Below are 56,263 nucleotides of genomic sequence, written 5' to 3'. Positions count from 1 at the left end.
CGGCTGGCCGACCTGGTGGCCAATGTGAGCGAACTGCTGCTCACCACCGCCCGGTTGGCGGCCCGGGATCCGGACCCGGGTCTGGTCGGTACGGCCCGCCGCGCCTACCGTCCCGGCGGCGGGCTGCGCGTGCAGGGCGTGTGCCGGGAGCCGGTGATCGCGGCGACCGGGTACGGCGGTGTCGTCACGCATCTCGTGTCCGAGGACGGGCGCTGGTTCTCGGTGGCCGACGTCAAGCCCGGCGGCCCTGCGCGGGCCCGGGGCGCGGGCACGGCGAGCGTGGCGCTCGGCTCGGGCACCCTCGACCATGCGCAGCTCTCTCGTGGCGGGCTGCTGATCTCGGGCGCGACGCTCTCCCCGGACGGCCGCCTCGGGTCCGGCAAGGGCGTGCGCGCGACTCCGGTCGCCGGTCTGCCCTGGACGCAGGGCGCGCTCGCCGCGTTGTTCGCCCGTCCCCTGGCCGAGGCGGTGGCGGCGCGGCTCGCGGCGAGAGCGGGAACCGACCCGGAGCGGGCCGGGCGGACGGCCGACGAACTGATCGGCTGCGACGTGGTCCTCGTCGGTGCCGCGGGGGAACACCTGCTGGCCCGGGAGCTGACCGCGGGCCGGCCGCAGGAGGACGGCCCGCTGATCCGGCTGGCTCCCGCCAACGGCCACCCGGACCTGGCCCACACGGCCAACTTCCGCCGGCTGGCGTCCCGGCCGGGCCTGCGGCTGCGGGTGATCGGCCGGCTGGACCCCGACCGGGCGGCGACGCTGCGGCCGCTCGCGGTGGGCCCCGTGCCGGACACCGAGGAGACCCTGCGGCTGCCCGCGGAGTGGGACGGCCACGCCGACCTGGGCTACGACCGCATCCAGGGCGCGCATTTCCCCCCGCCCGACGTCCTGCCGCTCACGGGCGCAGTCGTCGGAGTCCCGCCGGACCCACTGGCGCAGGCCCCGCTGTGGCGGCTGCGGCGGCTGGTCGAGGTCGCGGTGTCGGGAGGCCGCCGGGCCGTCGCGGAGCCCGCGCGCGACGGTGACAGGGCCGGGAGCGCGGCGGCGCTGCGCCGCGGCGGATTCCGGGCGGCGGCGGACCTGTCGGCCGCGCTCACCGCGGAGGCGGACCGCCGCACCCGCGACGTCTTCGGCCGCACCGCCGAAGCCGACCCCGACCGCTACGCCCAGGTGTGGCTGGCCGCGTCGGTCTATCTGGCAGGTACCGAACGGGCGCTGGTGCAGGCGACCTGGGAGCACGGGGAGGCGCACGTCTAGGGGCCGGCGTCCGGACGCCGACCCCTGGCCGCGAGACGGCCGGCGTCCGGACGCCGACGTGATCGGGACGGCAGCCCCCGGCGGGAGCCCTCGTAGCCGACGGTTCACGGCGGGAGCGGTGCGGCCCTTCGCAGCCGCCTCACCGCGTGACCAGCAGAACCCCGGCGTACGAGACCCCCGCCACGACCAGCCACGCGCAGAGGCCCAGCAGCGCCGTCCGCGCGCCGGTGCGCGCGAGGGAGGGGAGGTCGACCGCGCTGCCGAGCCCGAACAGGGCCGCGGCCAGCAGGAGTTCCTGCCCGGTGTGAGCCCCCTCGAGGACTTCGCCGGGCAGCAGCCCGGTGCTGCGCAGGGCCACCGCGGCGAGAAAGCCGACGACGAAGAGCGGTACGAGCGGAGCCCGCTTCCGGCCCGGTCCGTCCGGTCCGCCCGCGGCACGGCCGCGGCGGCGCGCGGAGAGCGCGACGGCGGCGACAAGGGGCGCGAGCAGCGCGACCCGCATCAGCTTCACCAGTACCGCCTGGCCGAGGGCCGCGTCACCGGCCGTCTGCGCGGTGGCGACGACCTGGCCGACGTCGTGCACACTCGCGCCGACCCAGCGCCCGAACTCGGCGTCGTCCAGCCCCAGCGGCCCGTGGAGCAGGGGCAGTACGGCGATGGCGAGGGTCCCGCAGAGGGTGACCAGGGCCACCGAGGTGGCGGCGTCCCGTTCGTCGCTGCCCCGCGCCTCGCCGACGGCGCCTATGGCGGAGGCGCCGCAGATGGCGTACCCGGCGGCGATGAGCAGGGGCTGGTCACCCGGCAGGCCCAGCCGGCGGGCCAGCCACCAGGTGCCGGCCAGGGTGGCCATGACGACGACGACCGTCATGACGACCGTCGCCCAGCCGAGCCCGGCCACGTCGTCGAGACCGAGTTGCAGCCCGAGCAGGACGATGCCGGCACGCATCAGCCGCCTGCCCGCACAGGACAGTCCCGGGCGGCCGGAGCCCCGCACCGTCCCGCGCAGGACGGGCAGGTGCGCGGCGAGGACTCCGAGCACCACGGCCGCCGTGAGCATGGGTACGGCGGGCAGAAGCCGGTGGACGGCGACGGCGAGGGCGAGGCCGGACGCCGCGAGCAGGAGTCCGGGGCGCGGGGACGGGGCCTCTCGCACCCCGCTGCGCTGCGTGGGCCGGTCCCGGAGGAGGGCCATCAGCAGTCGGTGGGCAGTTGGTAGACCCGCCGTACGCTGCTGCCGAGGCGGGAGATGTCGGCGCCGTAGACGTGGAGGGATATCGCCGTCGAGGGGCCGGGGTTCCAGACCCGGTGGATGTCCCCGGGAGGGGCGAAGCCACAGAACTCGCCCTGCTCGTTGACCACTTCGTCGGTGGCGATGAGCCTGGCGGTGCCGTCGGCCGCGGGGAGCAGCCGGTAGCGCCGTTCGCGTTCCTGGCCCTGGTGCACCCCCGTGGTGCACCAGGACACGTGGTCGTGGATGTCGGTGGCCTGGCCGGGCAGCCAGACGAGGGCGACGACGGAGAAGCTGCCGTCGTGCTCGGCGTGCAGCAGGTGCTGCCGGTAGCGGGTCGGATCGCTCTGCCGCTGCTCGTCGGTGAGCAGGTCGGGCGCGCCGAGGTGGGGCGCGAGGCGTTCGCCGACGAGGTGGGCGGTGAGGTCGGGCGGGAGTCCGCGGCCGACGTCCTCGCGTAAACCGGCGAGCAGCGCTTCGAGACGTTCGGTGGTGCGGGCCGCGGTGAAGGCGCCCGGGACGGTGGTCGAGGCAGGAGTCATACACAAGAGCGTCGGACCGTTGCGTTATCACGTCCAACGACAGTTTCTTGGCATATCCCAAGCAGCGCTTATGGGTTGGGCGGTCAGCAGCCCGTCTTCCCGGCGGCCACGGTCTTCAGCTCCTGGAGGACGAGGGCCGTGGCGGGGATGCGCAGATGCTCCCGCAGGACGTAGGCCGAGACCTTGCGCCGGGAGGCGGGCTGGAGCGGCCGGCCGGCCACCTTCGCGCGGTGCATGAAGGTCAGCATCAGCGCGGGGACCATGGCGACGCCGAGCCCTTCCGCCACCAGGCTCTGCACCGCCAGGTTGTCGTCCGTGGTGAAGGCGATGTCGGGTACGAAGCCCGCCTCCGCGCACTCGTGCAGCAGATTGGCCCGGCAGCGCGGACATCCGGCGATCCAGCGCTCCCCTTCCAGGTCGGTGAGCCTGACGACCCTTCTCCGCGCGAGCCGGTGCCCGCTGGGCAGCAGCACGGTCAACTGGTCCTCCAGAAGCGGGGTCTCGACCAGCTCCTCCGGGACGTGCTCGTGCATGCCCGGATAGGTGAACGCCAGGGAGATGTCGCACTCACCCTGCACCAGACGGCGAAGGCTCTCCGGCGGCTCGTTCTCCAGCAGATCGACGCGTATGCCCGGGTGGGCGGCCGCGAGCCGGGCCAGGGCCTCGGGCAGCAGCGTGGAGTTGGCGCTGGGGAACGCGCAGACACGGACCCGGCCCGCGTGCAGCTGGGCCAGGGCGTTCATCTGCTCCCGCGCCGCCGACAGCGAACCGAGTATGTCGCCCGCGTGCCGCGCCAGGGTCTCACCGGCCTCGGTGAGCCGCACCCCCCGGCCCACCCGCACGAACAACGCCATCCCGGCGTCCCGTTCCAGCGCCTTCATCTGCTGGGTGATCGCCGGCTGGGTGTACCCGAGAGCACGCGCGGCCGCCGAGTACGAGCCGGTCCGCACGACTTCGTGGAAGGTCCTGACGTGCCGGGAATCGAACACCGCTGCATCATAGTGGCGCCGGCGATCGCGCCGATTTCCGGAACCGCACAACCCCGACGAACCGCAACAGTGCATGCTGATCACAGCATCGCATGCCGTAGGCGGCCAGGCCGGGCATGCGCGGGGGTACGGACCGCGGGGGGCGGAGCGGATGAGGCACGCGTCGGGGAGACTTCGGTGCGCGGTGGGGGTGGTGGTGTCGGCGGTGGTGCTGGCATCGGGGTGTACGGCCGAGGGGGAGAGCGCCGGCAGGGAATCCAAGGGCGGCGGGACGGGGGAGTCCGGCGGCGCGGGAAGGCCCGGCGCGACGCGGGGCGGCGGTGACGGGGACGGCCCGGCGCCCGCTCCCGCGCCGACGGTGGAGGCCGATCCGGCGAAGGTGCCGCGGACGAAGGCCGCGGCCGGGCGGCTGATCGGCCAGGTGATCGCCGGTCCGGAGCTGTTCGGCTCCGAGGCGCGGCGGGACTCGCCCTACGAGAGCGATCCCGACACCTGGTCGGTACTCGACGAGAACTGCGTCTGGCAGCGCGAACCGCTGCCTGAACGGGTGCTCGCCACCCTCACCCGGCACTTCGTCCGGCCCGCGGCCGAGGGCAAGGGTGCGGTGCGGATGACCGTGACCGTCACCGTGCACCCGGCGACCGCGGACGCGGCCTGGGAGCAGGCCGGAATGCTGGAGGAGGCACTGGGCTGCTCCGAACAGACCCTGAGCGAGGGCAGGAAGCTGTCGAACCTGTTCTCCAACGCCTCGGTCTGGGGCGAGGGCGGCAACAACTTCGCGGAGGACTCCCTGTTCGAGATCGGTACGTGCTCGAGCGCCGACGAGGGCGGGCCCTACCCGTACCAGTACCAGCAGGCCACCTTCGGGCCGGTCGTGGTGTCGATGTCCGCCTGCGCCGGCGAGGGCTGGGACGCACAGGGGCTCCTGAACGAGGTGAACGGCCCGGTGCCACGGATGCTGCTGCGGGCGGAGAAGCAGATCGGACGGCCCGTCGACGGGACGGGCGCGAAGGCGGACCCGGCCGGGTGGGCCGTGCCGGGAGCCGCCGGGGACACGACCGCCGCCGCGACGGAGGGCATGTGATGGAACGCCTGCTGCCCTCGGACCCCTCGCACCTGGGCGGAAACCGGCTGCTAGGGCGGCTCGGAGCAGGCGGGATGGGCGTGGTGTACCTGGCCCGCACTCCGGCCGGAGAGCTGGCCGCGGTCAAGGTGATCCAGCCGGAGTACGCCCAACAGCCCGAGTTCCGCGCCCGGTTCGCGCGCGAGGTGGCCGCCGCCCGAGGCGTGGACGGGCCCTTCGTCGCCCGGGTCCTCGCCGCCGACCCGGATGCCCCGGCACCCTGGCTGGCGTCGGCCTTCGTCCCCGGGCCCTCGCTCGCCGAGGCGGTGGCCACCTGCGGTGCGCTTCCCCCGCGCGCCGTGCGGTTCCTGGGCGTCGTACTGGCGCGGGCCCTGGACGCGGTGCACGCCGTCGGCCTGGTGCACCGTGACGTCAAGCCCGGGAACGTCCTGCTGGCCCTGGACGGCCCGCGCCTGATCGACTTCGGCATCGCCCGCGCCCTGGACGAGCGGACCGCGTTGACGGCGACCGGGCTGGTCGTCGGCTCCCCGGGCTTCTGGTCGCCCGAGCAGGCGCGCGGGCAGTGGATCACTCCCGCGAGCGACCTCTTCTCCCTCGGCTGTGTCCTCACGTACGCCGCCACCGGACGGCCGCCGTTCGGCCTCGGCGACAGCGCGGCCCTGCTCTACCGCACCGTCCACGACGCACCCGATCTGCACGGCATCACCGACGACCCGCTGCGGGCCCTCCTGGAACGCTGCCTGGCCAAGGAACCCGGAGCGCGCCCCTCGGCCGCCGAGACCGCCGCCGCGCTCGGGGACGGCCTGACGGGCTCCGACATCGACTGGCTGCCGGACACCGTGGTCCGGACGATCGCCGACCGTGCCGCCGGGCTGCTGGCGCTGCCGGGCGTACAGGACACCGAGGCCGGAACGCCCCACACCGCTGCCGCGCCGCCCGGTCCCGGCCGCCGGCGCGTGATGGCCTGGGCGACGGGCGGTGCCCTGCTCGCCGCAGGCGCCGGTGGCGGCGCCTGGGCCCTGCTCCGCGACGACGACACCCCTACCGGACGGGCGAGCGGGAAGCGGCGGTGGCTGCTCGGCGTCCAGGCCGACCTGTCGGGTCCGGGCAAGGCCGTGGGACGCGAACAGGAACGCGCGGCCCGGCTCGCCGTGGCGGAGCACAACGCCCGCGCCGACAAGCCCTTCGAGCTGGGCCTGCGCGTCGAGGACGACGGCGGTGACCTGAAGCGGGCCCGCGCCGCGGCGCGGCGGCTGTCCGGCGACCGGGACATGTTCGCCGTGTTCGGCCCGACCGGCGCGACGACCGCACCCGTGGTGGACATCTACGAGAACGCCGTGCTGCCCCTCGTCACCATGTCCGAACTGTCCATCGGCGCCATGTCGACAGCGCAGTTGCGTCAGCCTCGGCACTACTTCCGGGCCGCCCCCCTGAACAGCTACACCGCGTTCGGTGTGGTGCTGGCACTGGTGCGACAGCGGGGGCGGCATCTGGGCATGGTCATCGACCGGGCGGGCCGGATCAGCGGCTGGGAACCGGCCCAGATGATGCACCGGCCCGCGGGCATCGCCGAAGTGTCCGTGACCCACAAGGTGGTGCCCGTCTCGATCACCGACGGCGCCCCGGCCGTAAGGGAGCTGCTCGGCCGGGGCGCCGACAGCGTCTACTACTCGGGGACGCCGCAGCGTGCCGCCGACGTGGCCCGATTCCTGCGCGCCAGACGTTTCACCGGCCCGCGCTTCCTCGACCCGTGTTCGGCGGGGGAGGCGTTCCTCGAGGCGGCGGGCGAGGCGGCGGAGGGCTGGCAGGCCGTGATGTCCTGCTCCGACCCGGGCGCCCGCGCGGCCCGCGCCTTCGCCGCCGCCTACCGGCGCCGCTACCGGGCCCGGCCGGGCCCCTGGGCCGTGGAGACGTACGACGCCGTCCGCATGGTCGTCGACCGGCTCACCGCACTCGCCGGACCCGGCGCCCGACGCCCCTCACGGGACGCGCTCAGCGACGCACTCGGCAAGGCGAAGTACCAAGGTCTCGCCGGTACTTACTCCTTCAACGAGCGCCGTTGGCTCAACGCCGAAAACGTCTACCTCTATCAAGTGCGCGACGGGCGCTTCCGGTTCACGGAGCCACTCACGGTCGGGGGAGTGTGAGAGCGGGCCATGCACGCGCTACGAGCGGACGACCCGGTCGAGATCGGCGGGCACCGACTGCTCGCCCGGCTCGGCGCGGGCGGCATGGGAGTCGTCTACCTGGCCCGCACCGGCACCGGTGAACTCGTCGCCCTGAAGGTGATTCGCGCGGAACACGCCGCCGACCCGACCTTCCGTGCCCGGTTCCGCCGCGAGGCCGCGCTCGCCGGACGGCTCACCGGGCGCTGGACGGTGCCGGTGCGGGCGGCCGACGCCGAGGCCAGGGAACCCTGGCTGACCACTGACTTCGTGGCGGGCCCGTCCCTGTCGGAGGCGGTCACGGCGTGCGGACCGCTGCCCGTCGTCTCGGTCCTGACCCTCGGCGCACGGCTTGCCGAGACCCTGGCCGAACTGCACACCGCCGGCCTCGTGCACCGGGACGTGAAGCCGGGCAACCTGCTGCTGACCCGTGACGGCCCGCGGCTGATCGACTTCGGCATCGTGCGGGGCGCCGGAGCGACCGCGCTCACCTCCGCGGACACCATCGTCGGCACACCCGGCTACCTCTCGCCCGAACAGGCCCGGCAGTACGGCGGTGAGGTCGGACCGCCGAGCGACATGTTCTCCCTCGGCTGTGTGCTGGCGTACGCCGTGAGCGGCCGGCCCCCCTTCGGCGCGGGCGACGCGCTCGCCGTCCTCTACCGCACGCTGCACGAGGAGCCCGATCTCGACGGACTGCGTCAACTGCCGTCGTCGGCACGGGAGATGGTCTCGCGCTGCCTGTCGCGCGACGCCGCCGCCCGGCCCACGGCGCCCGAGTTCGCGGAGGCGCTGTCGGCCACGCGACCCACTCCCGACCCGCGCCGCTCGGGGGTCTGGGGATCGGCGGCGGGACCGGACCGGGTCCCGACCGGGACAGGGGCGACCGCCGACGCTCCCGCGGACGCACCCCCGGGCCCCGACGCCGCAGCAACCGACTGGCTCCCTCCCACAGTCCTGCGACTGGTCGCCGACCGCGCCGCGCGCGCCCTCGACCCACCGCCGCGCGCCCACCAGGCGACGGCGCCGACAGTCGCGGAGCACCCCGTCACCGCCCGGCCCGTGACCGCGCGCCGCCGGTTTCTGCTGGCGGGCGGCGCGGGAGCCGTATCGCTCGCGGTGTCCGGCACGGCGGCCGGGGTGTTCCTCAGCCGCCGTTCGTCCGGGAAGGAGGACACCCGCCCCCTGTACACACTCGGGCTGCACGCCGACCTCACCGGCCCCGGCAAGGCCACGGGGGAGGCGACCCGCCGGGGTGCCCTGCTCGCCGTGGAGGACCACAACGCCCGTTCCGGTGTGCCGTTCAGGCTCGCGCTGCGCCCGGCCGACGACCGTGGTGAGGCGGGCCGGGCCGCCGCCGCCGCCCGGGGGCTGCTGTCCGGCGCGTCCCCCGTCGCGGCCGTGATCGGCCCCATGTCCGAGGCGACCCTGACCGCCGCCGAGCCGGTGTACACGGCGGCCGGGGCGGCGATGGTGCTGGTGTCCTGCGACGGCGGCGGCCTGTCACCGCTGGCGAAACCCACCCTGTACGTGACCCGGGCGACCCAGGCGATGCAGGCGATGCCTGTGCTGTACTACCTGGCGGGCGTGCGCTCGGTGAGCCGGGTCGCCGTCGTACGGGATCGCGCGGGCGGCACGGTCGCCGAGGGCCTGACCGCCGACCTGATGGAGGCGCCGCCCTCGGAGGGGACGACCACGGTGCACCCCGTGGACGCCGGGGACGACGTCACGGCAGCCGTCGCCGCGGCGCTGGCCACACGCCCCGGCGGGATCGTCTACGCCGGTACATCGCCCGAGCGCGCCGCCCAGGTCGCCCGGCAACTGGCCGACGCGCGCTTCACCGGGGCGAAGGTGACGGTCGACCAGGTCATGGACCCGGTCTTCCTCAGCGAGGCGAAGGACGCCGCCGAGGGCTGGGTCTTCGGCTCCGCCCGCACCGCCACGACCGCGGCCACCTCCGGCCCCGCCGCCCGGTTCGCCACCGCCCACCGCGAACGCTGGGGCGCGCAGCCGGCGCCCTGGTCGGCCGAGGCGTACGACGCCGTGGGCCTGCTCGCGCAGACGCTCACCGGACTGGCCGGCGACGACCAGGAGGACCAGGCGGGCCGCGGCGTCCTCGCCGAGGCGGTGTTCCGCCAGCGCTATGAGGGCGTGGCCAAACCGATCAGCTTCGACCCGGGAACCCGCCTCCTCGTCGCGGAGAACTCGGGCTTCCTCTACGAGACCCGCGACGGCGCGTTCCGCTACCTGGGACGCTATGACCAGGTACGGAAGGACTGAGAGCAAGCCCCCGACGCCGCATCCGGTGCCGGACGGCACGACGGCAGCCGACCCGGTCGGGACGCGCACGCTCCCGCGCCGTTGTCAGTCCCGCGTGAGAGGCTGCCGACGGCCGAGCAGGTGAACGGAGGGCGCCCGGATGGGTTTCGACGGTGATGTCTGGCGACTCATGCGCCAGGAGGAGTTGCTCGGCGAGATCGTGATCGAAGAGGCCGACTTCCCCTGGCTGAGCGGACGTTTCGTTCCGGCGCCGGCGTTCGGAGAGGTGAAGCCGTGGTTCGACGAGACCCTGGCTCTCCTGGAGGCGGAGGAGTACGAGCGGTTCGACGCGTCCTACGACCGGATCGCGAACGCCTTGACGCTGGTCGCCCCGTCGGGCCCTGTCGCGGAGTTCCTCCTGCACGTCAGCGAGGCACACGCCTGGTTCAGATGGAGCGACGAACCCTTCGACGAGGCCTGAGCCCGCATCGGCGAGCCGCCCGTCCGCCGTCGTGGGGTCAGGTGGTCCGGCGGGCGTAGGCGCGGGCCGCGCGGGCGCGGTCGCCGCAGCGGGTGGAGCACCACTGGCGGCGGCCGTGGCGCAGCAGGTAGCGGTTGCAGGGGGCGGAGCCGCAGGCGGTGAGGCGTTCGGCGTCGGGGCCGGTGAGCAGGTCGGCGGCGTCGCCGGCCAGGGTGGCGAGGGCGTGGTCGACGATCTCGGTGGTGGGGTGCGGGGTGGCGCGGTAGGGGCCGGTCTTGTCGTCCCAGCGCAGCACGTACGTGGTGGAGACACGGGTCATGGCGTCGTTCACGGCCATGACGGCGGCGGGGAGGGCGGGAACCCCGGCCGCGTAGGCGGACAGCAGTGACCTGATCTGTTCGCGCAGCGAGCGCAGTTGTGCCGCGCACATGTCCTGCATGCCGATGTCGACGGGCGCGAGCCCGCGCGCGGTCAGCCACCGGTTCGCCTGCGGGGGAGTGCCCAGGAGGTCGACCGTGTGGCCGCCGGGCAGCGCGATCGCGCTGTTGGCCAGGGCGAGGGAGGGGTGTTCCTCCTCGCCCTGCGCGGGCGGCAGCACGGGTTCTTCCGTCGCGGGCTCGTTCATGGACCTCATGGTACGGCTTGCGCTTATCCGTGAGAAAGAACTACGGTCATCTCACGGTTCAAGCGAATCTATCCGTGAGGTGTGTGCTTCGTGTCTTCTCTCCCGGCAGCGGCCGACTCTTCTCTCCCGGCGGCGACGGCGGCGGCCGATCAGTTCCCGGTCCGCGCCTTCGGCGGCCCGACCGCCCTGTTCGAGTACGGCGGCCTGCGCTTTCTGACCGACCCGACCTTCGACGGCCCCGGCGACTACCCTCCCGTCCTCACCAAGACCGCGCCCTCCACCGCCGACCCCGCCGAACTCGGCCCCGTCGACGTGGTCCTCCTCTCGCACGACGAACACGCCGACAACCTCGACACCTCCGGCCGCGCCCTGCTCGCCGGCGTGCCCCTCACCCTCACCACCCCGGGCGGCGGGCAGCGGCTCGGCGGGAAGGCGAAGGGTCTGGCCGACTGGGAGTCCGTCGAACTGGAGCGCCCCGACGGCGGCACGCTGACCGTGACCGGCGTCCCCGCGATCCACGGACCCGGCCCGCGTGAGGAGGTCGAGAGCGTCCTCGGGCAGGTCGTGGGCTTCGTCCTCACCGGCGAGGGCCTGCCCACCGTCTACGTCAGCGGCGACAACGCCTCGCTCGACGCGGTGCAGGAGATCGCCGCCCGCTTCGGCCCGGTCGACACCGCCGTACTCTTCGCGGGCGCGCCGCGCTTCCCGGTTCTCTTCGACGGCCGGTGCATCGTCCTGGACAGCGCCCAGGCCGCCGAGGCCGCTCGGATACTCGGGGCCCGCCGCGTGGTTCCGGTCCACTACGACAGCTGGGCCCACTTCACCGAGGGCGGCGACGAACTGGCGGCGGCCTTCGGCGAAGCGGGCCTGGCCGACCGCCTGGACTGGGGCCGAAGTCACTGATCCCGGGCGGACAGGCGGGGCTCATGGCTCGGGCGCGGACGGAAGGGCGACCTCGATGTCGAGGCCGCCCTCCGGCCGGGTGTGCGCGCTGAGTCCGGCCCGGTGCGCGTCCGCGACGGCACGGACGACGGCCGGCCGGAGCCCATGGCCGTCGGCGTGCCACGCTCCCGGCCGACGCGGCGGAACGGCTGGAACGCCCGCCAAACCTCCTCGGGGCGGACGACCGGCCCGGTGTTGCGGCTGCCGCGCGTGACGTCGGCAGCTGGCTTCGCCGTTCGGCAGAGCGTGCCGGACCACGCCCACGTGACCGGGGCGGGGCTGCCGCAGGAGGGCTACTACCCGCTCGCTCCCTGGCCGGGTGTGGTGGTGCCTGCGCGTTCGCCGTCGCGGCGCTCGTCGCGCGTGGCGGACGCGTGACGGAGGACGTGGTCGCGGTCGGTCAGCCGACCGGGGTGATCCGTACGGTCTCCGCCCAGGCGGGCGGCTGCGGGGCGTCCTCGCCGATCAGCGCCACGATGAGCCGGCAGGACACGGGCTCCGCGGGCCAGGGCGTGTACCCGTCGGTGAGGACGACGACGATCTGCGGGGGTTCGGGCGCGGCGAGCGCGGTACGGATGCCCACGGTCATGTCCGTCCCGCCGCCGCCCGCGAGTTCCACCTCGGACACGGCCGACACCCGGGCGACGGCCTGTACGTCGGCGTCGCACGCGAGGACGGCGACCCGGTTGCCGCCGACGCCCACCTCGCGCAGCACACCGGACACCTCGGCCAGCGCGGCGGCCAGGTCGTCGTCGCCCATCGAGCCGGAGGTGTCGACGACGATCGCCACGCGCGGCAGCGGCCGGCGCAGGCTGGGCAGCACCACGCGGCCGCCCAGGGCGGGAGTGCGGCGCGAGGGGCGGCGGTAGGTGTAGTCGACGGCGCCGCCCGCCCAGGCGGCGGCCTCGCGGACGGCCCCGGTCAGCGCCTTGCGCCAGTCGACGGTGGGTTCCAGGACCTCCTCCGCCCAGCGCCGCCAGCCCGCCGGTACCGATCCCCGGGAGCGCTGGTGGGCGCGGACGGCCTGGGCGGTCTGCCGGCGCAGCGCCTCGGCCTCGACGGGGCCGAGCCCGGCCACGCCGTCACCGCTCTGTCCCAGGTCCCAGGGCGCGGGCACCCCGTGCGCGCCGGACCCGCAGTCCACGTGGTGCGGGGGAGAGGGCGGTATGCCGGGCAGGTAGCCCTCGAAGAGCTCGCCCTCGAGCAGCCCGAACAGGCGCGGCTCCATGCGTCCTTCGGGCAGCCGCAGCCCGTCGGACAGGAGGTCGTCGTTGATCTCGCAGTCCTGGGCGATGTTCACCCGCAGCCGGTCGCGCTGGTCGGCCGCCGGCAGCCGGTCGGCCCGGCCGTGATGGTCGCGCAGCAGGTGCGCGGCCTCGTGGATCCACACCCCGGCCAGGTCCTCGACGTCGGTGGCCTCGACGAACTCCGGCGCGACGTAGCAGCGCCAGTACCGGTCGACGGCCATCGTGCGCACCTGCCGCGAGGCCACGACGGTGAGCGCGTACAGGGCCGAGGCCAGGTACGGGCGTGCCTCGGCCGCCTTGTAGCGGGCGGCCAGCAGCTTGGCGCGGTCCAGTTCCCCGGCCGGGCCCCCGGTGGCGGTCACGGGGCGGCCGGTCAGCGCGCGCCCGGCAGGGCGCCGGCCAGCTGCAGCAGTTCCAGGAAGGCGTCGATGCCCGGCGGGATCGGCCAGTCCGGCTCGCGCATCACGGCGAGGTCGCGGGCGGCCCGCGCGGCCACGTCCGGCACCCCGGCGTCCACGGCCTTGGCGAGGACCTCCCAGCCCGCCTCCCAGCGGGGCAGGGTGGGCTCGCTCTGCACGGCGGCGACCACGGCGATGAGGAACGCCAGCTGCCGGTCACCGCGCTCGGGCAGCGCGAAGGCGGACGGGTCGGCGAGCACCCGGTCGGGGTCGGGCAGGTCGAGGTTCTCCAGGTACGACAGCAGCTCGATACCCGCGGCGTCGCCGACCGCGCCCGTCACGGCGGCGGCCTGCGCCTCGTGTCCGGCGCCGGAGGCGTAACCGGCGGCGAGCAGCCGCAGCGCCATCTCCCAGGTGCGCGGCGAGGGCCAGGCGCGGCCGCGGCCCTCGGCCTCCTTCGGCATGTGGTGCACCAGACCGGGCCGGGCGGTGAGGAAGCCGGAGATCACACCGCGGGCACGGGCCACCGCGCCGGGCGCCCGCGCCGGGTCCACCCTGGGCAGCACGGTCTCGGGCCAGGTGCCCGCCATGCCGCGGGCGACGGTGCGCGGGTCGTGCGTCCAGTCGAGGTGGACGAAGCGGTTGGCGAGCGGCGGGGTGAGGTGCCAGCCGTCGGCCGCGCTGGAGGGCGGGTTGGCGGCGGCGACGATCCGTACCGACTCGGGCAGGACCAGGCTGCCGACCCGGCGTTCCAGGACGACGCGCAGCAGGGCGGCCTGCACGGCGGGCGGCGCCGAGGACAACTCGTCGAAGAACAGCAGCCCGTGTCCGGTACGGGCCAGACGCACGGCCCAGTCCGGCGGGGCCATCGGCACACCCGAGGCGGCCGGGTCGTCGCCCACGATCGGCAGCCCGGCGAAGTCCGACGGCTCGTGGACGCTGGCGACGACCGTCTCCAGGCGGACGCCGAGTGCGTCGGCGAGCTGTTCCATGCCGGCGGACTTGCCGATGCCCGGCTCACCCCACAGCAGGACGGGCTGATTGGCCGTCACCGCCAGTGCGAGCGCCTCCAGTTGGGTGTTGCCCGCCGACTCGCTGCGGGTGACGCGCAGACGGGCGTTCAGCGCGTCGGCCGCCGCGAGGGCCGCGGGCACGGCGGGGGAAGTGGTCATGCGTGCGGGTCCTCGTCCTCGGGAGGCGGCATGTCGTCCTCGTCCCAGTCGGGCTCGGAGTCCCGCTCGCTCATGTAGTCGTCGAACCACTCGGAGCCGATGCCGGGGTGTTCGTCGAGCACGCGGCGGCGCAGGAACATCAGGTCGGTGCGCTCGTAGCGGCGCACGACCTGGGCGAGGGACAGCTCCATCTCGTCGATCACGTCGATGCGGGCACCGGCGGCGATGAAGTCCTTGACCAGAGCGGCCGATCCGCCGCTGTGGACGGCGTTCTGCAGCGGTGTGCGGTCCGTCTTGTCGTGCGCCTCCAGGTCCAGCCCGGCGGCCAGCAGCCGCGGCAGCAGCTCACGGTGGTCGAGCAGGTGCAGGAGGTGGAGCAGACCGCGTCCCCGGCCGTCGCGCACATGCGGGTCCGTACCGGCGTCGAGCAGGTCCAGCACGGCGGCGGTGTCGCCGTGCTGGACGTGCAGGAACAGCTCGCGCCGCTGGTCGCGCAGCGCGCGCGGCAGCCGTCCCTCGCCGCTGGTCCAGGCGTGCCGGGCGGCGAAGCAGCCGGTCACCTTCCCGCCGAAGGCGCGCAGGGCGAGTTCGCGCTGCTGCTCCTGCGGGGAGTGCGGGATGTCCAGGGCACCGTCCCGGGAGACGACCTCGTGCCAGTCCCGGCCGCAGCGGACCCGGACCGGTGCGGGCACCGCCGGGCCGGACGGACCGACGGCGGGCCCGGACTTCGGGAACAGGGCGGCGGCGACCAGCGGGTGCAGTTCCTCGGGCCGGACCCGGCCGCCGCGCAGCAGCCCGATGTCGGGCAGTCGCTGCCAGACGTACGAGGGCAGCATCGGGACGTCGTCCTCCTGACCGCGGTCCCGTCCGCTGACGCGCACCTTCGCGGTCCCGGCCTCGCCGGGGGCGAGTTCGAACCGCAGATGGCCCTGCCAGCCGACAGGGAGGCGGAACACCGGGCCGCGTCCGGCGCGTTCGAGGAGCCGGATCTCCGGGGACATGCGGGTCAGGTCGGGGGAGACGCGGGTGACCAGCTCGGCCACGTCCAGGTCCCGGTAGGAACGAGGGCCCCGGGGCGGCGTGGTGAGGTCGAGGTCGAGCCCGGCCGCCGCGTACGCCTCCACATGGGCGCCACGGGACTGGAGCAGGGCGACCCACTCGGCGTGCGCGGCCGGGTCGTTGTCGCCCGGGTCCTCGGCCGGCAGTTCCCCCGGGGCGAGCGGGGTGCCGTCCGGGCGCAGGAACGGCAGCCGGTCGCAGCCCACCGGGCCCGCGCTGTAACGGAGTTCGCCGGTGCGGCGGGCGTCCCAGAAGCGCCGGGCCGCCGTCCAGTCCTCGGTGGTGTACGTCAGCCCGTGCAGCCGGTCCTTCCCGGGCGGTACGGCGGGCCCGATGTGCAGGCGCAGCCGCTGGGGGCCTTCCAGCATCGGGGTCGTGGTCACCGACAGCACCGGGCCGAGGGTGCCGTACGAGGCGAGGACGACACGCCGGGCGGGGGCGAGTGTGGTGTGGCCGCCGAGGGCGCGCGGCAGATGCCAGCGCAGCAGGTCCGGGACCAGATGGAGCAGGTCGTCGGCGACTCGGGCGGCGGCCTCGGGGCCGTACTCGGCGGCGACGCGTTCCGGGTCGAGACCGTCGGGCACGTCCAGCGCGGCCGCGGCGCAGGCGGCACGCCAGTCCCCGGCCAGCCGTGCCTGCGTGGCGGCCTCGATCATCCGGCGCGGGACGGCGTAGCGGCGGACGCGGGCCCAGGCGGAGGCGTCGTCGGGCGAGAGGGCCGCGGGTGACACCGGCTGCGGGTTCATCGGTACAGGCTGCCTATCGCGCGTACGTCGGGGTGGGTGGGCCGGGCGGGGCACAGCCGCTCGGTGAACGACCGCTTGACCCGGCGCGGCAGGCCGGGGCCGAGACCGACGTACTCGAGGCGGTGCCCGTCGGGCAGGGCGGCGAGCAGGGTCTTGGCGCCGCGCCCCGTGATGCCGGTGTGGCGCAGTTCGAGGCGGCGCAGCGGGCTGCCCGGCAGGGCGGTGGCCAGGGCGTGGGCGCCCTCGTCGCCGGTGGCGTTGCCGGGGGCGCCGAGGCTGCGCTCGGACATGGCCCGGCCGAGGTCGAGGGTCTCGATGCCGTCGAGCGCGTCGGCGAGGGCGCGGGCCCCGTCGGGGCCGATGCCGTTGCCGCCGAGGCCGAGCCGGACGGGCCGTGCCGCGTCGGTCGCGGCGGCCAGCACGGCGGTGCCCTCGTCGCCGAGGTGGTTGGCCGTCAGGTACAGCTCGCGGACACCGGCGTCCCGGACGAGGGCGGCGAGCAGCGGCGCGTCGGCGGGGGTGAGCCCGTTGCCGCCGATGAAGAGGCGTTCGAGCGGGGCGTCCCGGTCGAGCAGGGCGTCCAGCAAGTGCCGTACGCCCGCGCCACCGAGACCGGTGTTGAAGAGGTCGAGCGTGCGCAGGCCGGTGTTACGGCGCAGCAGCCCGGCGAGGGCGCGGGCCCCGGCCTCACCGACGGGGTTGCGCTTGAGCCACAGGGCGCGCGGCGCGCTGTCGTCGTCGAGCGCCGCGGCGAGGGCGTTCACGCCGTCCGGGCCGATGCGGTTGCAGCCGAGGTAGAGGGTGCGGACGCCGTGCGGGGTGCCGCCGTCACGGGCCGCCACCAGCGCGTCGGCCACCGACCGGACACCGGCGTCGCCCAGGGAGTTGGTGCCCAGCAGCAGATGCGCGGCGTGCGGGGAGGCGGCGGCGACGGGCAGCAGCCGGGCGGCGCCCTCGGGGCCGAGCCCCTGCTTGCACAGATCCACGCGGCCGTCGGCGCGCAGGGTGCCGAGCGGGAAGGTCTCGTCCTCGGTCACGGGCCGTGCGTCGGCCAGGCGGGCCACCAGGGGACCGAGCGCCGCCGGGTCGGCGAGCGGCAGGTCCGGGTGTTCGATCGCGGGGCAGCGTACGGGCGTTGTCGGCTGGTTCATCACCACTCCACCGGTCCTGCGCCGGTGCCCGGCGTCCGCGTCGACATCAAGTAGACGCAAGACCGGTCGGATTCGAACCGACGTCCTCCAGCTCGATGCGTGGGCGCGACGACCTCTGCGCTACGGCCTTGCTGCGGAGGATCATAACCACACTGGCCTTCGAATGTGGGCCGGGGTTCACGGGAGGCGCCGGCGAACCCGCCCGCAAGCCGGCGGTCCGTGCCTGGAGACGCCCGCCGAACCAGCCCCGCCCTGGGCCGCCCTGACACCCCTGTCGCGAGACCCGCCCGCCGCCACCGGCATCCCGGTCCGGCGTCGGCGACAGCCGTACGATCAGGTCGCCCGGACCTGCCCACGACCGACGAGTCCTCGACGCGCGACCGGTCACCGACCATGACGGATCAGCTCGCAAAAGGTAGGAGATCCTGATGCCTGGCCCGAGGGCGAACCTCTTCACGACCACCGTCCGCCGCTCCGCCGCGTCGAGCCTGGCGTCATGCTGATCTACTCGATGAGCGTCTCGGTGGACGGCTTCGTCACCGACCGCGAGGGCGACTTCGGCTGGACCGCCCCCAGCGAGGACCTGTTCGGCTTCCACGTCGAGCAGGTCCGTGGACTCGGCGCCTATCTGTGCGGCCGCAGGCTCTACGAGTCCATGCTCCCGTGGGAGACGGATCCCTCGATGCGCGACGGCGAACGCAGGGCCGAGTTCGCCGACATCTGGGCCTCCCTCCCGAAGGTCGTCTTCAGCCGCACGCTCGACAGCGTCGAGGGCAACGCCAGGCTCGCCCGGACGTCGGTGACCGAGGAGGTCGGCGCGGCACTCGACGCGACCGACAAGGACGTCTCGATCGGCGGCGCCGCCCTGGCCGCGTCGGCGATCGAACTCGGCCTGGTCGACGAACTGCGCATGTTCCGCTACCCGATCGCGGTCGGCGGCGGCACCCCGTACCTGCCCCCGGTCACCGAGGCCGTCCGGCTGGACCTCGTCGAGACCAGGACGTTCGGCGCACGCGTGATCTTCGAGCGCTACAGGCGCGTCCGCGACAGGCCGAACTGACCCGACCGCCGGAGGCAGCGGTCGCCGTCCGGGGCGAATCCGGCCACGCGCGGGAGCCTGGACGGGCCTGAAAGGCCCGGCGACCGGCGGCCGCCCGTCGATGTCAGTGGCGTCCGCTTGGATGGGCCCATGACCGTGTACGACGTAGCCCGCCGGCTTCCCGGTATCCCCGGCCTCCGGGACCTCTGCCGTTCGCTCGCGATGCTGGACGCGATCCTGAGCCCGGAGTGGGAGAACCGGTACCACTCCTTCGACGCCGCGTGGGCCGAGGGCGAGGAGATGGCCTCGATGCGCAACGGCTCGGGGGACGAGTACTCCATCGTGTTCTCCCCGGCCGGGGCCTACATCCGCGGCTTCGGCCATGAGTCGCCGATGAGCCCGTACGGACACGACGGCGAGCCCTGGCCCGGAGTGATCGACGAGGTTCCCGAGGTCTTCAAGGCCCTCGTCGAGGAGCCCGCGTTCACCGACGAGTACGGTGTGCCCGTCGTGACGGCCTGCCTGTGGCGGCGGACGACGGACGACCGGTGGAGACACGGCACGATCGGCTTTCCGTCGGACCACCCCGACTCCGATGCCGCCACGAGCCTGTTCCGCCTCCTCGTCGACCGCTCACCCGAGGCGTTCCAGCGCTTCGCCGAGGACCACTACGAGGTGTCCGTGGACCTGGCGGCGGTGAGTGCCGTGTACGCCCTGCGGCCGCTCGACCAGGAACTCGTGTCGTCCCTGAACGAAGAGGTCACCTTGACGGAGCTGGCCCGGGACATCTCCGAGACCGGCTATCCGCAGGTCCACTGACAGTCGGCATGTCTACCCGTCGGCCTGATCGACGTACTCGACGGTCTGCATCATGCCCAGGTCCTCGTGGTGCAGTTGATGGCAGTGGGCGACGGCTCGGCCGGTGAAGTCCTCGTACCTGACCAGGAAGGTGGCGGAGTCGCCGGGCTCGCCGCCGGCCAGGCCGATGGTGTCGTGCCAGACCGGCGGGTCCAGCCGTTCGCCGTTGCGGTGGGTGAGGAGCAGTTGGTTGGTGTGCAGATGGAAGGGATGGTTGAACGCCGGCACGGTCTCGTCGGTGCGGACGGTCCAGCGTTCGACGGTGCCGAGGCGCAGAGTGTGGTTGGTGAACCCGGGATCGAACAGCCCGTAGGCGGGGTCGCGGGTGAGGTCGCCCTCGGGGTCCGCCGCGGGGGTCGCGTGGGTGCCGAGCATGCGCATGGCGTTGGGGAACGCCCCGGGGAAGACGCCCGGGTCGGCGTGGAAGACGACTTCCCGGTCCGCGTCGGGGTCGGTGATGTCGCTCTCGTCGAGGAACGGCCTGCCCGGCGGCAGCGAGACGGGCAGGTCCATCGGCGGCTCGACGGGCTCCCCCGCGACCTCGATCGTCATCAGCGGCCCGGGCACCGAGAAGGCGCGCAGCTCGAACCTGCCGGGCGCGTCGGCGCGGACCAGGACGTCGGCGCGGTTGCCCATGGTCATCTCCATGATGCTCCGGGCGACGGGTGCGGAGAAGGTGACGCCGTCCTGCGCGATCTGGTGCATCGTCGGGCGGCCGGGGTCGGCGGTGATGTGAAGGCGCAGGGCGTTGAACGCGGTCGCGGCGACCAGCCGCCACCGCTGCACCTCGCCGGGGCGCATCCGGATGGTGGGGTCGACGGTGCCGTTGACCGTGAAGGTGGAGGGAACGCCGGCCACCCAGTCGCCCGACGTGAAGGCGGGGACCCTGCCGTCCTTGAGCTTGAGTTCGTTGACACAGACGACGACGTCGGCGGCCTGCCTGATCTCCGGGACCTCGTCCACGTCGCCTTCGACGATGATCACCCCGGCCATGCCTCCGACGATCTGCTCGGCGGTGGATCCGTGCAGATGCGGGTGGTACCAGTACGTACCGGCGGGGTGGTCGGCCGGGACATGGAGGGCCGTCACGTACTGCGGCTCCGCAACGCCCGCGGCGGCCTCGTCGGCGGAGCGCGGGGCGAATTCGCGCAGGACGTTGTCGGCCGATCCGGACGGGGAGACGTGCATCCCGTGGGTGTGCAGGTTGAAGCTGTTGGGGTGGTGCGGGGCGTGGGGGTCGTCGCTGTGGGGCGGGTTGGGCGGCAGGCCGTTGATGTGCGTCAGATACAGGGTGTCCCCGCCGCGCACCCGCAGCGTCGGCCCGGGGATCGCCCCGTTGTAGGTACGGGTGGTGACCCGGCCGTAGCCCGGGATGTCGACGTCCGTGAAACGGACGTCGAGCGTCTGCTCGGTCACCGACCATGTCCCGGCGGGTCCTGGTCGTGATGCCGAGACGGGCGGCTGCGGAAAGTCCGTCGGCGCGGCCGCCGCGCGTTGCCCGGCCAGGATGCCGCCGGGCGCCGCCACCAGGCCGGCGACGGGGATGGCCTTGAGTACCAGCCGACGACTGATTCCGCCGTTTTCTCCCATAAGTGGGCAATTTAGATCAGTCCGGCCAAGGCCCATGGGCGGCACACCGTGGCGGTTGTCTACGCTCTCGGGGTGCGGCGCGGCGATGTCGCACGGGACGACGGTACGTGGATCGGGCTGGCCCTGGCCATGCACCCGTGGATGCGTTCTCCCTCGTAAAGCGTTGGCGAGGCCGAGGCTGCTCGAGTACAACGACCGCTGTGAGCTGGGTGGCGAACGTGATGATCTCGGTCGGCATGGACGACGTTGCGAATGTCGAGGCGCTGAGCCGGTGGTTGCGGACCGAGGCACCGAGGCGTGCTCAGCCGGAGGTTCGCGGTGTGGGGTTCCTGAAGCCGATCACCAACGTCGAGAGCAACCCGTGGGGCGGTTGGAAGCACCCCGAGTGCGAGGTGTGGGCCGGTGCCTTGAACCATGCCGACCTCGACGCCCTTGGGCAACGGGTGTTCGAGACGTCATGGCGTGAGCCGAACCAGGTCCAGCTCCTGGTGATGGATCAGGAGGAGGGCTTCTTCCGCCTGTGGATGATCCGCGGCAATGAACTGCGTCGGTTCGCCCCCCTGGAGCCGAACGAAGAGGACGAGGGGTGACGAGGGGTTCTGTCTCGGGTGACAGGGCGGTGCCACGCTCACCCTCGTGCACGGCTCCCGGGTGGCGGTCCCACCGGTGTGGGCGCCGGTGGGACCGCCGAAGGGGTGATCAGGTCGGGGGAGTGCCCCAGGCCGGGGTGGTGCCGGTGTAGGCGGGTACGGCCGGGGCGTCGGCGTAGGAGGGGGACGTCGTGCGGCTGTAGTCGTTCGTCTCGTCGAAGTTCGTCCAGTCCGCCTTGCTCATCCGCAGCTGGATGTCACCGCTGTCCCCGCCGACGGGCACCGAGCCCCCGGAGAAGGTCACCTCCAGGTACGCGTCCGCGCCCGTCACCGGTGACGGCAGCGGTACGACTCTCAGCTTCACCTGGCCGCAGCCGACCGCGGCGTAGTCGCACCAGGCGTTGACGGAGGCCGAACCGTCACGCGTGAAGTAGTACCGCATCGAGACGGTGGTCAGGCCGGCGGCGGAGGCGCCGGTGTTGACCAGCCGCAACGAGTGCCGGATGGCGTTGTCCGTCGCGGATGTGTCGTCGTTCTTGTACCGCACCTTCACGGCTCCGGTAGGTGTCCCGGACGGCGGCGTCGTCACCGTCAGGGCGGCCGAGGCCGGTGAGACATTGCCCGCCGCGTCCCGGGCGCGCACGGTGTACTGGTACGCCGTGGCAGGAGTGAGCCCGGAGTCGGTCCAGGTCGTGCCGGTCACCGGCGTGGCCGTCACCTTGGCCGAGCCCCGGTAGACGTCGTACCCGGTGACGCGGACGTTGTCGGTGGACGGCGTCCAGGACAGCGTGACGCCGGTCGAGGTCACGGCACTGTTCGTCAGTCCCGTCGGAGCGGTCGGGGCCTGCGTGTCCGTCGGGTCGCCGGGGCCTCCGCCATGGACATCGCTGACGCTGACGCCGGTGGTGCTTCCGGCGCCGCCGAGCGGAACCTCGTGGTCGAGACTGACGAACTTGCCACCGTGCTGCCACAGGGCAGGCTTGAGCAGGGCGTACTTCGCCTCGTCCCAGGTCTTCCAGTCGTTCAGCAACAGACCCCCGGTGTCACCGGAGTTGGGGTTGAGGCACCAGAACGTCTGGTGGATACGGTTCTCCGTGACGAGGTCGCGCAGCGCCGTCATCCACTTCTGGTTGGGGCCGTTGTCGAGGAAGCCGCCCCATTCACCGATCAGCAGCGGCGCTTTGTTCTCCTTGTGGAGATAGAGCCAGTTGGGGTCCCAGACGTCGCGTTCGAGCGTCGTGCGGTTCCAGTCGCCGGTGAACCAGGGCTGCTGGAAGACGAGAGGGCCGTAGTCGTGCGGCGAGTAGACCAGTTGGTCGTTCTGCGCGCCGAGGTCGACGGGGTGGTCGCGCACTCCGCGCAGGTTGCCGCCCCACCAGGTCGAGTGGAAGTCGGTCGGGGTCGTGGACGTCCAGCTCACGCCCGCCTTGGGGTAGATCTCGATGCCCTCGCAGAGCACCAGCAGGTTCGGGTTGACGGCGAGCATGCGCCTGCCGGCGGTCTCGCAGGCGTACTTGAAGTTGTCCTGGTCCGTCGAGCCGTCCCACTTGGCGCGCGGACTGGTGTCGGCGGTGCCGTGCGGTTCGTTCTTCACGTCCACGGCGACGACGGTGTCGTCGTTCCTGTACCGGGCCGCCACCCATTCCCACGCCGTGTGGAAGTCCGCGGTGGTGACGGTGCCCTTCCACCACACCGGGTACACATGGCCGGAGTTGTCCGCCTCGGCGCTGTGCACGTCGAGCAGAACCTTGATGCCGTACTGCTTGCACAGCGCGAGCCAGTGGTCGAAGACCTGGAGGGAGGTCATGCCGGTGAGTTCGGGGTTGGCGTAGGTGTTCACGCCGCTGGGGACGGTGGCCCGGCCGGTCCTCCACTCCAGCAGCAGCTGGGTGGAGAGGGGAACGCGGACGATGTTGACGCCCCGGTCGGCCATGGACCGGGTGACCTCCGTGAGGTTCGCGGACCACAGTCCGTGGAAGACCCGTTCCGTCGCGTTGAAGCCGAACCAGTTGACGCCGGTGAGCCAGACCTCGTCGCCGTTCGCGTCGACGATCCTGTTGCCCTGTGTGTGCAGCCAGTCGTCGCCGGAGGCGGCGGCTGCCGCGGTGGTGGCCGCTGAATCGGCGGGGGCGGCGACGGGCGCAGCCGCCGCTCCCGCGGACCCCCAGGCCGCAGGCGCCGTCGCTGACAGCAGCCCGGCGGCCAGCGCCGCGGCGAGCAGGGATCTCACGCGCCGGAGCCGGCCGCGAAGTCGGCTCCGACCTGGTGACTGTCCCACGGTGTGCCCTTCTGTCGTCTGGCAGGAACGAGCGGCACGTGCGGTTTGGGAGCGCTCCCATCCTTGCGCAGTTCATGAAGCCAGGCGCCTGACGCGCTGTCAACCGTTGTGGCGGAAGCGGCTGTTCGCGGCTGCTGGAGCGCCGGAGGCGGGGCTCCCCGGGATGTCTGCCGCGGCATCGGGGCACAGGGCGTGGTGCGGTACGCCGACGCCGTCGGAAGACACCTCGCGGAGCACGGCGACCGTCGCCGTGCTCCGCGAGGTGGTGCCTACGGTTTCGCCTCGGACCTCAGGGCGTCATCTCGTACGTGCCCGACAGGGCCTCGACGCGCTGCCAGACGCGCTCCGAACGCGCCTCGTCGACGACCGGGCGCCGGACCGCGCCGAGCGCCCAAGCCTGCTGCTCCTCGGTCGCGGAGTCCTTGCCGTGCAGCTCGACCGCGTGCGCGGAGAAGTCCCGCACGAGGACGGCGAACAACTCGTCGAGGACGTCCTCGTCGACGCCCGCCAGTGCCGCCTGCTCGAGGACCAGCTGTCCGTGCACGACGAGCGCGAAGAGCTGCCCGACGGCGAGGAGCAGGTCGAGGTCGCGGCTCTGCTTCTCGTCGGGCGCCGCCGTGCGGACGAACTCGCAGAGCGCGTCGGCCTGTTCGCGGAACCGGGCGACGTTGGCGAGGCGGGCGTACGCGTCGAAGGCCGGCCGCCAGTCGTGGAAGCGTACCGAGCCGAGGCCGCGGGCGGGCCCCTGCCGGAAGAGGAAGTCGTCGTCGGCGGCGTCCAGGCGCGTCGGGACGGGCTCGTACCCGACCGGGTCGAGCAGGTGGTTGCGCATGAACTTGAGGATCAGCGCCAGGTTGACGTGGACGGTGCCCTCGAGCTTCGGCAGGCCGCGGATCTCGACGGCGGCCTGCGCGAAGTAGTTGTCCTTCTCGAAGCCCTTGGCGGCGATGACGTCCCACATCAGGTCGATGACCTTCTCGCCCTCGGTGGTCACCTTCATCTTCGTCATGGGGTTGAAGAGGAGGTAACGGCGGTCGTCGGGGCCCGCTGTGCGGAAGTAGTCGACGGCGCGGTCGCTGAACAGCTTCATGCCGACGAGCCGGACGTACGCGTCGGCCAACTCGCGTCGCACGTGCGGGAAGGCGGTGACGGGGCGGCCGTAGAGGATGCGGTTCTGGGCGTGGGTGACGGCCTCGTACATCGCGTGCTCGCAGATGCCGATCGAGGCGGTGCACAGGTTGAACTTGCCCACGTTGACGGTGTTGAGGGCGGCGTCGAAGGCGGCGCGGCCGGTGTGCAGCACGTCCCCGGCGGCGACCGGGTAGTCCTCCAGGCGGAACTCGCTGACGTACTTGGAGGAGTCGACGACGTTCTTCACCAGATGGTAGTTCGCGTGACGGCTGTCGGCGGCGAAGAAGACGTAGCCGTCGGGGCCCTCGACGTCCGTGCGGCGGCCGAAGACGGAGACGAGCCCGGCGGCGTTGCCGTTGCCGATGTAGTACTTGGAGCCGGTCGCCCGGAAACCGCCCGAGCCGTCGGGCTCCAGCAGCATGTCGGTGGAGTAGATGTCGGCTCCGTGGGCCTTCTCGGACAGCCCGAAGGCGAACACCTCACCCTGCGACAGCAGTTCCGCGGCGCGGGCCCGGGCGGCGGCGTTGTCGCTCTGCCAGACGGGGCCGAGGCCGAGGATGGTGACCTGCCAGGCGTACCAGTAGTCCAGGCCGTAGAAGCCGAGGATCTCGTTGAGCGCGGCTATACGGGCGGTGTCCCAGCGCTTGTCGCCCTCACCCTCCCCGGCGGCGGAGGCGGGCGTGAGGAACGTCGCGAAGAGCCCCTCCTTGGCGGCGAAGGCGAGGAAGTCGCCGAGCCAGGCGCGGGTCCGGTAGTCCTCGATCAGCTGTCGCTTGCCCCGCTCCTCGAACCAGTCGACGGTGGCGCGCAGCAGCCTGCGGGTCTCCGGGTCGAAGTGCGCGGGGTCGTACGTCCGCGGGTTGAAGAGCAGCGCGTCGGTCATGGGAGCCGCCTTTCGGCTGGGAGGGGGTGAGGGTTTGTCCGGGCAAGGGCCCGGGGCCTGCTCGGTGGCCGGTGCCGGTGCCGGTGCCGGTGCCAGTGCCAGTGGCCTGTGGGTCGGCGATCGGTGCTCAGTGATCGGTGCTCAGTGATCGGTGGTCTGTGATCCGTGAGCGGTACCGAAGCCGGCGAGTGTGGCGAGGACGTCGTCGAGCCAGGCGATCATCATGCGTTCGTAGGCGATGCCGCCGCGCAGGACGACGTGCTGGAGTTCCCGCTCGGCGTCGGGCGGGCCGTCCGCCGCGGGTTCCCCGAAGTCGCGGGCCTCGCCCGCGAGGTAGTGGGCGAGACGGTCCGTGTGCGCCTGCCGGTGCCGCTCGACCTCGCCGATCAGCGCGGCCGGGTCGTCGAAGGCAGCGCCCCGGACCTTCACCGCCAGGTCGTGCCGCACGCTCTCGGGTTCGGTCGGTTCGTGGAGCCACGCGGAGAGCGCGTCCCTTCCGGGCCCGGCGACGGAGTACTCCTTCTTGTCCGGACGCCCGTACTGCGGAACGTCCCGGACGTCGACCCAGCCGTCGGTCTCCATGCGCTTGAGGACGCGGTAGATCTGCTGGTGGGTGGCGTTCCAGAAGTACCCGATGGACCGCTCGAAGCGCCGGGCCAGCTCATAGCCGGAGCCCGGCTTCTCCAGCAGGGACACGAGGATCGCGTGGTCGAGCGCCATGCTCCCGATCCTCCTATGCACCTCGTTGCATAGCAACCTGGGCGTGGTGAGACACGGCTCACCTGGCGCGGGTCGCGTGGACGGTCGGCGGTAGCGGTGGGGGTGGGCGGCGCCGGGGACGGGTGGCGTGGGGACCGAAGGGCTGCCAGCCCCGTCCCCCGTACGGCCCGTACACCGGATCCGGTTAGCATGCGCTGCGCGCTGCCCCGAGGGCGGTGCGGGGGTTCGTTTCCGAGGGGGAGAAACACTGTGTTCGTACTGTCCATACTGCTGCTCGTCGCGGCGGTCGTGCTCTACTTCGTCGGCCGCGGCGGCAACGCCGGCGGCTGGCGGATCGGGGCGGTGCTCAGCGGCCTGGGAGGCGTGCTCGCAGGCGTCTTCGCCTGTGTCCATGTCGTGAGCGCCTACGAGGTCGGCGTGCCCGTGACCTTCGGGAAGATCGGCTCACCGCTCTCCTCCGGCGTCCACTTCACGTCGCCGTTCACCGACATCACGTCGTTCTCCACCCGCCCGGTGGACCTCAACCTGAACGACAAGGACGTCGTCGAGGTCCGTTCCTCCCAGGGCGGCGTGCTCTACGCCGACGTCACCGTCAAGTGGTCCGTGGTGCCCGGCAAGGCCGTCGCGCTGTACCGGCTGGCGGGCAGTGAGGAGGCCATCCAGGAGCGTCTGGTGCTGGCGGACAGCCGTGAGGTCATCCGCAACGTCTTCGCCAAGCACACCAGTGAGGAGGGCTACGCCTCCGCCCGTGAGCAGATCGGCGCGGAGATCGAGTCCCTCATCAAGGAGCGCCTGGCCCCGCGCGGGATCGACGTCACTGCCGTCAACCTGCGCAATGTGCGGCCGTCGAAGAAGCTCCAGGAGCAGATCGACAAGAAGATCCAGCAGGAGCAGGCCACCGAACGGGCCGTCGAGGCCTCGCGCACCGCCAAGGCGCAGGCCGAGCGCAAGCGGATCGAGGCGGAGGGCACCGCCCGCGCCAACAAGATCATCGAGCAGTCCCTCAGCGACAAGGTGCTGTACAACCAGTGCCTGGAGGCGTACAGGGAGGCCGCGAAGGCTCACCCGGTGTACGCGGTGCCGTGCGGCACGAACGCCAACGGCACGCCGGTGATCGTCGACAGCACCAAGAACTAGCCGCGGTCATCTCCGTGGAGCACGGTCGGGCCGCCGGATCGTCGTGATGCGGCTGCCCGACCGCGACCGGCGGCGCGGTCGTACGGCGTCCTGCCCGACCGCCCGCAGTCGTTCAGTCCTGTCGGCCCGCCCGGAGGAGCCGGCCGACGAACTCCGCGGCCTGCTCGGAGTGTTCCTCGAACCAGTCGGCGAGGTGCTCGCGGACGGACTCGGCGACACAGAGCCGGACTTCGGTGTTGCCCAACTGCCCGCGCGTGGAGCCCCGGAACTCGGGCTGGTCGAGCGCGACCGACACAACAGCCGTGAGGCCGTCGGTGATCCGGTCGGCGTCGGGACCGGGGTCCCCTGCCGCGAGCAGGCGCTGTTCACGTGCGTACGCGGTGACGGCGGCCGCCACTCCGTCGCGGAAGCCGTCCAGATGCGTGCCGCCCTCGGGAGTGGCCCGGCTGTTGGCGAAGCCGCGCACCCGTCCCTCGCGGGAACCGCTCCACAGCAGGGCCACCTCCATGCGCCCCGCCATCCGCGTGTCCTCGCGCTCGAAACCGATGACCCCGGGATCCAGAGCCGACCCGGTCTCGGCGGCGAGGGCGGCCACGAAGTCCCTTACTCCGTCCGGGAATCGGAACCGCACCGCCCGCGTCCCGCCCGCCGGGCGCTCGTCGGTCAGCGAGATCCCCAGGCCCCGGTTGAGGAAGGCGATCTGCCGGAAGCGCTCCGCCAGAACGGCGAACGAGCACCGCGTCGTCTCGAAGATCTCGGAGTCGGGCCAGAAGGCGATGGCCGTCCCGTGTCCGCTCGCGGGTCCCGCGGCGGCCGGCGAGGTGACGGCGACACCTCGCGCGTGCACCTGGACCCGGCGCTCTCCCGCGCACCGCACCTCGGCCGTCAGCCGGCTCGACAGGGCGTTGGCGACGAAGAGGCCCGTACCGATACCCACATGCGCGACGCGGCGGTCAACCGGTGCGCGGCACCCCATGTGCAAGGTGGTCAGCAACGCTTCGAGGCCCGGCCCGGCGGAGTCCGCCGCGGCCTCGAAGGAACCGCCCGGCGCGTCGTCGGTGACCCGCACACCACCGTCGGGCGTGAGCGTGACGTCGATCGAGTCGCCGCCCTCGGCCAGGACCTGGTTCACCGCCCGGCCGACTACCGCGAACACCAGCTCATGCAGACCGCGTTCGCCGGTCGAACCGACATACATCCCGGGCCGTCTCCGAACGGCTTCCCGCCCCTCCAGCACCTCGATCCGGGCAGCGTCGTACCCCGTGCCTTCCCCACTCACGAAGACCCCTCCCATGGCGTCCGGCAGATGCCCTCAGCCTAGGCCGAAATGAAGAAAACACCAGGTCAAAACGGTTTCGCCAAAGCTGTGGACGGCCACTGGCCGACCTGCCGCGCACCGGCCGCCCCAGGGCTCCCGAACCGGCCCGAGAGAGGGCACGGGTGCCTGCCGAAGCGGCGGACGACCCCTTCCTGAGTGCCCCTCGGGCCTCCAACTCGGATGGCAGGTGCGTAGCCGGACAGGGCAGGGTGCCGGGTGATGAGTGACGAGGACGAGATGGTCTACGCCCGCTCCGATTCCGCCGAGGGGCTGCTGCAACGAGGCCGGGGGCTCGGCGCGGTGCGGGCGTTGCGGGATCCGCGGGGATCCGCCGCGTTCGTGTACGACGGGATCCGCCGTGACTGGCGGTGGGACGGGACCGACGATCGGTCGCTGTACCTGGCGCGGCTGGTTCAGGATCTGAAGTTGTCACTCACACCGCTCGTGGACCAGCTGACGAGCGACGAGGAAGCCTGCATGCGGGCCTGCGAGGTGCTGGAGCTGCTGGCTCTCGCGGGGTCCGACGAGGCCAGGGACGGGCTTCGGGCGTACGTCGGCAAGGGCGAGCACTGGGTGGAGGTGCTCGAGTCGATGGCGGCCGACTGGCCGGTGCCGTGGTGGGAGGACCTCGGTGACGTGGCGCGCGCTCGGATCGGCGCCGAAGCCGAGCTTCCGTGGTCGTCCGAGCCGTGGACGCGGTTCGGGATCGAGGTGCGGAGCCGTCCAAGCGCCCCGCGGCCGTCCCTGGCCGGGCTGAGCACCGTGGAACTGCTCGCCCTGCTCGCCGACTCCCGTACCGAAGTCGCCACCAAGGTGGACGCGTTGAGGGCGCTGAACGGCCGAGAGCCCGTAGCCGAGGAACTGATCCCGCTGGTTGCCTCGTTGGGGACCCCGGACGGCCGCCGCCCACTGCCTCTGCTCAGGCGAGCCGTCGAACGCCTCGGCGCCCTCGCCGTACCGGCGGCACGCGACTGGGCGCGAGATGACTGCACTTGGCTGGCCGAGCTGGGTGCGGACGTCCTCGCCGATCACTGCGGCCCCGAGGCCCTGCCTGGTCTCGTTGCGGAACTCGCCGGACAGTGGGAGGCACGGACCTGGTGCGGACCCGACCGCACGGCCCGGCGCCTGGCCCGGTTCGGGCCCGGCGCCGCCCGCGCGGTGCCCTACCTGCGGCGCTTCTGGCTGCACACCCCACACTCGTACGAGCGCGTCGCCTACCTGGAAGCACTGACCGCCATCGACCGTGACGGCCTGGACTACGTGTTCACCGAGTCCCTCTGGGACTGCGAGGAGGGTTCCCGACTGATCGGGATCGCCTCGGCACCCGCCAACTCGGATGTACTGGACCGGATCGCCGTACTACGCGACGACCCGATGGAGGCACCGGAGGTCAGATCCGCCGCCCAGGCCCGGTTGGTGCCCCCTCCCAGCCCCTATCCGTCCTGAGCCGCGTCAGTCGGGGCGATTCATCTACGACCACTCCTCCCATGGCGTCGCGCATCCAGGAGGCCTGCTGGCGGACGGCCTCGGGCAGAAACTTTTCGCTCTAGGTGGCTATGTCGGGGAAGTGATTCGTCGACAGGGCGGAGGAGCGTGGCGGGTCGATGACAACGACCCTCGTGGAGAGACCAACGTCGAGATCCACCTCCCCGACGGCGCGGTCGTCTGGCCGGTGCAGCGGGTCATGAAGCGCTTCAGCAACGGGTCGGAGGACAGCATCGCCGGGTACGGCGCTGTGCTCGGGCGGTGAATACGCGCGGGCTGCCGTCGTTCGGTATCGCTTCAGGGGCCGCGCCGACTGTCAGTCCCTGGGCATGGACACTCATTGCCTCGTCACCCGCGACCAGGGCACCGCCTACGGCTGTGTACGGGAAGTGGAGTTGAGCGGCGATGTGCTGCGAGTGACCGTGGATCCCGGAGCGTTGGAGGATCTCGGCCTGACCGATCCCGTGGTCGAGGCCCTGCTCCGCGCGCCGCAGGAGGACGTGACGCGGATGCGTGAGGTACTGTCGCGGATCCTGGCGTACGGCCGCCCGGAGGCCCGCCCGAGCCGGGTCGGGGTGTGACGGGTACGGCGTCGGCCAGGGGGCGAGCGGACGACTGCGCACCGCACTCGTACACCCCGGGTGGTCACTCCTCCCCCTCATCCCCACCTGAGTCCGGCCCACCTCCCTGCGGCCAGCTGTGCTCAACCGGAGGCGCAGGCCTCCGCGTGTCCCCGACACGAGGCGCCTCGCGGACGGTCGGACCGGCTTCAAACCCGCGATCCGGAGCCCGTGCGTTGTCCAGCACCAGCTGACCTTGCTTGTCGAGCGCGCGTGTCACGGACTCCTGAAGCAGCCCGAACACGGCAGCCCAGGCCAGTATCTGTGTATCTGAATCAAGAGCGGTCAGCCCCGGAATGAATTCACCTCTTATCAGCAGGATTCCCAGGATCGCAGAAAGGGCGCCCACCGGAAGCCTCAAAGCGAGTAGTAGGGCTGATATGTGGTAAGGGCCGGCGGTGCCGCGCATCTTCTTGAGCGAAGCCGTTCCCGCCAAGGCGGCTGCGAGCATTCCTGAAAATTCCACAAAAAGGACATCGCTGCCCTCGGGTGTGGCGCCGATGGGACAGACTCTGGGGCGGGACTCGGATGGGAAGCAGAACTTGGAAGCGACTCCTTCTGGATCGATGAAGCCCCATACCGTGAACGCGGTAGCCAGGGCCGTCATGATCACAATGGAGAATCCTACGATGTGTCCAAAGCTGCGAACCCGGGCCCTCTCGGATTCTTTGGCTCGGAAAGCTTCATGCAATGTGCCGGCAGCAAGCTCCCTCGACTTGGCGGTCAAGGAGCCCTTTCCAACTCGCTTTTAGGGTGGTGCAGTTGGGCTGACAACGTGTAAAGCCTCTGGTAGATGGGTTTTCGACCAAGAGAACCGGCTCCACCAGAGGCTTCACATGCTTGTCTACCCGTCGGGTGTCGACGTGTCCAGTTCTGCTCTCCGCTTCCTCACGCAGCAGTTGCGGCGCCACCGCCGTGCGATCGGCTCCCGGTGGCGGCGCCTGGCCGTCGGCCGCCAGGCCCTGCTCACCCTGGCCCATCTACGGATGGGGCACACCTATGCCCAGCTCGCTGCTGGGTTCGGCATCGGCACCACGACGGCTTATCGCTACGTCACTGAGGCGGTCGGGCTCCTGGCCGCTCTCGCCCCGAGTCTGGACGGCGCGGTGCGGGCCGCGTCGGCGAAGGTGTATCTGGTCTTGGACGGCACCCTCCTGCCGATCGACCGCGTCGCCGCGGACCGGCCGTTCTACTCCGGCAAGCACAAGAGGCACGGGATGAACGTGCAGGTCATCGCCGACCCCTTCGGCCGGCTGCTGTGGGCCTCACCGGCCCTGCCCGGTGCCGTCCACGATATCCGCGCGGCCCGCGAGCACGGCATCGTCGATGCTCTCGCCGAGGCCGACATCCGGTGCTGGGCCGACAAGGGCTACCGAGGTGCCGGCGGCACGGTCTGCACCCCGTACTGGGGACGCTGGGAGACCCTCTCCGCAGGCCAGCAGGCGGTCAACCGGTCCCACGCGAAGATCCGGGCCTTGGTCGAGCAGGCCGTCGCCACCCTCAAGTCCTGGCGGCTTCTTCGCAAACTACGGTGCTCGACCACCCGGATCACCAGCCTCGTTCAGGCCGTCCTCACCCTGCATCTGACCAGCTCAGAGTGAAGATGGAAAAGGCTCAAGGGCGCGTAGCCCTGCTGCAACTCGTTCCCCAGCCGCTTCAATCCCAAGTCGTTCGGATGCAGATGAAGTATGCACTGACTCAGCACCCGAACGCCGCGCCACCTCAGCTCCTCCTCCGGCATGATGCGCAGTAGTTCGATCTCGGCCTCGTGTATGTTGGCCATCGCCCGGTCGTGGGCGGCACCAGTAACGCGAGCCCACCAGCCGCCCGTCAGGGCTTCGCGTGCCGCGGCCAACTGTACGCGCGCCTTTTTTGCGATTTCTGCGTCCGCAGGCGACAGTTCGCCAGCCGCTTCCATTCGGTTGATCTGCGATTGAAGCTCGGCAATATGCGCACCAGCCCTCGCATACCACGATGCCCGCCGCTGACCCGCAACGTCTCCGTCATTCTCGGACATGGACAGCTCCGCTCGCGACGTTCGCGGTCCCCTTAATCACCATACGGCCATGGGTGGCGCGACTCGAACGCAGCGGGGAACCGCAAGCGGTGAGCGGGAGCCTCTCCCGGCCTGATGGGTGTGCGGTACGGTCGGGTGCCGGTTCGACTTGGTGCGCATGCCTCGTGATCCCGATCCCGATCGCGTACTCGGACGAGCCGCATCCCTCGGAAGACCGCGGGAAGGGACCGGGCGCCTGACAGACGGCGCCCACCTGGGGGGAGAACGTCGTGCCGGATGAACTGACCGTCCGCCGGATACTCGGGGACCAGCCTTTCGCCGAGATCGGCCGGCCCGTGTGGGCGGTGACCGACACACGTCACGGCTGCGTCATCGCGGCCGGTGACCTCGGGTACGTCAGGTGGCGCGGCAGCGGCCAGTGGCTCAGCCATCGGATCGGCGTGTACGAGGCCGACACCCTGCTCCCGCGCCATGTCATCGCCTCCCGCCACTCCGTGTGTGCCATCGAGCCCCACCCCGAGCTGCCCCTCGTCGCCATCGGCACCGGCCGCTACGACGGCTCGTGGGACTTCGAGGGGCAGCTGCTCCTGCTTCACCTGGAGACCGGGCAGGTGACGGACCTGCTGAGCAGGAGCCGCCAAGTGCGCCACCTGCGCTGGCTGGAGGACGGCAGGCTCGCGATGCTGCTCTCCCCCGAGGACAAGGACGGCGGCTTCCACAAGGGCTTCGAGCTGGCCGTCGCGGCGGACGACTGGCTGTCCGCCCCGGCCGGTCTGGTCGACCCCCGCGACGCACGCCACCCGATGGTCGAGAGCGGGCTCCTTCACGATCCGCAGGTGGAGGACGTACTCGCGCGGTTGACGGAAGGCCGGTGGCGGCGGCGCGGGGAGGTGCGGGACCTCGCGGTGCCGGCCGACGGCCGGGTGCTCGCCACCGGCCGGCACACGGACCTCGAATGCTGGGATCCGTCGGGCGCGCTTAAGTGGGCCCTGCCTGCGGACGGGGAGGGCAGTGTCCGAGTCGAGGCCGCTCCGGACGGCGAGTCGGCGTGGGTGACGTACCAGGGCTACCGGCGCGACGAGGTGACGGGCCGACTGGTCGACCGCGCGACCACCGCCCGGCGGATATCGACGGCCGACGGCGGCGCGCTGGACGACGTGGACGTGCCGTCGGCCCCCGCACTGTGTGCCACGGACGAAGGCTGGCTCGCCCTGCGCCCGCAGGGCCGCGACGCGGACGCCGCGCTGCTGTTCGCCCCCACGCACCAGGAGGCGGCCCGCCTCGGCCTCGCCCCCAGCCGCTCCAACTCCCCGGCCCTGCGCGTCCGACACAGCGCCCGCCTGCTGTACGTGGACGGCCCCTGCCCGGACGATGACGCGCCGTGGATCCACGCGATCGATCCTCCGGGCGCCCACGGCCCCGCCACGCTGCGCCCCCTCTTCCCCTTGCGCTGGGACCCGGAGTCCGCACTCCAGCCCTGGGCCGGCCCCGCCGTCGAGCTGACGGACACCCTCGTCCACGCGGGCCGGTCCTACGAACGGGGCGCCACCTACACGGACTCCCGCGAGGGCACGTACGTGGTGAGCCGCCGGCTGCCGGACGGAGAGGCGCGCTGGGTGTACGTCACCGACAAACCGCTCGCCGATCTCGACGGCGACGAGCGGAGCTTGTACGTCGTGTACGTCACCGGCGAGGTGGAGACCCTGGACACGGCGACGGGCGAGGTGCGAGCCCGGCACACCCTGCGCGCGCACGGCCACCAGGTCACGCCGTTGTCCGCGGCGTACCGGGCGGAGCAGCAGCGGCTGGTCGTGGGGACGGTGGACGGCCGGATCCTGGACTGCTCGGTCCGGGACTGACCGACGGGGACGGCAGGGAGACGCAGGGGGCGGTGGCGACCGGCCGCAGCACCCTGCCGCCGAGCCACACGCCCGTCCCCGCGGTCGTCAGCGGAAGTCCTCCCGCCGTCGTCCGCGAAGTCTCGCCCCCGCACAACTTTTCGCCCCACTCCCGGGTCCAACAGAGGACGGCGGGGACGGGCGCCTCGCCGGGCTGCGCCCCTTCGGGCCCGGCCGGTACCGCGATCCCGGTTCCCGTCCGGCCGCTACACCTTCACCGCGCAGAACGCGGGCCATGAACCCACGCGCTCGAGGTCGACGGCGCGGGCGGCGAGCATCGTACGAAGACCCTGGAACCGGGGCGGTCCACGACCCTCACGGTGACGCTGAAGCCGGGCTCGTACGAGATCGAATGCCCGGTCGACGGGCACAAGGACCGAGGCATGAAGACGGAGATCACCGTCGGCGGAGGCTCGGCGCCCGCCGACCGCACCACTCCTCCCGGCAGCGGCTACTGAGGCTGCGGGCCGCGGCAGGCGGCGGGGGAAGCCCCCTGCGGGCCGCGGCAGGCGGCCGGGGAAGCCCCGTGCGGGCAGGACTGCGCACCCTCGGTAATGTCGGTCCTTGCATGATCATCCGATCGCGCGTTGTCCGTATGGGGGGCCTTGCATGTCCGGACCGAGATTCTCACTGAGCCGCAGGGCGGCCCTGACCGCCCTCGCCGGAGCGGCGACGGGCAGCGCCCTGCCGCTCGCCGCGGCGCCGACCGCGAACGCCGCTCCGGCCGCCGCTGCGACGGCTGCGTCGGCCGGTGCCGCGGCGCAGGTGCCCGGGCTCCGGGGTCCGGTGCTGACCGACCCGACCGACCCCTGGCACTACGCCCCGCACCCGGCGGGCGCGCTGAGCACCCGTACCGTCGCCGACGGCCTGGAGGTGTCGGACGGCGCGGGCGTGCTCGCGACGCTCACCACGGGGGCGCGGACGGTGACTCTGCGCGGGGCGCGGCGCTGGTTCACCGAGCAGAAGAAGCCCGTCCAGGACGCCTTCGACCGGACCCCGCCCACCGGCGGCTGGGGCATGTCGCCCGGCGGCGGCTCATGGTCCCACCACAACGGCGCCGCCACGGACTACTTCGTCGAGAGCGGCCGGGCCGCGATCACGCTCGCCGCCGGCAAGAGCCGCTACTCGCTGCTTCCCGACGACGGCATCGGCGACGTCTACGCCGCCGCCCGGTTCTCCTTCGACAAGCTGCCCGTCGGGGCGCCCGCCTCGCTCGGCCTCGTCTTCGCCGCCCAGGACGTCAACAACCACTACCGGGCGCGGCTGATCGTCACCCCCGCCGGAGAGATCCAGCTCGTCCTGGAGAAGGAGATCGCCGACGCACCGGCCGTCCTGAGCGACACCGTCACGGTCGGCACCGGTTTCAAGGCGTACGACCACTGGTGGGTCCGGGTCGAGAAGTCCGGTGACATCCTGCGCGCCCGCGCCTGGCGGCACGTCACGACCGGTGTGGACGACGAACCCACGACCTTGTGGCACCACAGCGTCCGCGACCCCGAGAAGGCCCCCGACGCCGTCTTCCGCTCGGGCAGGGTCGGCGTCCGGGCTCTCGGCTCCACCGGTGCCACGGTCCTTCCGCAGGCGAGGGTCTACGACTTCAGGATCGACACGGCCGTCTGGACCGACCCGCCGGTCGTCACCCACGACACCTGGGTACGGGTCCTCCCGGAACCCTTCGACGGTACGTGGACGGCCGCCGTGGAGCAGCGGATCCGGGCGTGGGCGGGCGACACCTCGCCCGACGCCCTGACGTACTCCTCGATGTACCGGCCGTTCGCCCCGGCCGTCACCGACCCCGCGCGCCAGAACGCGCGGGTGCTCGGCGAGTCCGGGTACAGCGGGCTGCTGGCCACCGGACTGCGCGAGGTGGGCGCCGACTTCCACGAGTACATGGGGCTGCCCTGGACGTTCCCCAGCGGCGAGCGCGTCACGCAGACCCCGGACCCGAAGTGGCTCGGGAATCTCGACTGCTCCGGTTTCGTGCGGATGGTCTACGGCTACCACCTGGGCGTTCCCCTGGGCCTCGCGGAGGACCCGCAGCGCCGGTACCTGCCGCGCACGTCGCAGCGGCAGGCCGCCTCCAGTCCCGGTGTCGTCGTCGCCCAGGCCACCGACGCGCCGCCCCCGCTCGACGCGCTGCGGATCGGCGACGTGCTCTTCTGGAACGACCCCGACGACGGGGCCGTCTCCCACACCGGCATCTACCTGGGCGTCGACCAGAACGGAAAGCGCCGCTTCGTCTCCAGCCGCAAGACGCCGAACGGGCCGACCATGGCCGACGTCGGCGGGAAGTCGGTCATCGACGGGGCGGCGAGCGACCTCTACACGGGGCAGTTGCGGGTGATCCGGCGCCTTTGACGGGCGCGCCGCTCCATGGGCCGGAAGTCTCCCCGTACGACCGCGACCGGGCTGTGCGCGTGACGGAGGCCGGCCTGGCTCACCGAACCGAGCAGGAGGCCCTTGAAGCCGCCGCGGCCGCGCGAGCCCACTACGGTGGGCCGGGCGGCGGCGCTCGCCTCGATCAGCGCCTCCCGGGTCGGTGAGTGCGCCGTCCTGCGCTCGACCTCCACGTCCGGCCAGCGCTCGCACCGCCGGGTTCCCCGGCACCAGCCTGGCCGGGGTGCCGGGGAGCGCGCGAGGGCCGAGCGGGGAACAGCCGTCCGGCCGGGCGACCCCTCCGGCATGCGACGCCCCGTCCCCGGGGGACCGAAGGTCCCGGCCGGGGCGGGCCGTGCAGGACCGCAGGATGCCCCCTCCGGCACTCCTCGTTCCCGCTTCCGCTCGCGAGGATCGGTCCTGAGAGCCCCTGAGGGAGAGGACCCGTGATGACCGCGACGGTGACAGCCGGCAGCCGGACCGCCGAAGCCTGGCGAGACTTCGCCGGGACGACCTGGCGGGAGCGGATCGACGTACGCGACTTCGTCCAGGCGAACTACACGCCGTACGAAGGGGACGCGGCCTTCCTCACCGGTCCCACGGACCGGACGCGGGCCGTCTGGGAGCAGGTCGGCGCGCTGTTCCCCGAGGAGCGGCGCCGTGGCGTCCTCGACGTCGACACGGCCACCCCCTCGACGATCACCTCGCACGCGGCCGGCTACATCGACCGGGCGCGGGAACTGATCGTCGGCCTCCAGACGGATGCCCCGCTCAAGCGCGCGATCATGCCGAACGGTGGCCTGCGGATGGTGGAGAACGGGCTGAAGGCGTACGGCTACGAGCCCGACCCGTTCGTCCGGCGCGTGTTCGGCACGTACCGCAAGACCCACAACGACGGTGTCTTCGACGCCTACACCGCCGAGATGCGCGCGGTGCGCAAGGCCGGGATCGTCACCGGTCTGCCCGACGCGTACGGCCGCGGCCGGATCATCGGCGACTACCGGCGCGTCGCGCTGTACGGCACCGACCGGCTGATCGAGGCCAAGCGGGCCGAGCGGGCGCTGCTGGACGCGCGGCCCTCGAGCCCGGACGTGATCCGGGACCGGGAGGAACTGGCCGAGCAGATCAGGGCGTTGGGCGAGCTGACCGAGATGGCCGCCTCGTACGGCTGTGACGTCTCGCGCCCCGCCGCCACCGCGCACGAGGCCGTGCAGTGGCTCTACCTCGGCTACCTGGCCGCGGTGAAGGAGCAGAACGGCGCCGCGATGTCGCTGGGCCGCACGTCCACCTTCCTGGACGTCTACCTCGAGCGGGACCTGGCGGAGGGACTCGTCGACGAGTCCCGCGCCCAGGAACTGATCGACGACTTCGTGATCAAGCTGCGGATCGTCCGCTTCCTGCGCACGCCCGAGTACGACGCCCTGTTCTCCGGCGACCCGACCTGGGTGACGGAGAGCATCGGCGGCATCGGCACGGACGGCCGGCCCCTGGTCAGCCGCACCTCCTTCCGCTTCCTCCAGACCCTGTACAACCTGGGTCCGGCCCCCGAGCCCAACCTGACCGTCCTGTGGTCGCCGCGGCTGCCCGAGGGCTTCAAGAGGTTCTGCGCGCAGGTCTCCATCGACACCAGCGCGATCCAGTACGAGTCCGACGACCTGATGCGCCCGCGCACCGGCGACGACACCGCGATCGCCTGCTGTGTCTCCGCCATGGCGGTCGGCCGGCAGATGCAGTTCTTCGGGGCACGCGTCAACCTCGCCAAGGCCCTGCTCTACGCGGTCAACGGCGGCCGGGACGAGATGACCGGCGAGCAGATCGGCCCCGAGACGCCCCCGCTGGACGGCGAGTACCTGGACTACGACGAACTCTCCGCGACGTACGACCGTGTCCTGGACTGGCTGGCGGAGATCTACGTCAACACCCTCAACGTCATCCACTACATGCACGACAAGTACGCCTACGAACGCATCGAGATGGCGCTTCACGACCACCCGGTGCACCGGTTCATGGCGTGCGGGATCGCCGGGCTGTCGGTGGCCGGGGACAGTCTGTCCGCCGTGAAGTACGCCCGGGTGAAGGTGTTCCGCGACGCGAGCGGCCTGGCCGTGGACTTCGCGACCGAGGGCGAGTTCCCCGCGTACGGCAACAACGACGACCGGGCCGACTCCCTCGCCGTCGACCTGGTGAGGTCGTTCATGGCGAAGGTACGCAAGCACCCCGCCTACCGGGACGCCGAGCACACCCAGTCGGTGCTGACCATCACCTCCAACGTCGTCTACGGCAAGCACACCGGAAACACCCCCGACGGCCGGCGCGCCGGGCAGCCCTTCGCCCCCGGAGCCAACCCGATGAACGGCCGCGACCGGCACGGGGTCGTCGCCTCGGCGCTGTCGGTGGCGAAGCTGCCGTACGAGGAGGCCCGCGACGGGATCTCGCTGACGACCACCGTCACACCGGAGGGGCTGGGCCACGTCCCCGAGGAACGCCCGGCCCACCTGGTGGGCATCCTCGACGCCTATACGGCGAACGGCGGGTTCCACATGAACGTGAACGTCCTCGACCGGGCGACGCTCGAGGACGCCATGGAACACCCCGAGAAGTACCCGGAACTGACGATCCGGGTCTCCGGGTACGCGGTCAACTTCGTCCGTCTGACCCGTGAGCAGCAGCTCGACGTGATCAACCGCACCTTCCACGGATCGATGTGAGGACCGTGCGGGCGACCGGCCGGATCCACTCCTGGGACCTGTCCACCGGCGTGGACGGTCCCGGGACCCGGTTCGTGCTCTTCGTCAGCGGCTGCCCCCTGCGCTGTCTGTACTGCGCCAACCCGGACACCTGGCACATGAGGGACGGGCGTGAGGTGTCGGTCGACGAGGTGATGGCGGAGATCGAGCGGTACCGGGGCTTCGTCACCGCGGCCGGCGGCGGCGTCACCCTCACCGGCGGTGAGCCGCTGCTCCAGCCCGGCTTCACGGCCGCGGTCCTGCGCGCCTGCAAGGAGGCCGGGCTGCACACCGCCCTGGACACCTCGGGCTTCCTCGGCGTCCGCGCCACGGACGAGCTGCTCGCCGACACCGACCTGGTCCTGCTGGACATCAAGTCCTTCGACGCCGCCACCTACCGGCGGCTCACGGGCGGGACCCTCGGCCCCACCCGTGAGTTCGCCACCCGCCTCGACCGGCTCGGGGTGCGGATGTGGATCCGCCACGTCCTGGTACCGGGCTGGACCGACGACCCCGAGGCCGTCGAGGGCCTCGCACGCTTCGTGGCGGGTCTGGGGAGCGTCGACCGGGTGGACGTACTGCCGTTCCACAAGCTCGGCGCCGCGAAGTACGACGCCCTCGGTCTGCCCTTCCCGCTGCGCGACACCCCGACTCCCGGGCCGGAGCTGGTCCGGCGGGTGCGGGAACAGTTCCGCGCGCACGGAGTGAAGGCCTACTGACCTTCCTCGCCGTCCCACCGCCCCAGCCGCCCCGGCCGTCCCAGGCCGGGGCGGCTGTCCGCGCACGCCCGTCCGGTCCGGAACACCGGCGCCCCGGCCCTCCGGTCCGGAACGCCACGACCCGGCCCGGGGCATCGTCGCCCGGGCCGGGTCGCCGGCGGCCGGTCCGTGTCACCGGCGGCCGTAGTAGGCCTTGCGCATGAGCTCCTGCATGTCGTCGAGCATCGGCATCCGCGGGTTCGCGGGGGCGCACTGGTCCTCGTAGGCGTTGAGGGCCTGCTCGGGCAGGGAGCCCAGGAAGGCCTGCTCGTCGACGCCGAGGGCCTGGAAGGACGGCTCGATGCCCACGGCCTCGCGCAGGCGCTCCACCGCCTCCGCGAGCGACCGCACGCCCTCGGCCGGGGTGGCGGCGGGCAGTCCGAGGGCGCTGGCGATGTCCTGGAAGCGTTCGGGGGCCCGGTAGTCCTCGTACTTGGGCCAGCCGGTGAGCTTCGTCGGCACGGTGCCGTTGTAGCGGATGACGTGCGGCAGCAGGACCGCGTTGGTGCGGCCGTGCGCGATGTGGAACGTGGCGCCGAGGGTGTGGGACATGGCGTGGACGATGCCGAGGAAGGCGTTGCCGAAGGCCATGCCCGCGATGGTGCCGGCGTTGTGCATCTTCTCCCGGGCGTCCGGCCGCGCGGTGCCGTCGGTCACCGACGCCTCGATGTTCGCGAAGATCAGACGGATCGCGTGCAGGGCGAGGCCGTCGGTGAAGTCGTTGGCGTACACGGACACATACGCCTCGATGGCGTGGGTGAGGGCGTCGAAGCCGCTGTCGGCCGCCAGGGCGGCGGGCAGCCCGGCGGTGAGCGTCGGGTCGACGATGGCCACGCTCGGGGTGAGGGCGTAGTCGGCGAGCGGGTACTTCTTGCCCGTGGCCGGGTCGGAGATGACCGCGAAGGGCGTGACCTCGGCGCCGGTGCCGGACGTGGTCGGGACGCACACCAGACGGGCCAGCTTCCCGGGGACGGGGAAGCGGAAGGCGCGCTTGCGGATGTCGGAGAACTTCTGCCGCATGTCGGCGAAGTCGATGTCCACGCCGCTCGCGTGCTGCTCGTACAGCAGCCACATCACCTTGGCCGCGTCCATCGGTGAGCCGCCGCCCAGCGCGATGATCGTGTCCGGGCGGAAGTCGCCCATGAGCTTGGCGCCGCGGCGGACGGAGTCGATGCTGGGCTCGGGCTCGACGTTGTCGATGATCTGGAGGGTGACCGGGTCGTGGCGTCGCTGCAGGACGCGGGTGACACGGTCGACGAGGCCGAGGCGGGTCATGGTGGCGTCGGTGACGACGGTGACGCGGTGGACGTCCGGCATCGAGGCGAGGTAGCGGATGGCCTGCGGCTCGAAGTAGATCCTGGGCGGCACCTTGAACCACTGCAGGTTGTTGCGGCGCGTGCCGACTCGCTTGACGTTCAGCAGCTGGGCGGCGGAGACGTTGTTGGACACCGATGTGCTGCCCCAGGAGCCGCAGCCGAGGGTCAGCGACGGCAGCAGACCGTTGTAGATGCCGCCGATCGCGCCCTGTGAGGACGGGGCGTTGACGATGATCCGCACGGTCTTCATCCGCCGGCCGTACGCCTCGGCGAGCGCGCGGTCCTCGGTGTGGATGACGGCGCTGTGGCCCTGGCCGTGGAAGGCGACCATGTCGGCGGCGAGGTCGAAGCCCTGCTGCTCGGAGCCGGCGCGCAGGACGGCGAGCACGGGGCAGAGCTTCTCGCGGGTGAGGGGCTCGTCGGGTCCCACGTGGTCGGCCTCGACCAGGATGAGCGAGGTGCCGGCGGGCACGGTGAAGCCCGCCTGCTCGGCGATCCACTCCGGGCTCTGTCCTACGGCCGCGGAGTTGACCTTGGGCTCGCAGCCGCCGCCCGGTGCTTCGCCGGCGGGGAAGAGGAACTCCTCCAGCTTCGCCTTCTCCTCGGCGGTCGCCACATGGGCGTGCAGGGTGCGGAACCCGGCCAGGGCGTCGTCGTAGATCTCCGTGTCCAGGACGACGGCCTGCTCGGAGGCGCAGATCATGCCGTTGTCGAACGACTTGGACAGCACCAGGTCGTTGACGGCCCGGGCCAGCTTCGCGCTCCTGTGCACATAGGCGGGCACGTTGCCGGCGCCCACGCCCAGGGCGGGCTTGCCCGCCGAGTAGGCGGCCCTGACCATGGCGTTGCCGCCGGTGGCGAGGATCAGGGAGACACCCGGGTGACGCATCAGCGTGCCCGTGGCCTCGACCGACGGGGTCTCGATCCACTGGACGCAGTGCTCCGGGGCGCCGGCCGCGACCGCGGCGTCCCGGACGATCCGGGCGGCCTCCGCACTGCACTTCTGGGCGGAGGGGTGGAAGGCGAACACGACCGGGTTGCGGGTCTTCAGCGCGATGAGCGCCTTGAAGATCGTGGTGGAGGTCGGGTTGGTGACCGGGGTGACCGCGCACACCACGCCCACCGGCTCGGCGATCTCGACCATGTCCTCGATGTCGTCGCGGGCTATGACGCCGACGGTCTTCAGGGTGCTCATGCCGTGCGTGACGTGCTCGCACGCGAACATGTTCTTGACGGCCTTGTCCTCGAAGACGCCGCGGCCGGTCTCCTCCACGGCCAGGCGCGCCAGTGCCGTGTGCCGGTCGAGCGCGGCGACGGAGGCCTTCTTCACGATGTGGTCGACCTGGTCCTGGTCGAGGGCCTCGTAGTCGGCGAGCGCCTTCAGCCCGTTCGTCACGAGCAGGTCCACGGCGATGGCGGTGTCGGTCGGTGCCGGGGCGGGACCGGCGGCGGCGGTTCGGTCGTGGCGGGTCATGTGGCGTTGCCTCCGTCGCAGAGAGCTGAAACCGCTCGGTGGATGGTGCCGGGAGCACCGTGGGGACGGTGTCGCCCCCATCGGTAGCGTCGTCCGTCGAGGGCTCTCGCGCGCAGTCCCCGTTGGTCCTCGCCGGGGACCGTTGGGCCTTGCCGCCGTAGGGCCGTGCGGCCCGCCCGCCACCGGGCTACGCGGGATCGTTCCTCGAGGCGGAGTGCTTCTCCGAGGGCCGGGCGTCGTCGACACGGAACGTCAGGCCGTTGACCACCCCGACCACCCCGTCGACCCGGTAGGCGAGCCGGAGCAGCAGCGGGATGTCGCTGCGCCGTTCCAGGCGGCCCTCCAGGGTCGCCATGCCGTCGCGGACCGACACGACGATGTGGGGAGGCAGGCCCATGGCACGGTTCACCACCTCGTCGAGGATCTCCTGGCGGATCTCGTCGTCCGTGCGCAGGAAGACGCGCAGCAGGTCACGGCGCGTGGCGATGCCGATCAGGCGGTCCTCCTCGTCCACGACCGGGAGCCGCTCGACACCATGGCGTTCCATCATCCGCGCGGCGTCGGCGACGCGCTGTTCCGGGTGGACGGTGATCGCGGGCGACGTCATCAGGTCCTGCGCCGTGGTGGCGCGGGCGAGGGCGGCCCCGCGCCGGGCCGAGCGGCGCAGCGGGGGGATGCGCGTCCGCCGCGTCCGGCCGTGGGCGGCCCGGGCCGCCTGGCAGCGGATGAGATCGGTCTCGGAGATCACTCCCACGACCTTGTCGTCGCCGTCCACCACGGGCAGTCCGCTGATCCGGTTCCGGTACAGCAGCTGGGCCACGCTCTTGAACGGTGTCTCCCGGTGGGCTTCGACGACCTCGCGGGTCATCACCTCGCCGACGATGTGGGGCATCACGCTCACTGCCTTCCTCTGTGCTGTGCCGGTTCGCGACTTCTGTGGTGTGCCGGTCCGCGACGGGGCGAGGACCGTCGGCTCGCGGCGGTCACGGCGAGCCGTGCGCCGGCCCTCCGGGGCCCGACCTGGGCATCGGCCCGCGTATGTTCTCCAGGCTGCCTCGGCGGCGCGTGCCTGGGCAGGGCCGAATGTCCTTCCCATCGGGACGGGGCGGCCCCCGTCCGGGGCCCGCCCGGCCTCGGCCGGCCTCCCCGAACGCCGCGGCCGCCGCTATAGGCCGGGTTCCGCCCGGCGACGAGGACGTCAGGGACTTCGAGCACCGGCGGGTTGGGCCGGTCGGCCTCTTGTGAGGACCTGCGGCCCCCTGCCGTAGCCCGCCCCCAGGGACAAGGCTCGGACCAGTACCACGGCAGGACACGACAGCACCACGATCCGAACGGATCGCTTCGAAAGGTGGGGACCATGACCCGTACCGTCACCGTCGGCCTCGACGGCTCGCGGGAGAGCCGTGCGGCGGCCCGGATCGTGTTCGACCTCGGCGCGGGACGGTGAGGGCGGTGACGGTGGAGCCGCCGGTCGTCGTCGGTGTCGACGGCTCCGAGGCCGGGCTGCGGGCCGTGGACTGGGCCGTCGACGAGGCCGCGCTGCGCGGGGCGCCGCTGCGGCTGGTGTACGCCTCGCTGTGGGAGCGGTACGAGGGCGCGCACCTCGCCCGGGACCTCGGTGAGCCGGGCGGGAGGGTGCGGGCGGAGGACGTCGTCGCGTCCGCCGCCCGCCGCGCCGCGGGACGGCGCTCCGAGGTGAAGGTGACCACCGCCGTGGTGTCCGAGGAACCCGAGTACACGCTGGTGCGCGAGAGCCGCAACGCCGCCCTCCTGGTGACCGGCACCCGGGGGCGCGGCGGTATGGCCGAGGCGCTGCTGGGATCGGTCAGCCTGACCGTGGCGGGGCACGCGCACTGTCCGGTGGTCGTGGTGCGCGGCAGTCACGACAACCGGGCCGTGCCCGCCACCCACGGCCGTGTCGTCGTGGGTGTGGGCGAGCCTCCGGTGGCCTCGGCGGCCGTCCGTTTCGCCGTCGAGGAGGCGCGCCTGCGCGGGGCGGCCGTCAGCGCCGTACGGGCCTGGCGGCACCCGGTGCGCGAGGCTTCCGGCCACCGTGCCCCGGACTCCGTCAGGGGCGGCTCGGGGCGGTCGTACGAGCGGGAGGCGGTGGAGGCGCTCGCGAAGGCGCTCCGGGACGTTCCCGCCGACGTCGAGGTGCTCCGCAGCACGGTCGAGGGGCCCGCGCGGAGCGCGCTGGTGGACGCCTCGCACGACGCCGGTCTCCTGGTCCTCGGAGCACGCCGCAGGCACCGGCACTTCGGCCTCCAGCTGGGCCGCGTGGCCCACGGGGTGCTCCACCACTCGGCCTGCCCGGTGGCCGTCGTGCCCGAGTACGTGTGATCGCGGGCACAGCCGCGTCGCCGACCGGGGACGCGCCCGCGCGGTCGGCCACGCCGGGCTGGTGATCTCGGCACCAGGCCCGGTACGCGGCCACGGCCGCCGGCAGCGTGGGCAAGATCAGCCCGGCTCACACGGACTGCGCGAGCCCGTACGCGCCGAACTCGTCCAGGAGGTCCTGGTTGACGCGGGCCAGGGCGAACACGATGCCCCGGTCGGCGAGTTCGCGACGCAGCCCGTCCCGGCGGATCATCGCCGAGCACGAGCGTCCGGGCCGGCCCCGGGTGGAGATGCCGGCCCGGAGCGGCACGGGTCACGGAGCGACCGAGGCGCCACGCGGGCTGCTCCACCACCGCGACACGCTCGACGACGCGGGCCGTGTCACCCGACGCCCGCATCGTCCCGCCGACCGCCCAGAACCACGGTCCTGCCCGCCTCGCTGGTCGCCTCGCTCGGTATGGCGCTCGCGTACATCCCGGCGATATCGGGCGCCCCGCAGGAGCAGGCGGGCCTGGCCTCCGGCATCGTCGACACCACTTACCAGGTGGGCTCGGCGCTCGGCTGGCCGCCCTCACCGCCCTGGCCACCTCGCCCGTCGGCCCATGACGCACCGCTCGGCAGGGCCGATCGTGAAGGTGAGGCGGCCGGGAAGGCGTAGTCGTCAGCCCGGTCCACAGCCCACGAGGAAGCGGGTGACCGCGATGTTCTGGGACGACCACGATGTCAGCGGATGGGGCTGGTTCGACCCTCCCGCTACGGAACCCTCCTCGGCGAAGAGCCGTTCACCGTGACGTACGGACCCACGCCGCCGGCCGGCGCGGGTCACGGGGTGGGCCGTATGCGGGCGACGAGGAGGGCGATGTCGTCGTCGGCCGAGGCCGGGACGAGGCGGGCCAGGAGGCTGTCGCACATGGCGTTCAGGGAGGGACTGGGCTCGGCCAGGGCGTCCGTGAGTTCGCCGAGGCGTTCGTCGATGTCGCTGCTGCGCGATTCGATGAGCCCGTCGGTGTACAGCACGAGGACGCTGCCGGGCAGAAGGATGTGATCGGTGGTGGTGTAACGGGTGCCGCCGACGCCGAGGGGTGTCCCGGGCGGTACATCGAGGAGGCGGACTTCGCCGTCGGGGGTGACCAGCGCGGGAGGGGGATGGCCTGCCCGGGTGATGCGGCAGTGACCGGTGGCCGGGTCGACGACGGCGTACAGGAGGGTGGCGAGCATCGGCTCGGCCAGGTCCTCCAGGGCGGCTTCCAGCTGGGCCAGGATCTCCTTCGGTTCGAGGTCGAGGCGGGCCAGCGCCCGGATGCTCGCGGACAGCCGTCCCATGACGGCCGCGGCGACCATGCCGTGGCCCATGACGTCGCCGATCAGCAGAGCGCCCTTTCCGGCGGGCAGACGCAGCGCGTCGTACCAGTCGCCGCCGACCTCGTTGACGTCGCTGGCGGGCAGGTAGCGGTGGGCGACCTCGATGCCCGCCGGCGGCGTGATGTGCTGCGGAAGCATGCTGCGCTGCAGCGTGACGGCGGTGTCGTGTTCGCGCTGGTAGAGGCGGGCGTTGTCGATGCTGAGCGCGGCGCGGGCGGCGAGCTGGGCGGCGAGGGCGGCCTCGTCGCTGTCGAAGGGGCCGAGGGGCTGCGTGCGGTAGAAGGTGGCGACGCCCAGGACGAGGTCTCGGGCCACGAGCGGGATCATCATGAACGAGTGCACGCCCAGTGTCAGCAGGTGAGCGGGCCTGCCGGTGTGGCGTGCGGCCGGGGCGACGACGTCGGCGTCGAGGCGGGCCAGCAGGTACGGGTGCCGGCCGGCGAGGACCTGGCTGTAAGGGGCCGCGACCGGAAAGGAGAGCGTGCGGCCGAGCGGGGCCAGGGCGGCGATGACCGCGGAGCCGGTCAGCGGCGCTTTGCCCAGGCGGCGCAGCGCGACCCCGCCGGCCAGCCCCGGGCCCGGCTCGTCGCCGCGGGCGAGGGAGTCGAGCACATCGACGGTGACGGCGTCGGCCAGCCGGGGAACCGCGAGGTCGGCCAGCTCCTGGGCGGTGCGTTCCAGTTCCAGGCTGGAGCCGACCCGGATCGAGGCCTCGCTGAGCAGGGCGAGCCGACGGCGCCCGGCTTCCGCCTCGGTGTGGGCGCGCTGCTGCTCGGTGATGTCGAGCAGGGAGGCGATCACTCCGATCGGCCGGCCCGCGGGGTCCTCGACGCGGACGTAGGAGCACGACCAGACCTTGTCCCGGTCGGGGTCGGCCGGGGTGCGGCCGGCCCGGCGGCGATCGAGCACCGGCCGGCCGCTGGCCAGGACACTGCGCATCGCCTCTTCCATGTCGTGGGCGTTGACCTGCGGCAACAGCTGGGACAGGCGCCGGCCCACATGGGCGGACTCCGGCAGGCCGTTCATCCTCTCCAGCGCCGCGTTGACCCGCAGGAACCGCAGCTCGGTGTCGAGGACGGCGATGCCGACCGGGGAGCGGGCGAACAGCCCGTCCCACACGGCGGAGGAGCCGCGGATACGGCGGGCGGCGTGGGCGTCGGCGGCGAACACCACGACGGCGGAGGTGTCCTCGTGCCGGTCGGGCAGCGGACTGGCCCAGATCTCCAGCTCGACCGGGTGCCCGTCGGCGTGCCAGGCGGTGACGGTGCCCATCACGCCCCGGCCGGAGGCGGCCGCCTCCCACAGCGACCGTCCCAGACTCCGGTCCGCGCCGGGATGCAGCAGCTCGGCGATGTGCCGGCCGACCACGTGGTGCGGGCTGTGGCCCAGCAGTTCCTGCGCGGCGCGGTTCCAGCGCACGATGGTGCCGTCGGCGCTCGTGGCGACCTGTGCCACCGGCAGCGCCCCCATCCAGCCTCCCGCGTCCCGGGCGGCGCCGCTGACGAGTTCTTCCACGGGCTCGCTCACCGCGCGCTCCTCCGCTCGGCGGCCGAGGGCCCGTGCGCGGGCAGACCGTGGGGGCGGGCGCGTACGGGGAGCGCGGTCGCGTGAGCCGCTGTGCCCGGCCCGCTCTCGGGCATCCGCTGCACGCGGCGGCAGGTGTACGGCCGGGGAAGACCGGCTCGGAACCGTCGCGGAAGGCCTGTCCGGCGTGGGAGCGCCGGACAGCGACGCGGCATGCCGCTGCCCCGGGACAGGTGCGGTGCCGCGGTCGGCCCCTGCAGCCGTGGCGCCACGGCTGCCAGCCCCGCGTCCACATCCCCATGATCCGCCCGCCGGGCCGCACCCGCTTCCTGGGCCGCTTTGTCGACTGATCGGCAAGCGTGGGTGAATCCCGTGGGTGAATGCGGGATTCCGTTCAGTCGGAGGCCTTCGTCGCCCTGCCGACGCGGATCGTCACCGACTGCGGGATCGTCACCGACTGCGGACCGCCCGGGACCGGCCGCCCGGACCGGCCACCCTGCCCGCCCGGGACCGGCCGCCCGGACCGGCCACCCGGAAGCCCGCCCGGACCGCCTGCCCTGAAAGCCCGCCCGGACCGGCCACCCTGCCCGGATGGCCCGGATGGCCCGGACGGCGGTGAGGCGGCTCCTCGACCGAGATCGAGGAGCCGCCCGCCTTCGTCACCGCGCTCGGTGACTGGACGTCAGAGGGGTCTCAGGGCTTGCCGGAGAACACAACGCCCGGCAGATTCTGGGCCGTTGAGCCCCACACCTGGTCGTACAGCGAGGACTGGCCGACAAGTGTGTACAGCAGCCAGGCGGTTGTGACCCCCCGTGTGGCCTTCTGCTGTACCGCGCGGGAGATGCTGCCGCTGTCGCAGCCGAAGCCGGAGCTGTCCTCGAAGCCGCAGTGGAAACCGCCCGTGATGACGCGCAGTTGGGCGGGGGCCGGCTTCGCGGCGTACATCTTCTGCTGGTGGTCGGCGACTCCGGCGATGCTGTCCTCGCTGCCACCGAGGTACTGGGCGGGTGTCCTGAGCGTCCCCGAGGCGGCGACGGCCGACGGGTTCGTCTCCGCCGCCGCCAGCGTCGACACGCTCTTGACCGCGGGGTTGCGGCTCGCGGCCAGCAGGGCGGCGCCGCCGCCCATCGAGTGCCCGGAGACGCCCAGGCTGGAGGTGGCGACCGCGCCCGCGAAACGGGAGCCGCTGGTGCTGTTCTGTGTGGTGAGCCAGGTGAGCGCGGCGTTCAGGTCGTCCGCGAAGGCGGAGTGGTTGGGGAACAGGCCGCCTTGCGATTTGGGTACCACGGTGATGAATCCCCAGGACGCGTAATGCCTGAGCAGGGATTCGTACTGGGTGATGCCCTGGAAGAACCCGTGCCCGAAGGCCAGCCCCGGGTGGACGCCGGCCGCGACCGGCGCGTTCGCACCTGCCGAGGCTCCGGGATACCAGACACGTGCGCTGTACGACCGGCCGGAGGCCGACACGGTCAGATCCGTGTAGGCCACCGCGTGGACACCGGGTTCGGACAGGTCCTGCGGCGCTACGGGATCCGCTGTCGAGGCGCCGGCGGCGGGAGCGAATCCCAGGCCGGCCGCGACGGCCAGCAGCACGGCGGTGATGATCCGTACGGTGGAGCGGAGCATAGCCTCACCCTTCTGTGACGGAACGATTGGCGTGGCGCATGGCAGGAGGGGCGTCCGGGAGACGCGTGGAACTCAAGCGCCGGAACCGGAAACGCCTCTCACGCTTCGTGCGGCGTGAAGCTGCAGAGCAGGGGCGCGATGAGCCGCCGGAGGTTTTCTCGCCGAACCTGTGGAGGGACGTTCAGTAGAGGCATCGGGCCCGTCAGCCCGGGGGTGTGCGCGAGCAGCGCCAAGTTCGGCAGGATCGTCAGCAGGAGAGCGAGCAGGGCCTCCAGATCGGAGTCCTTCCGCAGATGGCCCAGGTCGACCGCTTGCTGTAGGAGTGGGCGCAGGCTCGTCATATAGAGGTCGTTCACGGGTGTGCGCACGGCGGCACGGACGGCCGGGTCCATTTCCATGTTGGTCGCTGCCGTGACACCGCGTTCCAGCGGGTGTTCCGCGAAATAGACCACCCAGGCATCCAGGGCATCGAGGAAATGGCCGGCGAAGCCGCGTGTGCCGTCATAGCTCTCGAGCCAGGGCCTGAGGTTCTCGTGCACGCGCAGAGAGGTCTGCTCGGCGACGTAGGTGAACAGATCCAGCTTTCCGGCGAAGTACTGGAACAGGGATCCCTTTGCGACGCCTGCCTCGCGGGCGATGACGTTCAGGCTGCCCGTCGAGTAGCCGTGCGTGCCGAACTCGTCCATCGCCGCGATGAGAATGCGCTCGCGGCGGGCCGGAGACAGGCGGGCCCAGGTAGGCGTTGGCATCGGCACTCCACAGGTGACCGGGTGGTCATATGACCACCCGGTCATAGTCGAGGCCGGCAAGGCGTGATGTCAATGCGTCTGTCACACCCGTTCCAGACGCCCCATGCCGACCTGGATGCCTTTCACGGCGCAGCCGACCCCGGTCGTCGCCGCTCTGCCCTGCATCCGGCGAGACGAGCCGAACCGAAGAAGGAGGTGCGGGAACGACACGGAGTGATCGGCGAGGTCGAGATCGCCCCAGCACCCGGGGTGAGTCGAGAGCGCCTCGGTACCGGGGGCAATTCGTAGCCGTGGATCCGTCGGTGGCCGACGGAGACAGAGGGCGAGGACCATGGAATGAGCGGCCGAGGATTCCTTCCCCGACGTGTCGCCCGGGTTTCCCGAAGTGTCGCCCGGCCCCCGAGCCCGCCCCTGGACGGCTCGCCCCTGCGTGGACGGGTCGCCGTCGTCACCGGGGCCGCCCGCGGGGTGGGCGCGGCGCTCGCCGTCGCTCTGAGTCATGCCGGCGCGCGGGTCGCACTTCTCGGCCGCGAGGAGGAGAGGCTGCGCGAGGCCACGGCGGGGATGTCCTCGCCCGGCCTGTGCGTGGAGGTGGACGTGACCGACCTCGGCGGCCTCGAGGCCGCGGCGAGGGAGGTCGAGGCTCGACTCGGCCCCGCCGACGTGGTGGTGGCGAATGCGGGGATCGCCGTCAGCGGGCCGTTCCGTGACACCGATCCCGACCTGTGGCGACGGGTTGTCGAGGTCAACCTGCTCGGTGCCGCGAACACCGCCAGGGCCTTCCTGCCCCACCTCACCCGCACCCGCGGCTACTTCCTGGAGATCGCCTCGACCGCCGCGTTCGGCTCCGCGCCCATGATGAGCGCCTACTGCGCCTCCAAGGCGGGCGCCGAGTCCTTCGCCCAGGCCCTGCGCGGCGAACTCGCGCCCGAGGGCATCGGCGTCGGCATCGCGTATCTGCACTGGACCGGAACCGACATGATCGACGGACTCGACGACAACCCGGTGCTCAGGGCCCTGCGCGCACATCAGCCCTGGTTCGCCCGGCGTGTGCAGACCCCGGCGCGGGTGGCCGGGCTGCTCACCGCCGGCATCGAGCGACGCGCCCCCGCCGTCTACGCGCCGCCCTGGCTGCGCTGGTGCCAGCCGCTGCGCCCGGTCTTCCCGATGCTGGTCACCCACATCTCCCGGCGGGAACTGCGGCAGCGCACCGGGCCGGATTTCGCCGTCGGCACCGGACTCCTCGGCGCGGGCGGCCTGGCCGACTGGAACGCGGGCCGGCCCTCGCCGCGCCACCGACGGGACGCATACGGAAATTGACATCCTCCCCTCCCTGAAGGACTTTCCTGAAGGGACGGGATTCCTGGCTCAGGCTGCCTCCGGGAGCAGCGCTCCCAAAGGTCTTACGCCCTCGGCACCAGCCGGGTTGAGACCAGCCCGGACCAGCATCACGCGGGCGGAGTTCTTGTCCCTGGGGGATACGGTTCCGCACGCGGTGCAGGTGTAGGTACGTTCCGAAAGAGGAAGTGCGTGCTTGGTTCTCGCTCCGCACGACGCGCAGTCCATGGTGGTGTGCGCGGGATGCACGAGACGGATGTCCCGCCCATGCTTGCGGCCCGTCTCGATCAGGGCCGTCTTGGTGGCGCCGATCGCCGCGTCGGCGGCTTTGCGGGCCATAGTGGTACGGCTGAGGAACTTCGGGCGGAAGTCCTCGACGGCGACCGCGTCATGGTCGCGGACAACACGCTTGGCCCACTTGCGGGCGGTGTCCTGCCGCTGCCGTGCGACCTTCTTGTGCACCTTGGCGGTCTGCCGCTGAGCTTCGCGGTAGCCCTTGGATGCGGCCTGTCCGCGCGTGGGCTTCCGGCGGGCCGTCATCCGCTGGTAGCGGGCGAGGCGCTGTGCGGCGCGCCTGCCGTGCTCGGCGTGGGGGAGGTCGTGCGCGGCGGACGTAGTGGTGGCGGTCTCCCTGACACCCCAGTCCACACCGAGCACGGCACCCGTGGCGGGGAGCGGCTGGGTCTCGGTGGCGACGACGAACGACGCGTACCAGTGCCCCAGGCTGTCCTGGTACACGCGCACGCTGGTGGGTGCGGCCGGGAGTTCGCGGGACCGGACGACCGTCAGGACGATGCCGCCCGCGACGTGCAGGCGCCCGTCTTTCAGGCGGAATCCGCGCCGGGTGTAGTTCAGTGTGGGCAGCGCCTCACGCTTCTTCTTCGGTTTCGGCATCCCGGCGCGCTGCCGGATCGGCAGCTTCGCCTTGATGTCCTTCATCGCCTTGGCGCGGGACTTGGCGAAGTCGCGGATGGTCTGCTGCTGCGGCACCGACGCGCCCTCACGCAGCCACCCCATTGCGGTGCGGGCCTCGGTCAGCATCTTGTCGAGTTGGGCCGGCCCGCACGTCGTCTTCCCAGCGGCGTCCTGGTTCGCGGCGTGGACCTTGCGGGACATGGCCACGCATTCGTTCCACACCCATCGGCAGCGCGCCCACTCGGCCATCAGGCCCGTGCGGGCGGTCGACGACACGCGGAGCCGGTAGGTGTACCGGGCATGCCCGGCATTCTCCTGGCGTTTCTCTGGTGTCGTCATGGCTTGATCCTAGCGTGGAAGACGAGAAGTGGATCTCTCTCCTCCTGCCAACGGAACTGCACACACGCCTTGTTGAGGAGGCCCGCGCCGACCGGCGGTCCCTCAACTCCGAGATCGTCCACCTGCGTGAGGTCGCTCTCGGCCCGGTGGGTGGAGACGACCCATCGCCCTGAAGGCGATTGCTCCTCCCTTGCTCTGCTCCGCAGGGGTCCGATTCCTCCCCGACCTGAAGGTCGGGGAGGAATCGGAGGTATCAGGTGAGACCGATCGTGCGGGAAGTGAAACCGATCGTGCGGGTGCGGCGGAATGTGTCCTCACAGTGCCAGTCATTCCTGAGCCGAAGGGACAGACCGCCATGAACGCACGTATGAAGAGCGCCGCCCTGGCCGCCGGAGCCGCCGCCGTCGTGTCCGTGACCGCCGCGGCACCCGCCTTCGCACTGCAGGGCGCCGCCGAGGACCAGGCCACCGTCACGGTCCTGCACGCCGTGCCCGGTCTCACTGTGGACGTCTACGCCGGTGACGACGAACTGATCCCCGACTTCAAGCCGGGCACGCTGACCGACCCGATGAAACTCGACGCCGGCTCCTACGACATCAAGATCTTCCCGGACGGTGAGGGGCCCGACGGCACACCGGCCATCGAGAAGACCGTCGACGTACCCGCGGGGGCGAACGCGACCCTCGTGGCCCATCTGACCGCCGACGGCGACCCCGCGCTGGACGCCTTCGTCAACGACACCTCCAAGGTTCCGGCCGGCCAGGCCCGACTGACCGTCCGCCACGTCGCGGCGGCGCCCGCGGTCGACGTACGCGCGGACGGCACACCGGTGTTCAAGGATCTGGTCAACCCGAAGGAGGCCAAGGGCGACGTCGCCGCCGGAACGGTCTCCGCGGACGTGGTCCTGGCGGGCACCGACACGGTCGCGATCGGTCCGGCCGATCTGAACCTGGCGGAGGGCACCAACACCGTCGTCTACGCCTGGGGCAGCGCCGATGACAAGAACCTGGCCCTCAAGACCCAGACCCTGAAGGGCATGCACTCGGCTCCGGGCGGCGTTCCCGCGGGCGAGAGCGGACAGGCCGCGGCACACAACGAGGGTCTCCCGCTCGGGGCGATCTCGCTCGGCGCGCTGTCCGCCCTCGGCGTCGCGGGCGTCCTGGTCCGGCTGCGCGCCACGGCGCGCTGAGCCCACCCGGCACCGACGGGCAGGCACCGCAGAACCTCTCCCCGGTCCGTGGTGTGCCGCGGGAGCCGACGGCACACCACGGACCACGAGCGAAGAGAAGACGCTGCATGATCATGAAGTCGTCTCGCCGGGTTCTCCTCGCCGCACTCGCTGTCGCGGTCGCGGGGCTCACCCTGTCGACCGTGTGGCTGGTGCGGGAGACGTCCCGGCAGACGGTGAGCGGACCGGCCGACTTCGGCCCCGCGCGGGCCGGCGCCGACAGCCGGTCACTGCCGTCCACGCCACGCGCGGACGTGTCAGCCGACGGGCCCGGGCGATCGCCCGCCGTCCCGGCGCAGGTCGCAGGGCCGCGGACGTTGACGCTCGCACGCCTCGGCGTGACGGCGCCGATCGATCCCGTCGCCGTCTCCGACGACGGACAGGTCGAAGTTCCCGACGATCCCCGGCGGGTCGGCTGGTACCGCTTCTCCCCGCCGCCGGGCTCGAAGCAGGGTTCCGCGGTGCTGGTCGGTCACGTCGACTCCGACGGCCGCGGGCTCGGCGTCCTCGTGGCCCTGAACGACGTGCGCTCGGGTGATCAGGTTCTGGTGGAGCGCGCCGACGGCAGCACGGTCGAGTACCGCGTCACCGCACGCCGCGCGATCGACAAGAGCGCGCTGGCCGGGTCCGGTGCGTTCCAGCGGGAGGGACCGGCGGTCCTCACCCTCATCACCTGCACCGGTGCCTACCTCCCCGCCGCCGGCGGGTACCAGCAGAACCTGGTCGTCACGGCCGTGGAAGAAGGAACGTGAGGGCGATGTGGGGCGGTGCCAAGGTGCTGGCCGCCACCGTGGCCCGCGTGACGGCCGTCTCCGACGACGAGCTCGGCGACGGGTTCACCGCGGGTGACGAGGCCTGCCTCAACGAGGCGTACCGGCGCTGGGGCGCACTCGTCTTCACGGTCGTCCTGCGACGGGTCGGAGATCCGGAGGAGGCCAAGGACGTCACCCAGCAGGTGTTCGTCGACGCCTGGCGCGGCCGGGCGGGCTACGACCCACGGCGGGGAGCCCTGAAGACCTGGATCCTCGGGATCACCCACCACAAGGTGGCCGACGCGCTGACCCGCCGCTCGCGGCACGCCAGGGACCTGGAGGCGGCCGCCGCGGCCGTGCCCGAGGTCTCGCACCGGACTCCTCCCTCCGACGCGGTCGTAGACCACATTCTCCTCGTGGAGGAGCTTGAGAGACTTCCCGAACAGCAACAGACTGTCTTGACGTTGGCCTTCTTCGAGGACCTGACCCAGAGTCAGATCGCCGAACGCACCGGGCTTCCGCTCGGCACCGTCAAGA

General features: G+C 72.3%; 46 protein-coding genes and 4 pseudogenes (2 of these 50 only partly in view). 26 read left to right on the top strand and 24 right to left on the bottom strand.

Annotated elements, in window-relative coordinates; translation table 11 throughout:
* A protein-coding gene (locus ACFYR0_RS12390) for a hypothetical protein (RefSeq protein ID WP_389325417.1) crosses the window boundary here: on the top strand, positions 1–1,254 show its 3' portion. Its footprint begins 648 nt before the window's first position; the window shows 1,254 of its 1,902 coding nt (coding positions 649–1,902); its start codon lies off the left edge, out of view; its stop codon occupies positions 1,252–1,254.
* Positions 1,255–1,393: 139 nt separating this feature from the next.
* Here ACFYR0_RS12390 and ACFYR0_RS12385 read toward each other — a convergent pair whose 3' ends face one another.
* From ACFYR0_RS12385 to ACFYR0_RS12375, 3 genes are all read right to left on the bottom strand, one after another.
* Positions 1,394–2,446: a YeiH family protein gene (locus ACFYR0_RS12385; protein ID WP_389325414.1), complete on the bottom strand. Its 1,053-nt coding sequence runs from the start codon at positions 2,444–2,446 to the stop codon at positions 1,394–1,396.
* Positions 2,446–3,024: a cysteine dioxygenase gene (locus tag ACFYR0_RS12380; protein WP_389325411.1), complete on the bottom strand. Its 579-nt coding sequence runs from the start codon at positions 3,022–3,024 to the stop codon at positions 2,446–2,448. The genes ACFYR0_RS12385 and ACFYR0_RS12380 overlap by 1 nt, the downstream gene beginning before the upstream one ends.
* Before the next feature lie 83 nt (positions 3,025–3,107).
* The gene (locus ACFYR0_RS12375; protein ID WP_389325408.1) at positions 3,108–4,013 is read right to left on the bottom strand and encodes a LysR family transcriptional regulator; all 906 of its coding nucleotides are present in this window, start codon (positions 4,011–4,013) and stop codon (positions 3,108–3,110) included.
* Positions 4,014–4,218: 205 nt separating this feature from the next.
* Here ACFYR0_RS12375 and ACFYR0_RS12370 point away from each other — a divergent pair, with 205 nt between their 5' ends.
* The 4 genes from ACFYR0_RS12370 to ACFYR0_RS12355 all read left to right on the top strand — a co-directional run bounded on the left by ACFYR0_RS12370 (position 4,219) and on the right by ACFYR0_RS12355 (position 10,002).
* Entirely contained in the window at positions 4,219–5,097 is an 879-nt protein-coding gene (locus ACFYR0_RS12370; RefSeq protein ID WP_389325404.1) for a hypothetical protein, read from the top strand.
* Positions 5,097–7,244 carry a bifunctional serine/threonine-protein kinase/ABC transporter substrate-binding protein gene (locus ACFYR0_RS12365; protein ID WP_389325401.1) on the top strand — a complete coding sequence of 716 codons (2,148 nt, stop codon included), beginning with the start codon at positions 5,097–5,099 and terminating at the stop codon, positions 7,242–7,244. Before ACFYR0_RS12370 ends, ACFYR0_RS12365 begins: the two co-directional genes overlap by 1 nt.
* Positions 7,245–7,253: 9 nt before the next feature.
* Positions 7,254–9,542, top strand: coding sequence for a bifunctional serine/threonine-protein kinase/ABC transporter substrate-binding protein (locus ACFYR0_RS12360; RefSeq protein ID WP_389325398.1), 2,289 nt, complete (start codon positions 7,254–7,256; stop codon positions 9,540–9,542).
* A 139-nt stretch (positions 9,543–9,681) separates the two neighbouring features.
* Positions 9,682–10,002: a hypothetical protein gene (locus ACFYR0_RS12355; protein ID WP_389325395.1), complete on the top strand. Its 321-nt coding sequence runs from the start codon at positions 9,682–9,684 to the stop codon at positions 10,000–10,002.
* A 37-nt stretch (positions 10,003–10,039) separates the two neighbouring features.
* Here ACFYR0_RS12355 and ACFYR0_RS12350 read toward each other — a convergent pair whose 3' ends face one another.
* Positions 10,040–10,627 carry a CGNR zinc finger domain-containing protein gene (locus ACFYR0_RS12350; RefSeq protein WP_389325393.1) on the bottom strand — a complete coding sequence of 196 codons (588 nt, stop codon included), beginning with the start codon at positions 10,625–10,627 and terminating at the stop codon, positions 10,040–10,042.
* Positions 10,628–10,717: 90 nt separating this feature from the next.
* On the opposite strand from ACFYR0_RS12350, the gene ACFYR0_RS12345 reads away from it, so the two are divergent.
* Entirely contained in the window at positions 10,718–11,530 is an 813-nt protein-coding gene (locus ACFYR0_RS12345) for an MBL fold metallo-hydrolase (protein ID WP_389325390.1), read from the top strand.
* Positions 11,531–11,969: 439 nt separating this feature from the next.
* Here the strand turns inward: ACFYR0_RS12345 and ACFYR0_RS12340 are convergent, their stop codons facing one another.
* From ACFYR0_RS12340 to ACFYR0_RS12320, 5 genes and pseudogenes are all read right to left on the bottom strand, one after another.
* The gene (locus ACFYR0_RS12340; protein ID WP_389325387.1) at positions 11,970–13,178 is read right to left on the bottom strand and encodes a VWA-like domain-containing protein; all 1,209 of its coding nucleotides are present in this window, start codon (positions 13,176–13,178) and stop codon (positions 11,970–11,972) included.
* 11 nt (positions 13,179–13,189) lie between these two features.
* The gene (locus ACFYR0_RS12335; RefSeq protein ID WP_389325384.1) at positions 13,190–14,386 is read right to left on the bottom strand and encodes an AAA family ATPase; all 1,197 of its coding nucleotides are present in this window, start codon (positions 14,384–14,386) and stop codon (positions 13,190–13,192) included.
* Positions 14,383–16,191, bottom strand: a complete 1,809-nt coding sequence (locus ACFYR0_RS12330) for an ankyrin repeat domain-containing protein (protein WP_389325381.1) — start codon at positions 16,189–16,191, stop codon at positions 14,383–14,385. Before ACFYR0_RS12330 ends, ACFYR0_RS12335 begins: the two co-directional genes overlap by 4 nt.
* Complete coding sequence (locus tag ACFYR0_RS12325) at positions 16,188–17,342, bottom strand: gala protein (protein ID WP_389325378.1); 1,155 nt, start codon at positions 17,340–17,342, stop codon at positions 16,188–16,190. The genes ACFYR0_RS12330 and ACFYR0_RS12325 overlap by 4 nt, the downstream gene beginning before the upstream one ends.
* Positions 17,343–17,399: 57 nt before the next feature.
* Positions 17,400–17,472 (bottom strand): annotated as a pseudogene (locus ACFYR0_RS12320).
* A gap of 366 nt (positions 17,473–17,838) precedes the next feature.
* Here ACFYR0_RS12320 and ACFYR0_RS12315 point away from each other — a divergent pair.
* Together ACFYR0_RS12315 and ACFYR0_RS12310 are read left to right on the top strand one after the other, a co-directional pair.
* Positions 17,839–18,402, top strand: coding sequence for a dihydrofolate reductase family protein (locus tag ACFYR0_RS12315; RefSeq protein ID WP_389325375.1), 564 nt, complete (start codon positions 17,839–17,841; stop codon positions 18,400–18,402).
* Positions 18,403–18,531: 129 nt separating this feature from the next.
* On the top strand, positions 18,532–19,200 hold the full coding sequence (locus tag ACFYR0_RS12310) for a hypothetical protein (RefSeq protein ID WP_389325372.1): 669 nt from the start codon (positions 18,532–18,534) through the stop codon (positions 19,198–19,200).
* Positions 19,201–19,212: 12 nt separating this feature from the next.
* Here ACFYR0_RS12310 and ACFYR0_RS12305 read toward each other — a convergent pair whose 3' ends face one another.
* Entirely contained in the window at positions 19,213–20,829 is a 1,617-nt protein-coding gene (locus tag ACFYR0_RS12305) for a multicopper oxidase family protein (RefSeq protein ID WP_389325369.1), read from the bottom strand.
* A gap of 200 nt (positions 20,830–21,029) precedes the next feature.
* On the opposite strand from ACFYR0_RS12305, the gene ACFYR0_RS12300 reads away from it, so the two are divergent.
* Positions 21,030–21,419: a squamosa promoter-binding protein 15 gene (locus tag ACFYR0_RS12300; RefSeq protein WP_389325367.1), complete on the top strand. Its 390-nt coding sequence runs from the start codon at positions 21,030–21,032 to the stop codon at positions 21,417–21,419.
* Positions 21,420–21,528: 109 nt separating this feature from the next.
* On the opposite strand, the gene ACFYR0_RS12295 is transcribed toward ACFYR0_RS12300, so the two are convergent.
* The 3 genes from ACFYR0_RS12295 to ACFYR0_RS12285 form a co-directional block, all read right to left on the bottom strand.
* Positions 21,529–23,649, bottom strand: coding sequence for a cellulase family glycosylhydrolase (locus tag ACFYR0_RS12295; protein ID WP_389325364.1), 2,121 nt, complete (start codon positions 23,647–23,649; stop codon positions 21,529–21,531).
* A gap of 337 nt (positions 23,650–23,986) precedes the next feature.
* A complete protein-coding gene (locus ACFYR0_RS12290; RefSeq protein WP_389325361.1) occupies positions 23,987–25,711 on the bottom strand; it encodes an acyl-CoA dehydrogenase family protein in 1,725 nt (574 codons plus the stop codon).
* A 141-nt stretch (positions 25,712–25,852) separates the two neighbouring features.
* Positions 25,853–26,431: a PadR family transcriptional regulator gene (locus ACFYR0_RS12285; protein ID WP_386385533.1), complete on the bottom strand. Its 579-nt coding sequence runs from the start codon at positions 26,429–26,431 to the stop codon at positions 25,853–25,855.
* Between the two features lie 249 nt (positions 26,432–26,680).
* Here ACFYR0_RS12285 and ACFYR0_RS12280 point away from each other — a divergent pair, with 249 nt between their 5' ends.
* Positions 26,681–27,568: a prohibitin family protein gene (locus tag ACFYR0_RS12280; protein WP_389325358.1), complete on the top strand. Its 888-nt coding sequence runs from the start codon at positions 26,681–26,683 to the stop codon at positions 27,566–27,568.
* A 112-nt stretch (positions 27,569–27,680) separates the two neighbouring features.
* On the opposite strand, the gene ACFYR0_RS12275 is transcribed toward ACFYR0_RS12280, so the two are convergent.
* On the bottom strand, positions 27,681–28,766 hold the full coding sequence (locus tag ACFYR0_RS12275; RefSeq protein WP_389325355.1) for a DNA gyrase subunit B: 1,086 nt from the start codon (positions 28,764–28,766) through the stop codon (positions 27,681–27,683).
* Between the two features lie 339 nt (positions 28,767–29,105).
* Between ACFYR0_RS12275 and ACFYR0_RS12270 the strand changes: the two genes are divergently transcribed.
* The 3 genes from ACFYR0_RS12270 to ACFYR0_RS12260 all read left to right on the top strand — a co-directional run bounded on the left by ACFYR0_RS12270 (position 29,106) and on the right by ACFYR0_RS12260 (position 30,952).
* A complete protein-coding gene (locus ACFYR0_RS12270; protein WP_389325352.1) occupies positions 29,106–30,332 on the top strand; it encodes a hypothetical protein in 1,227 nt (408 codons plus the stop codon).
* Between the two features lie 121 nt (positions 30,333–30,453).
* Positions 30,454–30,636: a hypothetical protein gene (locus tag ACFYR0_RS12265; RefSeq protein ID WP_389325349.1), complete on the top strand. Its 183-nt coding sequence runs from the start codon at positions 30,454–30,456 to the stop codon at positions 30,634–30,636.
* Positions 30,637–30,700: 64 nt separating this feature from the next.
* On the top strand, positions 30,701–30,952 hold the full coding sequence (locus tag ACFYR0_RS12260) for a hypothetical protein (RefSeq protein ID WP_389325346.1): 252 nt from the start codon (positions 30,701–30,703) through the stop codon (positions 30,950–30,952).
* 64 nt (positions 30,953–31,016) lie between these two features.
* Here ACFYR0_RS12260 and ACFYR0_RS12255 read toward each other — a convergent pair whose 3' ends face one another.
* Positions 31,017–31,598, bottom strand: a complete 582-nt coding sequence (locus tag ACFYR0_RS12255; RefSeq protein ID WP_389325343.1) for a hypothetical protein — start codon at positions 31,596–31,598, stop codon at positions 31,017–31,019.
* A 229-nt stretch (positions 31,599–31,827) separates the two neighbouring features.
* Between ACFYR0_RS12255 and ACFYR0_RS12250 the strand changes: the two genes are divergently transcribed.
* The gene (locus tag ACFYR0_RS12250) at positions 31,828–32,592 is read left to right on the top strand and encodes a transposase family protein (protein WP_389325340.1); all 765 of its coding nucleotides are present in this window, start codon (positions 31,828–31,830) and stop codon (positions 32,590–32,592) included.
* Here ACFYR0_RS12250 and ACFYR0_RS12245 read toward each other — a convergent pair.
* On the bottom strand, positions 32,553–33,008 hold the full coding sequence (locus tag ACFYR0_RS12245; protein ID WP_389325337.1) for a hypothetical protein: 456 nt from the start codon (positions 33,006–33,008) through the stop codon (positions 32,553–32,555). The genes ACFYR0_RS12250 and ACFYR0_RS12245 overlap by 40 nt on opposite strands.
* A 269-nt stretch (positions 33,009–33,277) precedes the next feature.
* Here ACFYR0_RS12245 and ACFYR0_RS12240 point away from each other — a divergent pair, with 269 nt between their 5' ends.
* The 3 genes from ACFYR0_RS12240 (at position 33,278) to ACFYR0_RS12230 (ending at position 37,264) form a co-directional block, all read left to right on the top strand.
* On the top strand, positions 33,278–34,867 hold the full coding sequence (locus ACFYR0_RS12240; protein ID WP_389325334.1) for a hypothetical protein: 1,590 nt from the start codon (positions 33,278–33,280) through the stop codon (positions 34,865–34,867).
* A 359-nt stretch (positions 34,868–35,226) separates the two neighbouring features.
* Positions 35,227–35,364 carry a hypothetical protein gene (locus ACFYR0_RS12235; protein WP_389325331.1) on the top strand — a complete coding sequence of 46 codons (138 nt, stop codon included), beginning with the start codon at positions 35,227–35,229 and terminating at the stop codon, positions 35,362–35,364.
* Between the two features lie 151 nt (positions 35,365–35,515).
* The gene (locus ACFYR0_RS12230; protein ID WP_389325328.1) at positions 35,516–37,264 is read left to right on the top strand and encodes an NlpC/P60 family protein; all 1,749 of its coding nucleotides are present in this window, start codon (positions 35,516–35,518) and stop codon (positions 37,262–37,264) included.
* Here the strand turns inward: ACFYR0_RS12230 and ACFYR0_RS12225 are convergent.
* Positions 37,228–37,491, bottom strand: a pseudogene (locus tag ACFYR0_RS12225) (universal stress protein); the annotation flags it as partial. The gene ACFYR0_RS12230 and the pseudogene ACFYR0_RS12225 sit on opposite strands and share 37 nt — an antisense overlap.
* 240 nt (positions 37,492–37,731) lie before the next feature.
* Here ACFYR0_RS12225 and pflB point away from each other — a divergent pair.
* Positions 37,732–39,990 carry a formate C-acetyltransferase gene (gene pflB / locus ACFYR0_RS12220; protein WP_389325325.1) on the top strand — a complete coding sequence of 753 codons (2,259 nt, stop codon included), beginning with the start codon at positions 37,732–37,734 and terminating at the stop codon, positions 39,988–39,990.
* Positions 39,987–40,727, top strand: a complete 741-nt coding sequence (gene pflA, locus ACFYR0_RS12215; RefSeq protein ID WP_389325322.1) for a pyruvate formate-lyase-activating protein — start codon at positions 39,987–39,989, stop codon at positions 40,725–40,727. Before pflB ends, pflA begins: the two co-directional genes overlap by 4 nt.
* A 171-nt stretch (positions 40,728–40,898) precedes the next feature.
* Here the strand turns inward: pflA and adhE are convergent, their stop codons facing one another.
* Together adhE and ACFYR0_RS12205 are read right to left on the bottom strand one after the other, a co-directional pair.
* Complete coding sequence (gene adhE, locus ACFYR0_RS12210; RefSeq protein WP_389325319.1) at positions 40,899–43,556, bottom strand: bifunctional acetaldehyde-CoA/alcohol dehydrogenase; 2,658 nt, start codon at positions 43,554–43,556, stop codon at positions 40,899–40,901.
* A gap of 187 nt (positions 43,557–43,743) precedes the next feature.
* Positions 43,744–44,448 (bottom strand): CBS domain-containing protein, encoded by a 705-nt coding sequence (locus tag ACFYR0_RS12205; RefSeq protein WP_389325483.1) that lies wholly within the window; start codon positions 44,446–44,448, stop codon positions 43,744–43,746.
* 560 nt (positions 44,449–45,008) lie between these two features.
* Between ACFYR0_RS12205 and ACFYR0_RS12200 the strand changes: the two genes are divergently transcribed.
* Positions 45,009–45,896, top strand: coding sequence for a universal stress protein (locus ACFYR0_RS12200; protein WP_389325316.1), 888 nt, complete (start codon positions 45,009–45,011; stop codon positions 45,894–45,896).
* Positions 45,897–46,023: 127 nt separating this feature from the next.
* Here ACFYR0_RS12200 and ACFYR0_RS12195 read toward each other — a convergent pair whose 3' ends face one another.
* Complete coding sequence (locus ACFYR0_RS12195) at positions 46,024–46,146, bottom strand: hypothetical protein (protein ID WP_389325313.1); 123 nt, start codon at positions 46,144–46,146, stop codon at positions 46,024–46,026.
* Between ACFYR0_RS12195 and ACFYR0_RS12190 the strand changes: the two are divergent.
* Positions 46,139–46,319: pseudogene (locus tag ACFYR0_RS12190) on the top strand (Ni/Fe hydrogenase subunit alpha); the annotation flags it as partial. The gene ACFYR0_RS12195 and the pseudogene ACFYR0_RS12190 sit on opposite strands and share 8 nt — an antisense overlap.
* Positions 46,318–46,484 (top strand): annotated as a pseudogene (locus ACFYR0_RS12185) (MFS transporter); the annotation flags it as partial. The pseudogenes ACFYR0_RS12190 and ACFYR0_RS12185, both read left to right, overlap by 2 nt.
* Positions 46,485–46,715: 231 nt before the next feature.
* Here ACFYR0_RS12185 and ACFYR0_RS12180 read toward each other — a convergent pair.
* From ACFYR0_RS12180 to ACFYR0_RS12170, 3 genes are all read right to left on the bottom strand, one after another.
* On the bottom strand, positions 46,716–48,782 hold the full coding sequence (locus ACFYR0_RS12180; RefSeq protein ID WP_389325310.1) for a SpoIIE family protein phosphatase: 2,067 nt from the start codon (positions 48,780–48,782) through the stop codon (positions 46,716–46,718).
* Positions 48,783–49,472: 690 nt separating this feature from the next.
* The gene (locus tag ACFYR0_RS12175) at positions 49,473–50,405 is read right to left on the bottom strand and encodes an alpha/beta hydrolase family protein (protein WP_389325307.1); all 933 of its coding nucleotides are present in this window, start codon (positions 50,403–50,405) and stop codon (positions 49,473–49,475) included.
* Positions 50,406–50,503: 98 nt separating this feature from the next.
* A complete protein-coding gene (locus tag ACFYR0_RS12170) occupies positions 50,504–51,154 on the bottom strand; it encodes a TetR/AcrR family transcriptional regulator (RefSeq protein ID WP_389325304.1) in 651 nt (216 codons plus the stop codon).
* 336 nt (positions 51,155–51,490) lie between these two features.
* On the opposite strand from ACFYR0_RS12170, the gene ACFYR0_RS12165 reads away from it, so the two are divergent.
* Entirely contained in the window at positions 51,491–52,474 is a 984-nt protein-coding gene (locus ACFYR0_RS12165) for an SDR family oxidoreductase (RefSeq protein ID WP_389325301.1), read from the top strand.
* 48 nt (positions 52,475–52,522) lie between these two features.
* On the opposite strand, the gene ACFYR0_RS12160 is transcribed toward ACFYR0_RS12165, so the two are convergent.
* Entirely contained in the window at positions 52,523–53,746 is a 1,224-nt protein-coding gene (locus ACFYR0_RS12160) for an RNA-guided endonuclease InsQ/TnpB family protein (protein WP_389325298.1), read from the bottom strand.
* A gap of 355 nt (positions 53,747–54,101) precedes the next feature.
* On the opposite strand from ACFYR0_RS12160, the gene ACFYR0_RS12155 reads away from it, so the two are divergent.
* From ACFYR0_RS12155 to ACFYR0_RS12145, 3 genes are all read left to right on the top strand, one after another.
* Positions 54,102–54,935: a DUF4397 domain-containing protein gene (locus tag ACFYR0_RS12155; protein ID WP_389325295.1), complete on the top strand. Its 834-nt coding sequence runs from the start codon at positions 54,102–54,104 to the stop codon at positions 54,933–54,935.
* A 113-nt stretch (positions 54,936–55,048) separates the two neighbouring features.
* A complete protein-coding gene (locus ACFYR0_RS12150; protein ID WP_389325292.1) occupies positions 55,049–55,726 on the top strand; it encodes a class F sortase in 678 nt (225 codons plus the stop codon).
* A 5-nt stretch (positions 55,727–55,731) separates the two neighbouring features.
* Positions 55,732–56,263, top strand: partial view of a sigma-70 family RNA polymerase sigma factor gene (locus ACFYR0_RS12145; protein WP_389325481.1) — the 5' portion only. The gene runs 65 nt beyond the window's last position; 532 of the gene's 597 nt are visible here — the first part of the coding sequence; its start codon is at positions 55,732–55,734; the stop codon falls past the right edge of the window.

The sequence above is a fragment of the Streptomyces sp. NPDC005017 genome, assembly GCF_042873115.1.
In the GTDB taxonomy this organism is placed as follows: Bacteria; Actinomycetota; Actinomycetes; order Streptomycetales; family Streptomycetaceae; genus Streptomyces.
Note: the sequence above shows the minus strand (reverse complement) of the source record. Positions and strands in the feature narration are given on the sequence as shown.

Excerpts from the sequence above, each read along its gene's own strand:
- ACFYR0_RS12385 (WP_389325414.1), bottom strand. The coding sequence starts at position 2,446 with ATGGCCCTCCTCCGGGACCGGCCCACGCAGCGCAGCGGGGTGCGAGAG.
- ACFYR0_RS12380 (WP_389325411.1), bottom strand. The coding sequence starts at position 3,024 with ATGACTCCTGCCTCGACCACCGTCCCGGGCGCCTTCACCGCGGCCCGC.
- ACFYR0_RS12365 (WP_389325401.1), top strand. The coding sequence starts at position 5,097 with ATGGAACGCCTGCTGCCCTCGGACCCCTCGCACCTGGGCGGAAACCGG.
- ACFYR0_RS12360 (WP_389325398.1), top strand. The coding sequence starts at position 7,254 with ATGCACGCGCTACGAGCGGACGACCCGGTCGAGATCGGCGGGCACCGA.
- ACFYR0_RS12355 (WP_389325395.1), top strand. The coding sequence starts at position 9,682 with ATGGGTTTCGACGGTGATGTCTGGCGACTCATGCGCCAGGAGGAGTTG.
- ACFYR0_RS12350 (WP_389325393.1), bottom strand. The coding sequence starts at position 10,627 with ATGAACGAGCCCGCGACGGAAGAACCCGTGCTGCCGCCCGCGCAGGGC.
- ACFYR0_RS12335 (WP_389325384.1), bottom strand. The coding sequence starts at position 14,386 with ATGACCACTTCCCCCGCCGTGCCCGCGGCCCTCGCGGCGGCCGACGCG.
- ACFYR0_RS12330 (WP_389325381.1), bottom strand. The coding sequence starts at position 16,191 with ATGAACCCGCAGCCGGTGTCACCCGCGGCCCTCTCGCCCGACGACGCC.
- ACFYR0_RS12325 (WP_389325378.1), bottom strand. The coding sequence starts at position 17,342 with ATGAACCAGCCGACAACGCCCGTACGCTGCCCCGCGATCGAACACCCG.
- ACFYR0_RS12315 (WP_389325375.1), top strand. The coding sequence starts at position 17,839 with ATGCTGATCTACTCGATGAGCGTCTCGGTGGACGGCTTCGTCACCGAC.
- ACFYR0_RS12310 (WP_389325372.1), top strand. The coding sequence starts at position 18,532 with ATGACCGTGTACGACGTAGCCCGCCGGCTTCCCGGTATCCCCGGCCTC.
- ACFYR0_RS12305 (WP_389325369.1), bottom strand. The coding sequence starts at position 20,829 with ATGGGAGAAAACGGCGGAATCAGTCGTCGGCTGGTACTCAAGGCCATC.
- ACFYR0_RS12290 (WP_389325361.1), bottom strand. The coding sequence starts at position 25,711 with ATGACCGACGCGCTGCTCTTCAACCCGCGGACGTACGACCCCGCGCAC.
- ACFYR0_RS12285 (WP_386385533.1), bottom strand. The coding sequence starts at position 26,431 with ATGGCGCTCGACCACGCGATCCTCGTGTCCCTGCTGGAGAAGCCGGGC.
- ACFYR0_RS12275 (WP_389325355.1), bottom strand. The coding sequence starts at position 28,766 with ATGTATGTCGGTTCGACCGGCGAACGCGGTCTGCATGAGCTGGTGTTC.
- ACFYR0_RS12270 (WP_389325352.1), top strand. The coding sequence starts at position 29,106 with ATGAGTGACGAGGACGAGATGGTCTACGCCCGCTCCGATTCCGCCGAG.
- ACFYR0_RS12260 (WP_389325346.1), top strand. The coding sequence starts at position 30,701 with ATGGACACTCATTGCCTCGTCACCCGCGACCAGGGCACCGCCTACGGC.
- ACFYR0_RS12255 (WP_389325343.1), bottom strand. The coding sequence starts at position 31,598 with ATGACGGCCCTGGCTACCGCGTTCACGGTATGGGGCTTCATCGATCCA.
- ACFYR0_RS12250 (WP_389325340.1), top strand. The coding sequence starts at position 31,828 with ATGCTTGTCTACCCGTCGGGTGTCGACGTGTCCAGTTCTGCTCTCCGC.
- ACFYR0_RS12245 (WP_389325337.1), bottom strand. The coding sequence starts at position 33,008 with ATGTCCGAGAATGACGGAGACGTTGCGGGTCAGCGGCGGGCATCGTGG.
- ACFYR0_RS12230 (WP_389325328.1), top strand. The coding sequence starts at position 35,516 with ATGTCCGGACCGAGATTCTCACTGAGCCGCAGGGCGGCCCTGACCGCC.
- pflB (WP_389325325.1), top strand. The coding sequence starts at position 37,732 with ATGACCGCGACGGTGACAGCCGGCAGCCGGACCGCCGAAGCCTGGCGA.
- adhE (WP_389325319.1), bottom strand. The coding sequence starts at position 43,556 with ATGACCCGCCACGACCGAACCGCCGCCGCCGGTCCCGCCCCGGCACCG.
- ACFYR0_RS12205 (WP_389325483.1), bottom strand. The coding sequence starts at position 44,448 with ATGCCCCACATCGTCGGCGAGGTGATGACCCGCGAGGTCGTCGAAGCC.
- ACFYR0_RS12195 (WP_389325313.1), bottom strand. The coding sequence starts at position 46,146 with ATGATCCGCCGGGACGGGCTGCGTCGCGAACTCGCCGACCGGGGCATC.
- ACFYR0_RS12175 (WP_389325307.1), bottom strand. The coding sequence starts at position 50,405 with ATGCTCCGCTCCACCGTACGGATCATCACCGCCGTGCTGCTGGCCGTC.
- ACFYR0_RS12170 (WP_389325304.1), bottom strand. The coding sequence starts at position 51,154 with ATGCCAACGCCTACCTGGGCCCGCCTGTCTCCGGCCCGCCGCGAGCGC.
- ACFYR0_RS12165 (WP_389325301.1), top strand. The coding sequence starts at position 51,491 with ATGAGCGGCCGAGGATTCCTTCCCCGACGTGTCGCCCGGGTTTCCCGA.
- ACFYR0_RS12160 (WP_389325298.1), bottom strand. The coding sequence starts at position 53,746 with ATGACGACACCAGAGAAACGCCAGGAGAATGCCGGGCATGCCCGGTAC.
- ACFYR0_RS12155 (WP_389325295.1), top strand. The coding sequence starts at position 54,102 with ATGAACGCACGTATGAAGAGCGCCGCCCTGGCCGCCGGAGCCGCCGCC.
- ACFYR0_RS12150 (WP_389325292.1), top strand. The coding sequence starts at position 55,049 with ATGAAGTCGTCTCGCCGGGTTCTCCTCGCCGCACTCGCTGTCGCGGTC.